Raw genomic sequence first — 49741 nt, 5'->3', positions numbered from 1 at the left:
TGTACCCGGCCCACGCCGCGTTCGGCGGCTACAAGAAGTCCGGCGTCGGTCGCGAGACGCACAAGATGATGCTCGACCACTACCAGCAGACCAAGAACCTGCTGGTGAGCTACGACATCGACCCGCTGGGCTTCTTCTGAGCGGTCCTCAGCCGCCGCGGATCGCTCCGACCCGCGGCCTTTCCGCCAAGGCACCTGCGGGTGCGCTCGTCGCGCGTCCCGACGCGGCTTTCCCCATGGCGGGTTCTGGCGCGACGCGGCCCTGGCCGCGTCTTTTTTTTCGCCTCGCCGCCGCCCCGGCATGGACTAGGCTTCTGCCCTGCACCAGGGCGAACCAGGGGGGCGCAACGGCGATCTCCCGGCGAACCTTGGGCGGAACAGGCAGTCCCTACCAAATCAGGGGGAAAACTCCTTCGAAAGTCTCATTCGGAGCGAGCCCCGCTGATGTTTAACTCGACCTGCCGGAATCGCCCGGCCCCACCAGAGAGGATCGACCCCATGTGGACCAAGCCCAGCTTCACCGACCTGCGTCTCGGTTTCGAAGTGACCCTCTACTTCGCCAACCGCTGATCCGTTCGGCCCCGGTCTTCCGGGGCCTCCCTCCAGCCCGCGGGGCAGACCCATGCACATCCGTATTCTCGGTTCGGCCGCCGGCGGCGGCTTCCCCCAGTGGAACTGCAACTGCCGCAACTGTCGCGGGGTCCGCGACGGCAGCGTAGCGGCCCAGCCACGCACGCAATCCTCCATCGCCCTGTCCGACGACGGCGAGCGCTGGATCCTCTGCAACGCCTCGCCCGACATCCGTGCCCAGATCGCCGCCTTCCCGGCCTTGCAGCCGGCGCGTCGGCCGCGCGATACGGCGATCGGCGCGATCGTCCTGCTCGACAGCCAGATCGACCACACCACCGGCCTGCTCAGCCTGCGCGAAGGCTGCCCGCACGAAGTCTGGTGCACGCAGATGGTCCACCAGGACCTCAGCGAAGGCTTCCCGCTGTTCCCCATGCTTTCCCACTGGAACGGCGGCCTGCGCCACCGGCCGATCGCCCTCGATGGCGAGCCTTTCGCCATCCCGGCCTGTCCGCGCCTGCGCTTCACCGCGATCCCCCTGCGCAGTAGCGCGCCGCCGTATTCCCCGCATCGCGGCGATCCGCATCCGGGCGACAACATCGGCCTGTTCGTCGAGGACCTCGATAGCGCCGGTGCGCTGTTCTATGCACCGGGCCTCGGCGAGGTGGACGAGGCGCTGCTCGAATGGATGCGCCGCGCCGACTGCCTGCTGGTGGACGGTACGCTCTGGCGCGACGACGAGATGCTGGTCTGCGAGGTCGGCGACAAGCTCGGCCGGCAGATGGGGCACCTGGCGCAGAGCGGGCCGGGCGGCATGCTCGAGGTGCTGGCGAAGGTGCCGGCCGCGCGCAAGGTACTCATCCACATCAACAACACCAATCCCATCCTCGACACCGCTTCGGCCGAACGCGCCGAGCTGGATGCCAGTGGCATCGAAGTGGCCTGGGATGGCATGCACATCCAGCTGTAGGGGGCCAACATGAGCCGTGCCGCCATGGATCGCGCCGAATTCGAACGGGCGCTGCGCGACAAGGGACGCTACTACCATATCCACCATCCGTTCCATGTCGCGATGTACGAGGGCCGTGCCAGTCGCGAACAGATCCAGGGCTGGGTGGCGAACCGTTTCTACTACCAGGTCAACATCCCGCTGAAGGACGCGGCGATCCTGGCCAACTGTCCCGACCGCGAGGTCCGCCGCGAGTGGATCCAGCGTATCCTCGACCACGACGGCGCCCCCGGCGAGGCGGGCGGCATCGAGGCCTGGCTGCGTCTGGCGGAAGCGGTGGGCCTGGAGCGCGAGCAGGTGCTGTCCGAGGAGCGGGTGCTGCCCGGCGTGCGCTTCGCCGTCGACGCCTACGTCAACTTCGCCCGTCGCGCCAGTTGGCAGGAGGCGGCGAGCAGTTCGCTGACCGAACTCTTCGCCCCGCAGATCCACCAGTCGCGGCTGGACAGCTGGCCGCGCCACTATCCGTGGATCGAGGCGGCCGGCTACGAGTATTTCCGCAGTCGCCTGGCCCAGGCCCGGCGCGACGTCGAGCACGGCCTGCGGATCACCCTGGAGCACTATCGGACCCGCGAGGCACAGGAACGCATGCTGGATATCCTGCAATTCAAGCTGGACGTGTTGTGGAGCATGCTCGACGCGATGAGCATGGCCTACGAACTCGAACGCCCGCCGTACCACACGGTGACCCGCGAGCGGGTCTGGCATCGGGGGCTGGCATCATGAGCCTGCCGTCGCTCGACAGCGTGCCGATGCTGCGCCGGGGCTTCCGCTTCCAGTTCGAACCGGCCCAGGACTGCCATGTGCTGCTCTACCCCGAAGGCATGGTCAAGCTCAACGACAGCGCCGGGGAAATCCTCAAGCTGGTCGATGGCCGCCGCGACGTGGCGGCCATCGTCGCGGCGCTGCGCGAGCGTTTCCCCGAAGTCCCCGGCATAGACGAAGACATCCTGGCGTTCCTCGAGGTGGCCCATGCGCAATTCTGGATCGAGCTGCAGTGAAAGCGTGGGGCCGCCGCTCTGGCTGCTGGCCGAGCTGACCTATCGCTGTCCGTTGCAGTGCCCGTACTGCTCGAACCCGCTGGAATTCGCCCGCGAGGGCGCCGAGCTGAGTACCGCGGAATGGATCGAGGTGTTCCGCCAGGCTCGCGAGCTGGGCGCCGCACAGCTCGGTTTCTCCGGCGGCGAGCCGCTGCTGCGCCAGGACCTCGCCGAACTGATCGAGGCAGGGCGCGGCCTGGGCTTCTACACCAACCTGATCACCTCCGGCATCGGCCTCGACGAGGCACGCCTGGCGCGCTTCGCCGAGGCCGGGCTGGACCACGTGCAGATCAGCTTCCAGGCCGCTGACGAAGAAGTGAACAACCTGCTCGCCGGCTCACGCAAGGCCTTCGCCCAGAAACTGGCGATGGCCCGCGCGGTGAAGGCGCACGGCTATCCGATGGTGCTCAACTTCGTCACCCACCGGCACAACATCGACAACATCGAGCGGATCATCCAGCTGTGCATCGAGCTGGAAGCCGATTACGTCGAACTCGCCACTTGCCAGTTCTACGGCTGGGCCGCGCTGAACCGTGCCGGGCTGCTGCCGACCCGCGCCCAACTGGAGCGCGCCGAGCGGATCACCGCCGAATACCGCCAGCGGCTGGCCGCCGAAGGCAACCCGTGCAAGCTGATCTTCGTCACCCCCGACTACTACGAGGAACGGCCGAAGGCCTGCATGGGCGGCTGGGCCAGCGTATTCCTCGACATCACCCCCGACGGCACCGCGCTGCCGTGTCACAGCGCGCGGCAATTGCCGGTGCAGTTTCCCAACGTGCGCGAGCACAGCCTGCGCCACATCTGGTACGAATCGTTCGGCTTCAACCGTTACCGCGGCGACGCCTGGATGCCCGAACCCTGCCGTTCCTGCGAGGAGAAGGAGAGGGACCACGGCGGCTGCCGCTGCCAGGCGTTCCTCCTCACCGGCGATGCCGACGCCACCGACCCGGTCTGCGCCAAGTCGGCACGGCACGACCTGATCCTCGCGGCCCGTCGCCAGGCCGAGGAGGCGCCGCTTGGCCTGGACGCGCTGACCTGGCGCAACCAGCGCGCGTCACGCCTGATCTGCAAGGCCTGAGGCAATGGTCGACTACGGCGACTGGCCGAGCGACTGGAGCGCCGAGCGCGCGGTAGCCGCCGGGCGCGATTTCAGCGAGCTGAAGGCGGCCCATGGCGGGCTGGCCTGGGTGGAATTCGATCCGGCCAGCGCGCGCTCGCGCCTGTACCTGTGGCGCGACGGCGTGCTGGAGGAGCCCACCGCGCCGGACGGCTCGGTGCGCAGCCGGGTCTACGAGTACGGCGGCGGCGCCTGCTGCGTGACGCTCGACGGGCTGGCCTGGGTCGACGAAACCGACCAGCAGGTACGCCGCTGGCGAGCGGGCCGCGCAGCCCAAGTGCTGGGCGGCGGGGCGCAGTGTCGCTACGGCGACCTGGCCTACGTCGATGCCTGGGATGCCCTGCTGGCGGTGGAAGAGAGCCATGGGCCGACCGGGGTCGTGCATCGCATCGTGCGCCTGGACGCCGATGGCGCGCGCCGGGTGCTGGTCGAGGGCGCCGATTTCTACGCCGCGCCGCGTGCCGCCGGCCAGGGGCGGCGGCTGGCCTGGATCGAATGGGACCGTCCGCACCAGCCCTGGACCGAGACCCGCCTGGGCCTGGCGGAGAATGGGCGTACGCGCTGCCTGGCCGGAGCCGGAGGCGGCGAGTCGATCCAGCAACCACGCTTCGATCCCGCCGGCCGCCTTCACTGGCTGAGCGACCGTGACGGCTGGTGGCGTCCCTGCGCCGAGGTCGCGTTGGCCGGTCGCTTCGCCGATGCCGACCACGCTGGCGCGCCCTGGCAACTGGGCGCTTGCAGCTACCTGCCGCTGGGAGAGGGAAGGCTGCTGCTCAGTCGCGTCGAGGCCGGCGGCGGGCAACTGTTCCTGCGCGAAGCGGACGGCAGCGAGCGGCGCCTGGCCGCGGACTGGAACCGGTTCGCCGGACTGGCCGCGGACGCCCGGGCGTTCTACTGCATCGCGGCGGCGGCCGGATGCCTGCCGGCGCTTCTGGCGATCCACCGCGACGACCTGCGCGTCGAGGTGCTGCGTGGCGGCGAGCGACCGCTGGCGGAGGATGACCTGTCGCATCCGCAGGCCTTCGTCTATGGGCTGGGCAACGGCGAAAACGGCCACGGTTTCTTCTATCCGCCGCGCAATGCCCGCCGCCGCGTCGATCCCCGACGACCAGCGCCGCTGCTGGTGTGGCTGCATGGCGGACCGACCTCGATGCATTCGCCGGCGTTCGATGCCGGCCTGCAATTCTGGACCCAGCGCGGTTTCGCCGTGGCGGCGCTGAACTACCGGGGCAGCAGCGGCTACGGCCGCGCCTATCGGCAGCGCTTGCGCGGCCAGTGGGGGCGCCTGGAGTTGCGCGATATCGAGGCCGCGCTGGCGCAGTTGGACGCGGAGGGATGGATCGACCGCGCCCGGGTCTTCGTCCGTGGCGCCAGCGCCGGAGGCTACAGCGCGCTGCGCGCCCTGGCTTGCCTCGATGGCCTGCGCGGCGGCGCCAGTCTCTATGGGGTCAGCGATCCGTTGGCACTGGCGCGTTGCACCCACAAGTTCGAGGGCGACTACCTCGACTGGCTGATCGGCGACCCGCTGCGCCAGCGCCGTCGCTACCTGGCGCGCAGTCCGGTGCTGCAGGCCGGGCGCATCCGCGCGCCGGTGGTGTTCTTCCAGGGCGGGCTCGACGCGGTGGTGGTGCCGGAGCAGACCGAGACGATGGTCGCCGGCCTGCGGCGCAGCGGCGTGCGCGTGGAGTGCCACCGCTATCCGCAGGAACGCCACGGTTTCCGCCAGCCGGCCAATCGCGCCCATGCGCTGCTGGCGGAATGGCGCTTCTACCTGGGCCTGCTGGAGGATTGAAAGGGCCGCCAAGGTCGCATTGCAATAACCGACGAATGCAGTAGGCTGCCGGCAATGTCCGATAACAATAAGAATGGTCTGTCAGATGAGCCACGACCTCAGCCAACTGCGTAAATTCGTCTCGCCCGAGATCATCTTCGGCGCCGGCTGCCGGCACAGCGTTGCCAACTACGTGAAGACCTTCGGTGCGCGCAAGGTCCTGCTGGTCTCCGACCCCGGCGTGCTCGCCGCCGGCTGGGTCGCCGATATCCAGGCGAGCCTGGCGGGGCAGGGCATCGACTACTGCCTGTATACCGACGTTTCGCCCAACCCCCGGGTCGACGAGGTGATGCTCGGCGCCGAGTTCTATCGCAGCGAGGGCTGCAACGTGATCGTCGCGGTGGGCGGCGGCAGCCCGATGGATTGCGCCAAGGGCATCGGCATCGTCGCCGCCCATGGCCGTAGCATCCTCGAGTTCGAAGGCGTCGACCGGCTGCGGATGCCGAGTCCGCCGCTGATCCTGATCCCGACCACCGCCGGGACTTCGGCGGACGTCTCGCAGTTCGTGATCATTTCCAACCAGGACGAGCGCATGAAGTTCTCCGTGGTGAGCAAGGCGGTGGTGCCCGACGTCTCGCTGATCGACCCGGAAACCACGCTGACCATGGATCCCTTCCTTTCCGCCTGTACCGGCATCGATGCGCTGGTACACGCCATCGAGGCGTTCGTCTCCACCGGCCACGGGCCGCTGACCGATCCCCACGCGCTGGAAGCGATGCGCCTGATCAATGGCAACCTGGTGCAGATGATCGCCAATCCCGGCGACATCGCCCTGCGCGAGAAGATCATGCTCGGGAGCATGCAGGCCGGGCTGGCCTTCTCCAACGCCATCCTCGGCGCGGTGCATGCCATGTCGCACAGCCTCGGCGGTTATCTCGACCTGCCCCACGGCCTGTGCAACGCGGCGCTGGTCGAACACGTGGTGGCGTTCAACTACAGCGCCGCGCCGGAGCGCTTCAAGGTGATCGCCGAGACCTTCGGCATCGATTGCCGCGGCCTGACCCAGGGGCAGGTCCGCCAGCGCCTGGTGGACCACCTGATCGCCTTCAAGCACGCCGTGGGTTTCCACGAGAGCCTCGCCCTGCACGGGGTCGGCAGCTCCGACATTCCCTTCCTCTCGCGCCACGCGATGCAGGACCCGTGCATCCTCACCAACCCGCGCGAGTCGAGCCAGCGCGATGTCGAGGTGGTCTATGGCGAGGCCCTCTGAGCAGCAGGAGGCCCTGGCCGGGTTGCTCGGCCTGGGCAGCCACTCCGCGCGCAAGAGCCACTACCCGGAGCTGCTGGCGCGCCTGGAGGAGCTGGAGGCCGAGCGCAATCGCTACAAGTGGCTGTTCGAGCACGCGGTGCACGGCATCTTCCAGGCCAGCCTCGGCCAGGGGCTGCGCGCTGCCAATCCGGCGCTGGCGCAGATGCTCGGCTACGACGATCCGCAACAGGTGCTCTGGTCGCTGGAGGACATGGCCGGGCAACTGTTCGTCGGCGGCGAGGCCGAGATGCGGCGGATCCGCGCGCTGCTGCGCGAGCGCGGCGGCCTGTTCGGCTACGAGACGCGCCTCTGGCGCAGGGACGGCAGTCACATCGAGGTATTGATGAACCTGCTGCTCAGGCACGACGAGGAAGAGTTGGTCGAAGGTTTCGTCGCCGACATCACCGAAAGGGTCCAGGCCCAGCAGCGCCTGCAGACCATGAACGAGGAACTGGAGCGGCGGGTAGCCGAGCGCACCCACGAGCTGGAAGAACTCAACCGCCAGTTGCGCCAGGCGCGCGACGCCGCCGAAGCCGCCAACCACAGCAAGGACAAGTACCTCGCCGCCGCCAGCCACGACCTGCTGCAACCGCTCAACGCGGCGCGGCTGCTGGTCGATACCCTGCGTGAGCGGGGCCTGCCGGCCGCCGAACTGCAACTGGTGGAGCGCACCCACCTGGCCCTGGAAGGGGCCGAGACCTTGCTCACCGACCTGCTGGAAATCGCCCGGCTCGACCAGAGCGCGATCCGTCCGGACCTGGACGACTATTCCCTCGACGAACTGCTCGCTCCGCTGGCCTCGGAGTTCGAGGAAGTCGCGCGTGCCGCCGGCCTGGCCCTGCGTGCGCGGATCCCACGGCTGGCGGTACGCACCGACGCGCGCCTGCTGTCGCGGATCCTGCGCAACTTGCTCAGCAACGCCTGCCGCTACACCGAGCGCGGCAGCGTGCTGCTGGGCGCGCGCCGGCGTGGCGGCAAGGTACGCCTGGAGGTATGGGACACTGGCCGGGGCATCCCCGCCGACCAGTTGCAGGCGATCTTCCTCGAGTTCAACCAACTGGACGCCGGGCGCGCTTCCGAGCGCCGTGGCGTCGGGCTCGGGTTGGCCATCGTCGACCGTATCGCCGGCATCCTCGGCTACCGCATCGAGGTGCATTCGACTCCCGGCCGAGGCTCGCTGTTCGCCATCGAGGTGCCGCTGGTCCGCAAGCCGGCGCGGCCAGCACCCGGCGAGGCGATTGCGCGGGTTTCGGCCGGCGATCCGCTGCCGGGACGGCGGCTGCTGGTAGTGGACAACGAGACCGAGATTCTCTTCAGCATGTCCGCGCTGCTCGGCCAGTGGGGCTGCGAGGTGCTTACCGCCACCGACCTGGAAGGCGCGCGCAAGGCGCTCGATGGCCGCGCGCCGGATGCGATCCTGGTCGACTACCACCTGGACCACGGCGCTACCGGTTGCCAGTTGCTGGGCGCCTTGCGCGAGGACTACGGCGCGGAGATCGCCGCGGTGATGATCACCGCCGACCGCAGCGACGATTGCCGCCGCGCGCTGGCCCGCCTGGGCGTGCCGCTGCTCAACAAGCCGCTGAAGCCCGGCAAGTTGCGCGCGGCCCTGAGCGCCTTGCTCGGCGAGCTCTAGAACGCGTACCGCCGCCTGGGACGGTGCACGCCCTAGACGGGCCGGCGGCTGCGCCGGTGCAGTGCGACGGCCAGGGCCAGCCCGCCGAGCGAGGCCAGGCAGGCGAAGAGGAACATCGAGCGGAAGCCGAACAGGTTGGCGACGAAGCCCACCAGCGGCCCGGTGATGCCCAGCGACAGGTCGACGAACAGCGAGTAGGCGCCCAGCGCCGCGCCACGGTTGGAAGCCGGCACCAGGTTCACCGCTTCCACGCCGAACGCCGGGAACACCAGGGAGAAGCCGAAGCCGGTGAGCGCCGCGCCGGCCAGGCCGACCCAGGGATTCGGCGCGCTCCACAGCAACAGCAGGCCGAGGCTTTCGACGCCGAGGCAGATGATCGCCACGCGGAAGCCGCCGAGCCGGTTGATGCTATTGGCGAACAACAGCCGGGCGCCGATGAAGCAACCGCCGAAGGCGCTCAGGCAGAGCACTGCGTTGGCCCAGCCACGGCTGGCGTAGTAGAGGGTGATGAAGGTGGCGATGGTACCGAAGCCGATCGCCCCCAGCGCCAGGCCCATGCCGTGCGGGGTGACCCGGCCGAGCACATGGTGGAACGGCAGTCGCTCGCCGTGCACCAGCGGCGCCGGCAACTTCGGCCAGGCCAGGGCGAAGCCGAGCGCCCCGAGCAGGACGATGGACGCGCCCATGCTCCACAGCCCCAGCCACTGCACCAGCAGCACCCCTAGCGGCGCCCCGAGGGCGATGGCGCCGTAGCTGGCGATGCCGTTCCAGGAAATCACCTTGGCGGTGTGCGGCGCGCCGACCCGGCCGATGCCCCAGCCGATCGCCGCCGAGCCGACCAGGCTTTCCGCCGCGCCGAGTACCAGGCGGCCGACCAGCAGGCTGGCCAGGCTCAGCGCCGGCCAGCCCTGGATCGCCACCGAGAGCAGCATGAACAGCCCGCTCGCGGCGCTGCCGGCCATGCCGTAGAGCACCGCGCGCTTCGGCCCGAGGCCGTCGATGACGCGCCCGGCGTAGGGCCGGGCGAGCAGGGTGGCGAGGTACTGCACGCTGATCACCAGCCCGGCCAGCACCGAGCCGTAGCCGAGGTCGTCGTGCACGTAGCCGGGCAGCACCGCCAGCGGGATGCCGATGGTCAGGTAGCCGATGAAGGTGAACATCACCACCGAGACGATCTGCAGGGTGACGTTTTGCCGGGCGCGGTCCTGCGCCGGCGGGGTGGGGCGGATATCGACGGACATGTGGGAAACGCGGTCGCAGTGGGTTGTCGCGGTCCGCCATGATGACCGTTGCGGATGACGAATGAAAGCAGGCTAACGGATTCGCCGGGCTATCGGCGACGCGCGGTGCCCGGCGGTGGCGCGTTCAGAGACGCTGGAAGAGACCCGGGTAGTCGATCACCAGGCCCTGTTCGTCCACCAGCAGTACCGCCTTGAACGCGCTGCCTTCGAGGTTCTCGTAGAGGTAGTGGCTGGCGTCCAGGCGGGTGTAGGCCTGGCGCATGCTACGCGGCTCCAGGGCCGGGGCCTCGATGTAGAGCGCGCGGATTTCCGCGCGCTCTACATCGGCCAGGCCCAGGCGGCGGATCGGGAAGGTGTTGGTGAAGGGGCTTGGCCAGAGATCGATGTCCAGGCAACCGTCGAACGCCGGTAGCGCTTCGCCGTCGCCGTCCTGCCAGTGGCCGCGGCCATCGGCGAGCAGGTGCAGCTTGCGCACCCCGGTTTCGCTTTCGACGTGGAACACCGCCTCACGCAGATGCCAGTCGGCGTCCCAGCGCAACCGGTAGTCCAATTGGTAGGGCAGGCCGCTGCGTTCGTCCGGCGCGCGCAACTGGCTTTCCGCCTGGTCGTCCTCCAGGCGCAGGGCCTCCCAGCTGGCCGACGGCGAGCGCCACAGGCCGGCCCAGGTGTACAGACGGTCGCGACTCATGCGTCGAGTACCAGGCCGAGGCGCTGGCGCTTGGGCAGGCGCGCCACCACCAGTTGATGGGAACGGACCAGGGCCTCGCGCAACTCCGCCGCCTTCATCGGGTAGGGGCGGGCCATGACGATCCAGTGCGCGCGCGCCAGGTAGGGCGCCGGACGGATGCCGGGGCGGTCGACATAGCCGAGGAACAGCTCGCTGCCGACCTTGAAGGCCAGGCCGCCGTCCTTGTCGACGAAGTCGAGGATGGCGAACATCTTGTTGCCGGCCACCGAGAACACCCGGTTCGAACCCCACTTGAGGTCTTCCCGGGCGCCGGGCAGTTGCAGGCAGAAGGCGGCGATCTGGTCGGCGGTCATGGACGCTCCGGTGGCGGTTCAGTCGCGGAAATACACTTCCAGGAGATGGTAGCCGAACTGGCTCTTCAGCGGACCCTGGAGCACGCCCACGGGTTTCCTGAAGATGGCATTGTCGATGGACCTGACCATCTGCCCCGGGCGCACCTCGCCGAGGTCGCCGCCGCGCTTGCCGGACGGGCAGGTCGAATGCTTCTTCGCCAGCGTGGCGAAGTCCTCGCCCTTGGCCAGGCGCTGCTTCAGTTGGGCGGCCTCGGCTTCGGTCTTGACCAGGATATGGCGGGCCATGGCGATGGGCATGGGATTACCTTTTGCGGTAGCACGGAACGCGCATTCTAGCCCAGGCTCGCCGCGGCTTCAGTCGCGCAGTTCGGCGAGGTCGCGATAAAGCTCCAGCGCCTGCGGGTTGGCCAGGGCGTCGGTGTTCTTCACCGGGCGGCCGTGGATCACGTTGCGCACCGCAAGCTCGACGATCTTGCCGCTCAGGGTGCGCGGGATATCGGCGACCTGGATGATCTTCGCCGGTACGTGGCGCGGCGTGGCGTTGGCGCGGATGGTCTGGCGGATGCGTTCGCGCAGCGGCTCGTCGAGTCGCATGCCGTCGCGCAGGCGGACGAACAGCAGCACACGCACGTCGCCCTGCCAGTCCTGGCCGATGGCGATGGACTCGAGTACTTCCTCGACCTTTTCCACCTGGCGGTAGATCTCCGCGGTGCCGATGCGCACACCGCCGGGATTGAGCACCGCGTCGGAGCGGCCGTGGATGACCAGCCCGCCGCGGGCGGTTTCCTCGGCATAGTCGCCATGGGCCCAGACGCCGGGGAAGCTGGCGAAGTAGGCGTCGTGGAACCTGGCGCCATCCGGGTCGTTCCAGAAGCCCAGCGGGATCGACGGGAAATGCCGGGTGCAGACCAGCTCGCCCTTGCCGCTGGCGAGGCGGCGGCCGTCGTCGTCCCAGATTTCCACGGCCATGCCCAGCGCCTTGCATTGCAGTTCGCCGCGCCACACCGGCAGCACGGGGTTACCGATGGCGAAGCAGGAAACGATGTCGGTGCCGCCGGAGATCGACGACAGGCAGAGGTCGCTCTTCAGCTCGCGGTAGACGTAGTCGAAGCTTTCGTGGGCCAGCGGCGAACCGGTGGAGAGCAGTGTCCTCAGGCTGTCCAGGCGGTGGCTGTGGCGCGGGCGCACGCCGGCCTTCTCGAGCGCCGCCAGGTACTTGGCGCTGGCGCCGAACACGGCGATGTCCTCGGCGTCGACGAGGTCCAGCAGGCGCTCGGGGCCGGGGTGGAACGGCGATCCGTCGTAGAGCACCAGGCTGGCGCCCACCGCCAGGCCGGAGGCCAGCCAGTTCCACATCATCCAGCCGCAGGTGGTGTAGTAGAACAGCCGGTCGCCGTCGCCCAGGTCGGTGTGCAGGCCGTGCTCCTTGAGATGTTGCAGGAGCACGCCGCCGGTGGCATGGACGATGCACTTGGGGACCCCGGTGGTGCCCGACGAATAGAGGATGTACAGCGGCTGCTCGAAGGGCACCGGGGTGAAGACCGGCTCGCCCTCGGCCTGGTAGAACCCGTCCCACAGCGCGACCCGCGCCTGGCAGCGGTAGTCCTGCGGCTGCGCCTGCGGACGGTCGTAGGGCACCACCAGCAGTTGCTCCAGGCCGGGCAGGCCGGCGAGCACCTCGTTGAGCTTGGCGGTCAGGTCCAGCGACTTGCCGGCGTAGCGGTAGCCGGCGCAGGCGATCAGCACCCGCGGTTCGATCTGGCCGAAGCGGTCGATCACGCCCTGGGTGCCGAAGTCCGGCGAGCAGCTCGACCAGGTGGCGCCGAGGCTGGCGGTGGCGAGCATGCCGACCACGGTCTGCCAGGTGTTCGGCATCAGCGCGGCGACCCGGTCGCCGGGGCCTATGCCCAGGGCGGCGAGGCGCTTCTGCAGGCCCGCCACGTGACGGGCCAGTTCGGCGTGGCTGAGCACCTCGCGGCGACCGTCTTCGCTCACCGCGATCAGCGCCGGGGCATCATCGCGGCGGCGCAGCAGGTGTTCGGCGAAATTCAGCGTGGCGCCGGGGAACCAGCGCGCCGAGGGCATCTGCGCGCCTTCCTCGAGGACCGCGCGCGGCGGTTGCTGGAAGCGCACCTCGAAGAAGTCGACGATGGCCTGCCAGAACGCCTCGCGCCGCTGCACGCTCCAAGCATGCAGCGCCGGGTAGTCGGCCAGGCAGAGGGCATGGCGCTGGTTGACGAAGCGCCGGAAGGCCTCCATGCGACTGGCGGCGATGCGTTCGGCGGAAGGGCTCCAGAGCGGTGCGGGCATGGCGTGTCCGTCCTTGTTGTTGTTCCGGGACATGCAGGAAGCATAACCGGACCCGCCGCTGCCTGCCTCACTCCGTGGACTGGTCCTGCGGCAGCGCCAGCGAGCGCCAGTCGGTGCCATGCAGCAGCACGTCGCTGAGGGCCTGGGCGGCGGTGGACAGCTTGTGCTCGCTCAGCCGCAGCAGGCCGACCCGTCGTTGCACCTGCGGCGCGTAGAGCGGCAGGCAGCGCGCGCCGAGTTCCTGCATCTGCTGGATGCACAGGGTCGGCACGGCGCTGACACCGAGTCCCTGGGCGACCATCCGCCCGACCGTGACCAGTTGGTGGCTCTCGAACGCCACCGGCAAGCGGCCGTGCTCGGCGGCCACGCTTTCTTCCAGGAGCAGGCGCACCGCCGAGGGACGTTGCAGGGTGATGAAGGGTTCGCCGAGCAGGTCGCGCCAACTGACCCGCTCCTGCCCGGACAGCGGCGAGCCGGCCGGCACCACGGCGACGAAGCGGTCGCTGTAGAACGGGGTGAACTCGAGGTTTTCCAGGGACTCCGGCTCGAAGGCGATGCCCAGCTCGACGCGTCGGTTGCGGACCATCTCCAGCACCTGCTCGTTGATCACGTCGTGCACCGCCACGTTGACCCGCGGGTGGCGTTCGCGAAAGGTCTTCAAGACCAGCGGCAGCAGGTTGCCGGCGAAGGAGGGCATGGCGGCGATGGAGACCTTGCCCAGTTGCAGGGTGAAGTGCTGGCGCAGCAATTCCTCGGTATTGTCCCAGTCGGCCAGCAGGCGCAGCGCCAGCGGCAGCAGGGTCTCGCCCTCGGGGGTGAGGCTGACGCTGCGGGTGGTACGTTCCAGCAGCGGACCGCCGAGGCTTTCCTCCAGGCTCTTGATCGCCAGGCTCAGGGCCGGCTGGGAGAGGTGCAGGCGTTCGCCGGCCTGGGCGAAGCTGAGGCTCTGCGCCACGGCGAGGAAGGCGCGCAACTGCTTGGCGGTCATTTATTTGTTTTTCTCATCAATGGATTGGAAAAACAAACTTAACAAATCAGTCCGCAGCGGAGAAGCTCTGTGCGACCCGGCAGTCAGACTGCCGCACGCACAATCACAAGAGCCGGAAGAGGCACAGCAGCATGAGCGGACTCGACAAGCGAGTAGGCAGTTACGAAGAGGCCCTCGAAGGCCTGACCGACGGCATGACCGTCCTCGCCGGGGGCTTCGGCCTCTGCGGGATTCCCGAGAACCTGATCGCGGAAATCCGCCGGCGCGGGGTCAGGGACCTCACGGTGGTCTCGAACAACTGCGGCGTCGACGGTTTCGGCCTCGGCGTGCTGCTGGAAGACCGGCAGATCCGCAAGATGATCGCCTCCTACGTCGGCGAGAACGCCCTGTTCGAGCAACAACTGCTCAGTGGCGAGCTGGAAGTCGAACTGACCCCGCAAGGCTCGCTGGCCGAGAAGATCCGCGCCGGCGGCGCCGGCATCCCGGCCTTCTTCACCGCCACCGGCTACGGCACCCCGGTCGCCGAGGGCAAGGAGGCGCGCGAGTTCAATGGCCGCCACTACATCCTCGAACCGGCCATCACCGGCGACTTCGCCATCGTCAAGGGCTGGAAGGCCGACCATTTCGGCAACGTCGTCTATCGCCACACCGCGCAGAACTTCAACCCGCTGGTCGCCACCGCCGGGCGCATCACGGTGGTCGAGGTGGAGGAGATCGTCGAGCCCGGCGAACTGGACCCGACGCAGATCCACACCCCCGGCATCTACGTCGACCGGATCATCCAGGGTCGCTTCGAGAAACGCATCGAGAAACGCACGCTGCGCGCCTGACGGCGGCCGCTACAACGACAAGAGGTTTCCCCAGATGGCACTTACCCGCGAACAGATGGCGCAGCGCGTGGCGCGCGAATTGAAGGACGGCTACTACGTCAACCTCGGCATCGGCATCCCGACCCTGGTGGCCAACTACGTGCCGGAGGGCATCGACGTCATGCTCCAGTCGGAGAACGGCCTGCTCGGCATGGGCGCGTTTCCCAGCGAGGCGGAAGTCGACGCCGACATGATCAACGCCGGCAAGCAGACCGTGACCGCCCGCGTCGGCGCGTCGATCTTCGACTCGGCGCAGTCCTTCGCCATGATCCGTGGCGGCCACGTCGACCTCACCGTGCTCGGTGCCTTCGAGGTGGACGTGCGCGGCAACATCGCCTCCTGGATGATCCCCGGCAAGCTGGTCAAGGGCATGGGCGGCGCCATGGACCTGGTGGCCGGCGCCGAGAACATCATCGTCACCATGACCCACGCCTCCAAGGACGGCGAGTCCAAGCTGCTGCCGTACTGCACCCTGCCGCTGACCGGTTGCGGTTGCATTCGCAAGGTGCTCACCGACCTGGCCTACCTGGAGATCGAGGACGGCGCCTTCATCCTCCGCGAGCGCGCCCCCGGGGTCAGCGTCGAGGAGATCGTGGCGAAGACCGCCGGCAAGCTGATCGTCCCCGAGCACGTGCCGGAAATGAGTTTCTGAATCGCGGCCCGCGCGGCCGGCGCCTCCACGCAAGGCGCCGGCCGCGCGGACCGTCCTTTCCAGAGGGCGTAGGATAGGAGCCTGTCGCACCGCCTACGTCCACCCGCAGCGATTCGGCCCGGCCACGGGCGAATCCAGGAGAACCATCCATGCAAGACGTCGTCATCGTCGCCGCTACCCGTACCGCCGTCGGCAGCTTCCAGGGCTCGCTGGCCGGCATTCCCGCCCCCGAGCTGGGCGCCGCGGTGATCCGCCGCCTGCTCGAACAGACCGGTCTCGATGCCGGCCAGGTCGACGAAGTGATCCTCGGCCAGGTGCTCACCGCCGGTTCCGGGCAGAATCCGGCGCGCCAGGCGGCGATCAAGGCCGGCCTGCCGGTCGGCGTGCCGGCCATGACCCTGAACAAGGTCTGCGGCTCCGGCCTCAAGGCCCTGCACCTGGGCGCCCAGGCGATTCGCTGCGGCGACGCCGAGGTGATCGTCGCCGGCGGCCAGGAGAACATGAGCCTGGCGCCCTACGTCATGCCCGGCGCCCGCACCGGCCTGCGCATGGGCCATGCGAAGCTGGTCGACAGCATGATCGAGGACGGCCTGTGGGACGCCTTCAACGACTACCACATGGGCATCACCGCCGAGAACCTGGCGGAGAAGTACGGCCTGACCCGCGAGGAGCAGGACGCCTTCGCCGCCGCTTCGCAGCAGAAGGCCATCGCCGCCATCGAGGGCGGGCGCTTCCGCGACGAGATCACGCCGATCCAGGTCCCGCAGCGCAAGGGCGAGCCGCTGAGCTTCGATACCGACGAGCAGCCGCGCGCCGGCACCACCGTCGAGGCCCTGGCCAAGCTCAAGCCGGCCTTCAGGAAGGACGGCAGCGTCACCGCCGGCAACGCCTCCAGCCTCAACGACGGCGCCGCCGCGGTATTGCTGATGAGCGCGGCCAAGGCCAAGGCCCTGGGCCTGCCGGTGCTGGCGCGGATCGCCAGCTACGCCAGCGCCGGGGTCGACCCGGCGATCATGGGCATCGGCCCGGTCTCCGCCACCCGTCGCGCGCTCGACAAGGCCGGCTGGAGCCTGGAGCAACTGGACCTGATCGAGGCCAACGAGGCCTTCGCCGCGCAGTCCCTGGCGGTGGGCCGGGAACTGGGCTGGGATGCCGCCAGGGTCAACGTCAACGGCGGCGCCATCGCCCTTGGCCACCCGATCGGCGCGTCCGGCTGCCGGGTGCTGGTGACCCTGCTGTACGAGATGATCCGTCGCGACGCGAAGAAGGGCCTCGCCACCCTGTGCATCGGCGGCGGGCAGGGCGTCGCCCTGACCCTGGCCCGCGACTGATCCATCGACCTGCCGCTCGCGGCGTGATCGCGCCATGTCCTTTCGCGGGGGCATGGCGCGCTCGTGTCCAGGGAACGAGCGGCGGACGGCCTTGACCGTCCGACCGGCCCCGTACCGTTCCGCCCCTCGGGACGGCCGGGTGCCCAGGGAGCCGTAGCACACACAGGCGGCCCCGTAGTCGCCGAATAACAATAAAACCGAGAGAATCCGCGATGACCGCTATCCTTCCCATCCAAGAAAGCCGCTCCGCGCGCTTCGCCATGCGTTGCTCGAACTGGGCCGAGCGCTGGTTTCCCGACTCCTGGGTGTTCGCCGCCCTGGCCATCCTCATCGTCAGCCTGGCCGCGCTGGCCATGGGCGCCGGACCGACCGCCACGGCGAAAGCCTTCGGCGACGGTTTCTGGAGCCTGATCCCGTTCACCATGCAGATGGCCTTCGTGGTCATCGGCGGCTATGTGGTGGCCAGTTCAGGCCCCGCCTCGCGTCTCATCGACCTGCTCGCGCGGGTGCCGAAGAATGGCCGCTCGGCGGTCTGCTGGGTGGCGCTGGTGTCGATGCTCGCCTCGCTGCTCAACTGGGGCCTCAGCCTGGTCTTCGGCGGCCTGCTGGTACGCGCCCTGGCGCGCCGCAGCGACCTGCGCATGGACTACCGCGCCGCCGGCGCCGCGGCCTACCTCGGGCTGGGCGCGGTGTGGGCGCTGGGCCTGTCGTCGTCGGCCGCGCAGTTGCAGGCCAACCCGGCCAGCCTGCCACCGTCGATCCTGGCGATCACCGGGGTGATCCCGTTCACCGAGACCATCTTCCTCTGGCAGTCCGGGGTCATGCTGCTGGCGCTGATCCTGGTCTCGCTGGTGATCGCCTACATGACCGCGCCGAGCGCCGCCAGCGCCCGCGACGCCAAGGATTGCGGGGTCGACGTGAGCTTCACGGCTCCGGCCAGGCTGGCGCCGACCCGGCCCGGCGAGTGGCTGGAGCACAGCCCGTTGCTGATCATCCTGCTGGTAGTGCTGGCCGGCGGCTGGCTAGTCCACGAGTTCTCGACCAAGCCGGCGATCCTGGCGATCTCCGGGTTGAACACCTATAACCTGCTGTTCCTGATGCTCGGCGCGTTGCTGCACTGGCGCCCGCGCAGCTTCCTCGACGCGGTGGCGCGCGCGGTGCCGACCACCACCGGGGTGCTGATCCAGTTCCCGCTGTACGGCTCGATCGCGGCGATCATGACCACGGTCAACGGCAGCGACGGCGAGACCCTGGCCCACCATATCTCGACCTTCTTCGTACAGATCGCCTCCCACGACACCTACGCGCTGCTGATGGGCGTGTACTCGGCGGTGCTGGGCTTCTTCATTCCCTCCGGCGGCGGCAAGTGGATCATCGAGGCGCCGTACGTGATGCAGGTAGCCAACGAGCTGCAATACCACCTCGGCTGGGCGGTGCAGATCTACAACGCCGCCGAAGCGCTGCCGAACCTGATCAACCCGTTCTACATGCTGCCGTTGCTCGGCGTGCTGGGGCTGAAGGCGCGCGACCTGATCGGCTTCTCGTTCGTCCAGTTGCTGGTGCATATCCCGCTGGTGCTGGTGCTGCTTTGGGCCCTGGGCAGCACCCTGGCGTACATCCCGCCGGTGATGCCGTAGCGCATCGCCACCCCCGATAACTTCCTCTCCCTTCAGGGAGAAGGTTGGGGAGAGGACAGCCGCGCCGGGAAACGAGGTATCGGCGGATAACGCCTGTGGCGTTATCCGCCCTACGCAATGGGGCGGGCGAACTCCGGATGGTTCCCTCTCCCTTCAGGGAGAGGGTCTGGGGAGAGGCTGGCCGCCCCGGCTACTGCGCCACCCAGCCGCCATCCATGTTCCAGGCCGCGCCGCGCACCTGGTCGGCGGCTTCGCTGCAAAGGAACAGCGTCAGTCCGCCGAGTTGCTCGGGGGTGACGAAGGCCAGCGAGGGTTGCTTTTCCGCCAGCAGGTCGTGTTCCGCCTGTTCGGGCGAGACGCCCTCGGCGATGCGCGCGTCGATCTGCTTCTGCACCAGCGGGGTCAGCACCCAGCCGGGGCAGATGGCGTTGCAGGTCACCGGCGTGCGCGCCGTTTCCAGCGCCACACTCTTGGTCAGGCCGAGCACGCCATGCTTGGCGGCGACGTAGGCGCTCTTCCCGGCTGAGGCGACCAGGCCGTGGGTCGAGGCGATGTTGACGATCCGCCCCCAGCCGCGCGCGAGCATGCCCGGCAGGGCCAGGCGGGTGGTATGGAACACCGAGGACAGGTTGATCGCGATGATCGCGTCCCAGCGTTCCGTGGGGAATTCCTGCACCGGCGCCACGTACTGGATGCCGGCGTTGTTGACGAGGATGTCGACGCCGCCGAAGGTCCGCTCGGCGAAGGCCATCAGTTCGCCGATCTGCTCCGGGCTGGAGAGGTCGGCCGGGTGGTGCTCTGCGCGCACGCCGCGGGCGCGGACCTGCGCCAGCGCCGCGTCGACCTCGCCGAAGCCGTTGAGGAGCAGGTCGGCGCCGGCCTCGGCCAGGCTCAGGGCGATGCCCAGGCCGATGCCGCTGGTGGAACCGGTGACCAGGGCGGTCTTGCCTTTCAGGGTCATGCTGTTTCTCCCGCTGGATGAAAAAAGGGCGGATCAGACCAGGCCGGTGGCGTAGAACAGCCCGATGACGAAGAACACCGCCAGGGTCTTGATCAGGGTAATACCGAAAATGTCCTTGTACGCCTCCCGATGGGTCAGGCCGGTGACCGCCAGGAGGGTGATCACCGCGCCGTTGTGCGGCAGGGTATCCATCCCGCCGCTGGCCATGGCGGCGACCCGGTGGAGGACTTCCAGGGGGATCTGCGCGGCGTTGGCGGCGGCGATGAAGGTATCGGACATCGCCGCCAGGGCGATGCTCATGCCGCCCGACGCGGAACCGGTGATGCCGGCCAGCAGGGTGACGGTGATCGCTTCGTTGACCAGCGGATTGGGAATGCTCTTGAGCGCGTCGGCCAGTACCAGGAAACCCGGCAGCGAGGCGATCACCGCGCCGAAGCCGTATTCCGAGGCGGTGTTCATCGCCGCCAACAGCGAGCCGGCCACCGCGCTGCGGGTGCCTTCGGCGAGGCGGCTGCGGATCGCCGCGAAGCCGCTCGCCAGCACCAGCAGGATGCCCAGCAGCAGGGCCGCCTGCACTGCCCAGATCGCGGTGAGCTTGCCGACCTCGGTCTGCAACGGCGCGGCCATGCCGGGCAGTTGCAGGGTATGGACCTGGCCGTACCATTGCGGGATCCAGTGGGTGAACAGCAGGTTGGCGACCCCGACCAGCACCAGCGGCGAGAGTGCCAGCCAGGGATTCGGCAGGCGCAGGTCATCGGCGGTCTCCGGCTCGTTGCGCAGGTCGCTGCCGTAGCCTTCGCCGTTGCGCCGCGCCTTGTTCGCCTGGCGTCGCAGGTAAAGCATGCCCACGGCGAAGACGAACAGCGCGCCGAGGGTGCCGAGCCAGGGCGCGGCCCAGGCGTGGGTGCCGAAGAAGGTCGAGGGGATGATGTTCTGGATCTGCGGGGTGCCGGGCAGCGCGTCCATGGTGAAGGAAAACGCGCCGAGGGCGATGGTCGCCGGAATCAACCGCTTGGGGATGTCGCTCTGGCGGAACATCTCCGCGGCGAACGGGTAGACCGCGAACACCACCACGAACAGCGAGACGCCGCCGTAGGTGAGCAGCGCGCAGACCAGTACGATCACCAGCATCGCCTGGCGTGTGCCGAGCAGGCGGATCGCCGCCGCGACGATGGAGCGGGAGAAGCCGGCCAGCTCGATCAGCTTGCCGAACACCGCGCCAAGCAGGAAAACCGGGAAGTAGAGCTTGATGAAACCGACCATCTTCTCCATGAACACCCCGGTGAAGGTCGGCGCGACCGCGCTGGGATCGGTGAGCAGGACGGCGCCGAGGGCGGCGAGGGGGGCGAACAGGATGACGCTGTAGCCGCGGTAGGCGGCCAGCATCAGCAGGCCCAGGGCGGCAAGGGCGATGATCACGCTCATCGGGCATATCTCCACGGCGCTGCGGGGCGCGCTCCGCATGGGGAAGGGCGCTCCGGGCCTGTTTCTTGTTGTCGAACGGTGCGGGCACCGGCGTGACGGCCTGGAACGGGGCAGGGCCGTCGGAAAGGCGCGTTGCGATAACCGTGCCAGGCCCCAGAATCGCGGTTTTCGCGGGCTGCGGCGAGACGAAGGGGAGCGTGGGGAATAGCGTTGTCTCAAAATGGAGACGCAGTCGAGCGAAAGTACCGTGGCTATGCAGGTCTCAGTTCGTCTCTATTTCGAGATGGGTCCCGTTATCGAGACGCATGCCCAGCGCCACGATCTTCTTGTACAGGGTCGAGCGACCCAGGCCCAGGCGTTTCGCCGCTTCCACCACATTGCCGGCACTCTGCGCCAGGGCCCGTCCGATCAGGTCGCGCTCGAAGGCTTCGCGGGCCTGTTGGAAATCCCCGACCGGCCTGTCGTCCGCCGCTCGAGGCAGCTCCGGCAGTGGTTGCAGGGGGCCCAGCGCCGCGCCGAGGGCGGCGGCGTCCAGCAACGGTTGGTCGGCCAGCAGCAGCGCGCGTTCCAGCACGTTGCGCAGTTCGCGGACGTTGCCCGGCCAGGCATGCCGGGCGAGCAGCGCCAGGGCGTCGTCGCCGAGTTCGTGGAGACGGCCGTGGTCGAGGCTGTCGAGGATCGACTCGCAGAGCGCCGGGAGGTCGTCCAGGCGCTGGCGCAACGGTGGGATCTCGATCGGCAGGACGTTCAGCCGGTAGTAGAGGTCAGCGCGGAAACGGCCTTCGCGCATCGCCTGCTGCAGGTCGATGGAAGTGGCGGCGACCAGGCGGATGTCGCTGCGGATCACTTCGTTGGAACCCACCGCTTCGAACTCTTTCTCCTGTAGCACGCGCAACAGCTTGCCTTGCAAGGCCAGCGGCATGTCGCCGATCTCGTCGAGGAACAACGTGCCGCCCTGGGCCACCTGCAACTTGCCTGGCCGGCCCTTGCGCTCGGCACCGGTGAAGGCCCCCGGGGCGGTACCGAAGAATTCGGCCTCCAGCAGGCTTTCCGGGATCGCCGCGGCGTTCACGCTGACGAAGGCCTTGTGCGCCCGCGGCGAAGCGCTGTGGATGGCGTGGGCGAGCAGTTCCTTGCCGGTGCCGGTCTCGCCGAGCAACAGCACCGGCGCTTCGCTGGCCGCGCCACGACGGGCGCGGCGCTTGACTTCCAGGCTGGCCGGACTGGTACCGACGAAGTGGCTGAAGCTGTACTTGGCCTGGCGCGCCTGCAATTGCGAGCGGGTCGAGGCCAGTTCGCGCTGCATGCTCAGGTAGCGGGTCACCAGCGGCGACAGCGAACGCAGTTCGTCGAGCAGGGCGAAGCCGATGGCGCCGATCACTTCGCCGGCGTCGTCGTGGATCGGCAGGCGCATCACCACCAGCGGGTCCTTCGCGCTATCCATCATGTCCAGCAGGATCGGCTTGCCGCTGCCTACCACCTCGCGCAGCAGGCTACCGGGGATCACGCTTTCGCAGGGCCGGCCGATGGCCTGCGCCGGGTCGGCGAGGCCGAAACGCTGGGCGTAGCGCTGGTTGATCCAGACGATGCGGGCCTCGCGGTCGACGATCACCGTGCCTTCGCTGGAGCCTTCGACGATCTCGAACAGCGAACGGATCGCCTGCTGGCGTACGCGTTGGTAATCCTGGAGGCTGTCGGCGTCGTTCATCGGCGGCTCCTGCGGCGGACGGCGAAACGGCCCGCCACTGTAGCCGGGAAGCCGCTCGCGGTGAAGGCTCAGGATTCCTCGACGGCCAGCGCGGCGGCGCTTTCCCGCTGCGCCTGGGCGGCGGGCGAGCGGACCTGGAGGATCAGTAGCGCGGCGAGCCCGGCGGGAATCGCCGCAAGCATGAAGATGTTCTCCACGGATATGTGCATGCCCAGCAGCAGGCTGCCGAACAGTGGGCCGAGGATCGAACCGAAGCGGCCCACGCCCAGCGCCCAGCCGGTGCCGGTGGCGCGTACCTGGGCCGGGTAGAAGTTGCTGGCGAAGGCGTTCAGGGTCAACTGCCCGCCGATGATGCAGAAGCCGGCGGCGAAGACGAACGCCAGCAGCCAGCGCGGCTGGTCGTGGTTGAGGCCGAGGAGCAGGGTGAACAGCGCGGCGCCGGCGAGAATCGCCGCCAGCAGGCGGACCTTGCTGCGCAGGCGGTCGGCGAGCCAGGCCAGGAGCATCGCGCCGAGGGTGCCGGCGAAGAGGAACATCGAGGTCGCCAGGTTCGCCGCATTGCGTGTCAGGCCGCTTTCCTGGAGCAGCGAGGGCAGCCAGCTGACCATGAAGTAGAGCAGGATCAGGCTGACGAAGAAGGTCGCCCAGAGCAGCAGGGTCGGCCGCGCGTAACCGTGGCGGAACAGCTCCAGCACGGTCAGGCTCGCCGCCGGCTCGGCGTCGGCCTGTGCCGGCGGCGGCTGCCAGCCCGGCGCCATACGCTCGCTGAGCTGGCGCAGGCGGGCATAGGGTGGTGCGTCGCGGAGCAGGCGCGGCAGCGACTCCGGGAGGAACAGGAGGAGGAAGGGGAACAGCAGCAACGGGGTGACGCCGCCGGCGAGGAACACCGCCTGCCAGCCGAAGCCGTCCATGAAGGCGGCGGCGACGAAACCGCCGGCGGCGCCGCCGAAGGAGAAACCGCAGGCCGCCAGGGTGACCATCAGGGTACGCAGGCGCGGTGGCGAATACTCGGCCATCAGCGCCATGGCGCTGGGCATCGCCCCGCCCATTCCGATGCCGCAGACGAAGCGCGCCAGCATCAGGCTTTCCAGGGAACCGGCGAAGACCATCAGGACGGTCAGGCTGGCGTAGATCAGCACGCAGCAGAGCAGCACCCGGCGGATGCCGAAGCGGTCCGCCAGCGGCGTCACCAGCAGCGAACCGACGGTCAGGCCGAACAGGTTGGCGCTGAACACCGGGCCGAACGCGGCCTTGTCCAGGCCCCATTCCTGGGCCAGGGTCGGCACCACGTAGCCGAGCACCTGGGCATCGTAGCCATCGGTGACCAGCAACAGGGCGAGGAGCAGCAGCAACAGCCACTGGTAGCGGGACACGGGGCGCGCGTCGAGCGCCGCGCGAAAGCTGGCGATCTGGTTGTGCATCGCAAGGTACCTGAGGTTCTTATTGGTGATGGGGCGTCCGGCGGACGCCCCCCTTTATCTTCAGGAGCGGGACTCTGCGGTTCCTCAGGCGGCCGGGGTGTCCGGCTGGTTGGCCGGATGGGCCTGGCGGAACGCCGGATGGGCGGCGGCCAGGTCGGCGACCCGGCGGATCCGTGGCCAGGCGTCCAGCGCCACGCCGAAGCGCTCGGCGGCGTAGAGCTGCGGGACCAGGTAGACGTCGGCCAGGCCTGGCCGGTCGCCGAAGCACCAACCCTGGTCGCCGATCAGTTGCTCGACGGCGGCGAGACCCTGGCCGACCCAGTGGCCGATCCACTGCCGGACCTGCTCTTCGTCGTGTCCCCACTGGCGCAGCAGGTTGAGCACGCTGGCGTTGTGCAACGGGTGGATGTCGCAGCCGACCAGCGCCGCGACTCCGCGCTCGTGGGCGCGGCGCAGCGGATCGCTGGAGAGCAGGGCGGGGTGCGGGTAGCGCTCCTCGAGGTACTCGATGATCGCCGGCGACTGGATCAGCAGCTCGCCCTCGTCGACCTGCAGGGCCGGTACGCGGCCCTGCGGGTTGAGCGCCAGGTAGGCGGGTTGGCGGTGTTCGCCGCCGTCGCGGACCAGGTTGACCGGCAGCGACTGGTAGTCCAGCCCCTTCAGCGCCAGGGCGATGCGCACCCGGTAGGAGGAGGTGGAACGGTAGTAGGTATAGAGCTTCATCCGCGCGCCCCCGGATGGGCCGCGAGCACTTTGCCGCGACATTCGCCGAAACCGATCGAGACGTGTCCCTCGCGCTTGCAGCGGGCGCGGAGGATGACCTCGTCGCCGTCCTCGAGGAAGCGCCGGGTCTCGCCGGAGGCCAGTTGCACCGGCTGCTTGCCGCCAGCGGTGATCTCCAGCAGCGAGCCGAACTGGCCGGGCTCGGCGCCGGACAGGGTGCCGGAGCCGAACAGGTCGCCGGGCTGCAACTGGCAGCCATTGACGCTGTGGTGGGCGACCATCTGCGCCACCGTCCAGTACATGCTCAGGCTGTTGCTCAGGGTCAGGCGCTGCGGCGGCAGGCCTTTCTCGCGCAGGCCCTCGGTGAGCAGCAGGACCTCCAGCTCGATGTCGAAGGCGCCGTGGGCCTGGTCGTTGTCGTCGTAAAGATACGGCAGCGGCCGCGGGTCGCCTTCGGGGCGCGCTGGCTGGGCGCGGCGGAACGGCTCCAGGGCTTCGGCGGTGACCACCCAGGGCGAAACGCTGGTGATGAAGCTCTTCGACAGGAACGGGCCGAGCGGCTGGTATTCCCAGGCCTGGATGTCGCGCGCCGACCAGTCGTTGAGCAGACAGAAGCCGGCGATGTGCTCGGCGGCGCGGGAAACCGGGATGGCTTCGCCGAGGGCGTTGCCCTGGCCGATCCAGATGCCTAGCTCCAGTTCGTAGTCCAGACGCGCACAGGGACCGAACACCGGCTCGCTGGCGCCGGCCGGCAGGGTCTGGCCGTTGGGCCGGCGCACTTCGGTGCCGGAGACGCGCACGGTCGAGGCGCGGCCGTGGTAGCCGATGGGCACGTGCTTGTAGTTGGGCAGCAGCGGGTTGTCCGGGCGGAACAGCTTGCCGACGTTCTCGGCATGGCGGATGCCGACGTAGAAGTCGGTGTAGTCGCCGATCCTGGCCGGTAGGTGCATTTGGCACTCGGCGGCCGCATGGAGCAGCTCCGGGCGCTCCGCTGCGCCTTCGCCGAGCAGCTCCAGCAGGCGCTGGCGCAGCGCCACGCGGGCCGGTTTGCCGAGGGCGAAGAAGGCGTTCAGCGCGCCGCCGCGGGTGGCTTCGGCGGCTTCGCCGGCGGCCCCCTCGAACAGGCCGGCGGCCAGCGCCGCGTCCAGGTCGAGGATCGAGTCGCCGATGGCCACGCCGCAACGCGGGCTCAGGCCGGCACGGCTGAAGATGCCCAGCGGCAGGTTTTGCAGGGGAAAGTCGGCATGCCCATTGGCGGAGGCGACCCAGCTACGAGTGGGGGTTGGCTGGTTCATGGGGTTATCTCCGTTGCGGGTTGAAGGTGGATACGAGCGACGCCCAGCAGGCATCGTAGTCATTCTGCAGGGCCGGCGTCTCGAGGGCGGCACGGCTCGGCCGGAGGACCTGGCTGGTCTCGAACATGAAGGCCATGGTCTGGTCGATCCTGTGCGGCTTGAGGTCGGCGGCGATGGCCTTGTCGCAGCTTTCCGCGTCCGGGCCGTGGGCGCTCATGCAACTGTGCAGCGAGGCGCCGCCGGGCACGAAGCCGCCGGCCTTGGCGTCATAGGCGCCCTGGATCAGGCCCATGAACTCGTTCATCAGGTTGCGGTGGAACCATGGCGGACGGAAGGTGTTCTCGGCCACCATCCAGCGCGGCGGGAAGATCACGAAGTCGATGTTGGCCAGGCCATGGACGCTGGTGGGGGAGGTCAGCACGGTGAAGATCGACGGGTCCGGGTGGTCGAAGCTGACCGTGCCGATGGTGTTGAAGCGGCGCAGGTCGTACTTGTAGGGCACGTTGTTGCCGTGCCAGGCGACCACGTCCAGCGGCGAGTGGTCAAGCTCGCAGGCCCACAGCTCGCCGAGGTATTTCTGCACCAGTTGCAGCGGCTGGCGGCTGTCTTCGTAGCGCGCCACCGGGGCCAGGAAGTCGCGCGGATTGGCCAGGCCATTGCTGCCGATCGGGCCGAGGTCGGGCAGGCGCAACGGCGCGCCGTGGTTCTCGGCGATATAGCCGCGTGCCTCGCCGTCGAGCAGCTCGACGCGGAACTTCATCCCGCGCGGGATCACCGCGATCTCCAGCGGTTCGACCTGCAGCGCGCCGAGTTCGGTGCACAGGCGCAGACGGCCCAATTGCGGGACCAGCAGCAGTTCGCCGTCGGCGTCGTAGAAGCAACGCTCCATCGAGCGGTTGGCCAGGTACTGGTAGATGCTCACGCCGGTGGGCTTGTCGCCGGGCGCGTTGGCGGCCATGCGCAGCAGGCCGTCGAGGAAGTCGGTGGGCTGCTCGGGCAGTGCCAGCGGGTCCCAGCGCAGGCGGTTGGGAGTCGGCGCATCCAGTTCGGCACCGGCGATCTGTCGTTCCAGGCGGCGGAACGGCGGATGCTTGGCCGACGGCGTGATGCGGTACAGCCAGGTGCGCCGGGCCTCGCTGCGAGCCATGGTGAAGGCGGTGCCGGAGAGCAGTTCGGCGTACAGGCCGTAGGGCGCTTTCTGCGGGGAGTTCTGGCCGACCGGCAGGGCGCCGGGGAGCGCTTCGCTGCTGAATTCGTTGCCGAAGCCCGATTGATAGGCGAGGGCAGTGGAGTCGAGGTTCATCTGAGGCCTCCGGGGAGTGGGGGCAGCTTGCCGCCGATCCGCCGGGGACCTGGCACGCTGGCTGCGTTATTTTTATCGTAATTCAATTACGCATAACGTAATTTGAGTGGATGGCAGCGTCAAGCTATAACGTCGACCCCGCCCGCAGGAACCCGCGTCCATGGAAAAGAACAGCAGTCCCGCCGAAACCTCCGGCAAGCAGAAGGTCCGCTCCGCCGAAGTCGGTACCGATATCCTCAAGGCCCTCGCCGAACTCTCCCCGGCGACCTCGCTGTCGCGCCTGGCGGAGCATGTGGGGATGCCGGCGAGCAAGGTCCATCGCTACCTGCAGGCATTGATCGCCAGCGGCTTCGCGGTCCAGGACGCCTCCACCAACCATTACTCGCTGGGGCGCGAGGCGCTGCGCGTCGGCCTGGCGGCGCTGGACAGCATGGACGTGCTGAAGAGCGCCGCCGCGCCGCTGGCCGAGCTGCGCGACGTGCTCAACGAGACCTGCTTCCTCGCCGTCTGGGGCAACCGTGGCGCCACCGTGGTACAGGTGGAACAGGCGGTGCGCGCGGTGACGGTGGTCACCCAGGTCGGCTCGGTGCTGCCGCTGCTCGGTTCGTCCACCGGCCTGGTGTTCGCCGCGTTCCTGCCGGAACGCGAGGTGGCCGAGCTGCGCGAGGAAGAGTTGGCCGGGCGCGCCGACCATCCGCTGGCCGACCCGGCGGCCTATGCGGTGCTCCTGGAGGGCATCCGCGCGCGCGGCCTGCATGCGATCCATGGGCTGCTGATGCCTGGGGTGGAAGCGCTCTCGGCGCCGGTGTTCGATGCCCGCGGGCGGGTGGCGGCGGTGCTCACGGTGGTCGGCCCGGCGAGCATCTTCCAGGCCGAGGAGCAGGGGCCGGCGGCGGAACGGCTGCTTGCGACGACTCGGGCTATCAGTTGGCGGATGGGGTATGACGGCACCCAGGGTAGATGACGCAGTGTTCGAGCCTGGGGGTGATGTCGGGTAGGGCGGATAACCGCTCGCGGTTATCCGCCGCTTCTCAGGCCTTGGCCAGCAACGCCTTCGCCGCTCGCGACCCGTTGCTCTTGCCGAGCACCGCGCAGATGCGCTGGCCGGCGTCGACCAGGGCGTGCATGTCGACCCCGGTATGGATCTCCAGGCCGTTCAGCAGGTAGAGCACGTCTTCGCTGGCGACGTTGCCGGTGGCGCCCTTGGCGTAGGGACAACCGCCGAGGCCGGCCACCGAGCTGTCGAATACCGCGATGCCTTCCAGCAGGCTGGCGTAGATGTTCGCCAGGGCCTGCCCGTAGGTGTCGTGGAAGTGCCCGGCGAGGCGTTCGCGGGGAACCTCGCTGGCCACCGCCTCGATCAGCCGGCGGGTGGCGCCGGCGGTGCCGACGCCGATGGTGTCGCCCAGGGACACCTCGTAGCAGCCCATCTGCTGCAGTTCGCGGGCGACCCAGGCGACCTGGCGCGGATCGACATCGCCGTCGTAGGGACAGCCGAGCACGCAGGAAATGTAGCCGCGCACCCGCACCTGGTGCTGGCGCGCCGCCTCCAGCACCGGCACGAAGCGCTCCAGGCTGTCCTTGATCGAGCAGTTGATGTTGCGCTGGGAGAAGGCTTCCGACGCGGCGGCGAACACCGCCACTTCCTTCACCCCCGACTCCAGCGCCGCCTCGAAGCCTTTCAGGTTCGGCGCCAGCGCCGCGTAGGTCACGCCGGGACGCTGGCGGATGCCGGCGAACACCTCGGCCGAGCCGGCCATCTGCGGCACCCACTTGGGCGAGACGAAGCTGCCCACTTCGATGTAGTCCAGGCCGGCGGCGCTCAGGTCATCGACCAGGCGGATCTTGTCGGCCACCTCGATCGGCTGTTTCTCGTTCTGCAGTCCGTCGCGCGGACCGACCTCCACCAGGCGGACCTTCTTCGGCAGGTTCATGCTGTTCCTCGTCTTGGCTGTCAGGCCTGGTTCTCGTCCAGCTCCACCAGCGGCGTGCCTTCCTCGACCAGTTCGCCCTCGCTGCAATACAGCGCCTTCACTACCCCGGCGTGGGGCGCGCGGATGCTGTGTTCCATCTTCATCGCCTCCAGCACCACCAGGGTGGCGCCGGCTTCGACCGTCTGGCCGGGCTCGACCAGGACCCGCACGATACTGCCGTTCATCGGCGCGCTCAAACCGCCCTGGTGGGCATGGGCGGCCTCGGCCTCGGCGATCGGGTCGACGGCTTCGACGGCCAGCAGTTCGCCCTCCCATTCGAGGAACAACTGGCGTCCGCGGCGCAACGCCGCCGAGCGACGGGTGACACCGTCCACCCGACTGACCAGGTCGTCGCCGTCGAGGCGATACTGGCTGGGGCTGGCGTGGCGCAGGCGGACGCAGCGGCGTTCGTCGCGGCAGCGCAGCATCAGGTCGGACTCCCGCGCCAGGGCGCTGCGCCAGCCGTCGTTGCGACTCCACGGCGAATACGGGTCGTCGTCGCGACGGTAGCCCGCTTCGCTCTGCAGCCAGGCATCGGCGGCGGCCTGCCAGAAATGCTCCGGCAGCGCTTGCGGCGCCGGCAGCAGGTCGTCTTGGTGGCGCGCGATGAAACCGGTGTCCAGTTCGGCGGCGGCGAACGCCGGATGGCCGAGGATGCGGCGGAGGAATGCCAGGTTGGTGCGCAGGCCGCCGACCGAGGTTTCCGCCAGCATCGCCAGCAGGCGCTGGCGGGCTTCCTCGCGGGTTTCGCCCCAGGCGATCAGCTTGGCCAGCATCGGGTCGTAGAACGGCGAGACCTCGTCGCCTTCGCGTACCCCGCTGTCGACCCGCCGGCCGGGGCCGGCGGCCGCTTCGCGGTACAGCGCCAGGCGGCCGCTGGCGGGGAGGAAACCGCCCTCGGGGTCTTCCGCGTAGAGCCGCACTTCGATGGCGTGGCCGTTCAGCGGCACCTGTTCCTGTGTCAGCGGCAGCGCCTCGCCGCGAGCGACGCGGATCTGCCAGGCGACCAGGTCGAGGCCGGTGATGGCCTCGGTGACCGGGTGTTCCACCTGCAGGCGGGTGTTCATTTCCATGAAGAAGAACTGGCCGCGTTCGTCGAGGAGGAATTCGACGGTACCGGCGCCGACGTAGCCGATCGCCTGCGCCGCACGTACCGCGGCCTCGCCCATGGCCCGGCGCAGTTCCGCGCCGAGACCGGGGGCGGGGGCTTCCTCGACGACCTTCTGGTGGCGGCGCTGGATCGAACAGTCGCGTTCGTTGAGGTACAGGCAGTGGCCATGGCGATCGGCGAATACCTGGATCTCCACGTGGCGCGGCTTCAGCAGGTATTTCTCCACCAGCATCCGCGCGTCGCCGAAGGCGGCCTTGGCCTCGCGCTGGGCGGAGGAAAGGGCCTCGGCCAGCTCGGCCTCGTGCTCCACCACCTTCATGCCCTTGCCGCCGCCGCCAGCGGCGGCCTTGAGCAGCACCGGGTAGCCGATCCTTCCAGCTTCCCGGCGGAAGGTCTCGGCGTCCTGGGCTTCGCCGTGGTAGCCGGGCACCAGCGGCACGCCGGCTTCTTCCATCAGCGCCTTGGCCGCCGACTTGCTGCCCATGGCGTCGATGGCCGCCGCCGGCGGTCCGAGGAAGAGCAGGCCGGCTTCCTCGCAGGCGCGGGCGAAGTCGGCGTTCTCCGAGAGGAAGCCGTAGCCGGGATGGATCGCCTGGGCGCCGCTGGCGAGGGCGGCGGCGATGATCCTGTCGCCGCGCAGGTAGCTGTCGGCGGGCTTGGCGCCGCCCAGGTCGACGGCGATGTCGGCTTCGGCGACGTGGCGGGCGTGGCGGTCGATGTCGCTGTGCACGGCGACGCTGCCGATGCCGAGGGCGCGCGCGCTGCGCATCACCCGGCAGGCGATCTCGCCGCGGTTGGCGACCAGGATGCGCTGGATGCTGCGGTAGTCCGGGTTCATGCGTCGTTTCTCCAGGCGGGCGTGCGTTTCTCCAGGAAGGCGCGCAGGCCTTCCTGGCCTTCCGGGCTGATGCGGATGCGGGCGATGGCCGCCTCGGTGTAGCGGCGCAGCGCCGGGCTCAGCTCGGCGGCCTCGACCTCATGGTAGAGCGCCTTGCAGGCGACCAGGGCGCGCGGGCTGTTTTGCAGCAGGTTGGCGATCCAGGCCTCGGCCTGGCTTTCCAGTTCGGCGGCGGGACAGCTTTCGCTGAGCAGGCCCAGTTCGCTGGCGCGGCGTCCGTCGAAGCGCTCGGCGGTCAGCGAATAGCGTCGCGCGGCGCGCTGGCCGATGGCCTTGACCACGAACGGGGCGATGGTCGCCGGGATCAGGCCGATGCGCACCTCGGACAGGCAGAAGGTCGCCTCGTCGCTGCCGATGGCCATGTCGCAGCAACTGACCAGGCCGACCCCGCCGCCGAACACCGCGCCCTGGACCACCGCCAGGGTCGGCTTGGGCAGGTTGTAGAGATGGGTCATGAGTTCGGCGATGCGCTGGGCGTCGGCCAGGTTGCCCTGGTAGTCGAGGTCCACCGACTGCTGCATCCAGGCCAGGTCGGCACCGCCGCAGAAGTGCCGGCCACGGCCGCGCAGCACCAGCAGGCGGACCTGCGGGTCGCTGCCGACGCGGTCGATGGCCTGCAGCAGTTCATCGATCACGACGGCATTGAAGGCGTTGTTCTTTTCCGCCCGGTCCAGCCACAGGGTGGCTACGCCGCGCGGGTCGATCTCAAGCTGGATGGTCTGGAATTCGCTCATGCTGGTCTGCTCGTCACATGCGGAACACGCCGAAGGCGGTCGGCTCGATGGGGGCGTTGAGGGCGGCGGAAAGCGCCAGCGCGAGCACCTCGCGGGTCTGCGCCGGATCGATCACGCCGTCGTCCCACAGTCGCGCGCTGGAGTAGTAGGGATGGCCCTGGTGCTCGTACTGCTCGAGGATCGGCGCCTTGATCTTCGCCTCCTCTTCGACGCCGAGCTGCTGGCCGGCGCGCTCGGCCTGCTCGCGCTTGACCTGGGCGAGCACCCCGGCGGCCTGTTCGCCGCCCATCACGCCGATCCTCGCGTTCGGCCACATCCACAGGAAGCGCGGGTCGTAGGCGCGTCCGCACATGCCGTAGTTGCCGGCGCCGAAGCTGCCGCCGATCAGCACGGTGAACTTCGGCACCCGCGCGCAGGCCACCGCGGTCACCAGCTTGGCGCCGTGCTTGGCGATGCCGCCAGCCTCGTACTTCTGGCCGACCATGAAACCGGTGATGTTCTGCAGGAACAGCAGCGGGATGCCGCGCTGGCAGGCCAGTTCGATGAAGTGCGCGCCTTTCTGCGCGGCCTCGGCGAAGAGGATCCCGTTGTTGGCCAGGATGGCGATCGGATAGCCGTGCAGGTGGGCGAAGCCGCAGACCAGGGTGGTGCCGAACAGCGCCTTGAACTCGTCGAACTCGGAGCCGTCCACCAGCCGTGCGATCACTTCGCGCACGTCGTAGGGCTGCTTGCTATCGGCGGGAATCACCCCGTACAGCTCCTCGGCGGGGTACAGCGGTGCGCGCGGCGCACGGCATTGCAGCTGGCCCTGCTTGCGCCAGTTGAGGTTGGCGACGCAGCGGCGGGCGATGGCCAGGGCGTGGTCGTCGTCCTCGGCATAGTGGTCGGCGACCCCGGAGACCTTGCAGTGCACGTCGGCGCCGCCAAGCTCCTCGGCGCTGACCACCTCGCCGGTGGCGGCCTTCACCAGCGGCGGCCCGGCGAGGAAGATGGTGGCCTGTTCGCGCACCATCACGGTTTCGTCGGACATCGCCGGCACGTAGGCCCCGCCGGCGGTGCAGGAGCCCATGACCACGGCGATCTGCGGGATGCCGCGGGCACTCATGTTGGCCTGGTTGAAGAAGATCCGGCCGAAGTGCTCGCGGTCGGGGAACACCTCGTCCTGGCGCGGCAGGTTGGCGCCGCCGGAGTCCACCAGGTAGATGCATGGCAGGCGGTTCTCCAGGGCGATGGCCTGGGCCCGCAGGTGCTTCTTCACGGTCAGCGGATAGTAGGTGCCGCCCTTCACCGTGGCATCGTTGCCGACGATCATGCATTCCACCCCTTCGACCCGGCCGATCCCGGCGACGATGCCGGCGGCGGCGACCTCTTCGCCGTAGACTTCGTGGGCGGCGAGGGCGGAAAGCTCGAGGAACGGCGAGCCGGGGTCGAGCAGGCGGTTGATGCGTTCGCGCACCAGCAGCTTGCCGCGCGCGCTGTGCCGGGCCTGGGCGGCGCTACCGCCGCCTTCGTGGATGCGGCCGAGGAGGGTGCGCAGGGCATTGACCTGTTCCAGCATGGTCGCGGCGTTGGCCGCGAACTCGGCGGAGCGTGGATTGATCTGGGTGTGCAGGATGGCCATGGCGGTGGCTCCGTGTCGAGGCGGGCGGAAGCGGTTGGCGCCCGCTCCCGACCTGGCGATGCGCCTGTCGATGCAATGGAATGCCCTCTCCCTGGCGGAAAAGGGCCGGAAAGAGCGAGGCTTCAGCGGGTTTCGTTGAACAGCTCGCGGCCGATCAGCATGCGGCGGATCTCGCTGGTGCCGGCGCCGATCTCGTAGAGCTTGGCGTCGCGCAACAGGCGGCCGGTGGGAAACTCGTTGATGTAGCCGTTGCCGCCGAGGATCTGGATCGCGTCCAGGGCCATCTGGGTGGCGCGCTCGGCGCTGTAGAGGATCACCCCGGCGGCGTCCTTGCGGGTCGTCTCGCCGCGGTCGCAGGCGGCGGCCACGGCGTACAGGTAGGCGCGGCTGGCGTTGAGGGCGGTGTACATGTCGGCCACCTTGCCCTGGACCAGCTGGAATTCGCCGATGCTCTGGCCGAACTGGCGGCGGTCATGGATGTACGGCACCACCACGTCCATGCACGCCTGCATGATTCCCACCGGGCCGCCGGAAAGCACCACGCGCTCGTAGTCGAGGCCGCTCATCAGTACCTTGACCCCACCGTTGACCGCGCCGAGGACGTTCTCCTCGGGCACCTCGACGTCCTGGAAGATCAGTTCGCATGTGTTCGAGCCGCGCATGCCCAGCTTGTCCAGCTTCGGCCCGCGGCTGAAGCCTTTCCAGTCGCGCTCGACGATGAACGCGGTGATCCCGTGCGCGCCCTTGTCCGCGTCGGTCTTGGCGTAGATCACATAGGTATGGGCATCGGGACCGTTGGTGATCCACATCTTGCTGCCGTTGAGAACGAAGCGGTCGCCGACCCGGTCCGCGCGCAGCTTCATCGAGACCACGTCGGAGCCGGCGTTGGGTTCGCTCATCGCCAGCGCACCGATGTGTTCGCCGGACACCAGGGCCGGCAGGTAGCGGGCCTTCTGTTCGGCGTTGCCGTTGCGCTTGATCTGGTTGACGCAGAGGTTGGAATGCGCGCCATAGGAGAGCGCCACCGAGGCCGAGGCCCGGCTGATCTCTTCCATGACCACGGCGTGTGCCAGGTAGCCCAGCGCCGAACCGCCGTACTCCTCGTCGACGGTGATGCCGAGCAGGCCCATCTCGCCGAACTTGCGCCACATGTCCATGGGGAACTGGTTGTCCTGGTCGATCTGCGCGGCGCGCGGCTGCAGTTCGGCGGCGACGAAGCCGCGGACCTGGTCGCGGAGCATGTCGATGGTTTCGCCGAGGGCGAAGTTGAGGCTGGGATAGGTCATGCTTTCACCTGTAATTGTGCTTGTCCGGTTTAAAGCTTCGAATGAGGTTTATGTTGCAACTGGTTGTTTGTTATAGCTTTTAATCAGCGCAGTTCGACAGCGCTCCTCGGCAGTATCCAGTTCCAGCTGCATCTGTTCGATGTCCAGCAACTGTTGTTCCAGCTGGGCGCGGCGCTCGGCGATCTTCTCCAGCATGGTGTTCAACTGCTTCTGGTTGCCGCTGCTCGGGTCCGGGTCGTAGAGCTCGATCAGTTCGCGGCATTCGGCGAGGGAAAAACCGATGCGCTTGCCGCGCAGGATCAGCTTCAGGCTGACCTTGTCGCGCGGCGAATAGATGCGTTCCTGGCCGCGTCGCTCGGGGGAGAGCATGCCTTGCTCCTCGTAGAAGCGGATGGCGCGGGTGGTGATGTCCAGTTCGCGGGCGAGATCGGAGATGGTGTAGGTGGTGGACATGCGCAGGCACCTGCTTGTTTACCTTTACGTTAACGTAAAGCTGCACCGAAATCCTGTCAACGCCTGGAACGGGGGAAAAATGACAGCCGTGAAAGATACTTGTCAGAAATATTTAATCGGCGCCTCATGAAAGGGCACGGATGGCTCTGTTCTGCTTCGCCGAACACTGTGTTTCTCGGAGGAGTCGTAACGATGAGTCGGCTGATGACCTACAGGACGCTGCTGGCTTGCCTGCTCGCCGCGTTGCTTGCGCTGCTGGTGGCGGGTCAGCAGCAGCGCGCGTTCGAGCGCATCTGGTTCAAGCTGGAGCAGCGCTACGGCGGCGATGTTGCGCGCGAGAACGCCCTGCGCCTGGCCGACTATCGGGTCGATATCGAAGCCCGCGTGCTGGGTGCGGAGTCCAACGTCTCGGCGCTGTCCTTCGACCCCAGCCGGCGCAGCCTGGTCAGCGTGACCAACCAGGACCCGCATTTCCTCGAGCTGTCGCTGGACGGCGAATTGCTGCGACGCATCCCCCTGCGCGGTTTCCAGGATCCGGAGGCTATCGAGTACATCCGGCCCGGCGTCTACGTGGTCGCCGAGGAGCGTCGCCAACGCCTGGTGGAGATCCATGTCGACGCCGACACCCGGGTGATCGACATCGACGATCCGCGCAACGCCCGGAAGTTCTCCCTGGGCAGTGCAAACAAACGCAACAAGGGCTTCGAGGGGTTGGCCTACGACCCGCTGCGCGAGCGCCTGTTCGTGGCCCGGGAAAAGGCGCCGGTGGGCATCATCGAGGTAAACGGCTTCTTCAACGACCGCGGCGAGGCGCTCGACCTGAGCGTCGGCGGCGACCCGCAGCGCGATCGCGGGTTGTTCCTCACCGATCTGTCGAGCCTCTACTACGACAAGGCCAGCGATCACCTGCTGGTGCTTTCCGACGAGTCGCGGGTGGTCATCGAACTGGATCGCGCCGGGGATCCGCTCGGCAGCCTGACCCTGCGTGGCGGCAACCATGGCCTGACGGACGACGTGCCGCAGGCCGAAGGGTTGGCGATGGACGACCGGGGCAGCCTGTACGTGGTCAGCGAGCCGAACCTGTTCTACCGCTTCAGCCGAGCGCTGCCGGCGGCCGACTAGGGCGGGAAAAGGACGGCGGAATTCAGGCTTGCGCGCCGGATAGCGCCGGCGCGTAGCCGATCATCTGTCGCAGCAGCGGGTCGGTGAACTGCTGTTGCCAGTCGTCCAGCTTGCCCCGAAGGTCGGGGCCGTTGGCCGGAACGATCGGGGCCGCGCGCGGCTGCCGAGGCGTCGGCGGGCAGGCGCCGAGCAGCCCGACGCACAGTGCCAGGGTGGGGAGCGAGAGTTTCGCTAGGGGCATCAGGCTTGCTCCGTCGGGATCCGGGGCGAGGTGCCGGTGCGCGGCGCCTTGCGCAACCGGAACAGGCGCCCGACCACCAGGAAGAACAGCGGTACCAGGAACACCGCGAGTACCGTGGCGGTGACGATCCCGCCGAGCACCCCGGTGCCGATGGCGACCTGGGCGCCGGAACCGGCGCCGCTGGAGAGCGCCAGCGGGACCACGCCGAAACCGAACGCCAGCGAGGTCATGACGATCGGTCGCAGGCGCAGGCGCGCGGCCTCCAGGGTCGCCTGCAGCAGGCTCATGCCTTCCTGGTAATGGTCCTTGGCTACCTCGATGATGAGGATGGCGTTCTTCGCCGAGAGGCCGATGATGGTGATCAGGCCGACCTTGAAGTAGATGTCGTTGGGCAGGCCGCGCAGGCTCACCCCGAGCAGTGCGCCGAGCACGCCCAGCGGCACCACCAGGATCACCGCCAGCGGGATCGACCAGCTTTCGTAGAGGGCGGCCAGGGCGAGGAACACGATCAGCACCGAGAGGGCGAACAGCGCCGGCGCCTGGGCGCCGGACAGGCGTTCTTCGAAGGACTGGCCGGACCACTCGTGGGCGATGCCCTCGGGCAGGCCCTGCATCAATTCCTCCATCGCCTGCATGGCTTCGCCGCTGCTGTAGCCCGGCGCGGCCTGGCCCTCGAGGTTGAACGAGGGATAGCCGTTGTAGCGGGTCAGTTGCGGCGGGCCGAGGGTCCAGGCGGCCTTGGCGAACGTCGCCAGCGGGACCATCTCGCCCTGCTCGTTGCGCACGTGAAGCCGGCCGATGTCGTCGATGCCCAGGCGCTTGGCGCCGTCGGCCTGGACCACCACCTTGCGCACCTGGCTGCCGTGCATGAAGTCGCCGATGTAGTCCGAGCCGAACATCACCGCCAGGGTGGTGTTGATCTCGTCCATGCTCACGCCGAGGGTCTCCGCCTTGCGCCGGTCGATGTCCAGGCGGATCTGCGGCGCCTCGCCCTGGCCGGCGAACATGACGTTGGCCAGGCGCGGGTCCTCGGCGGCGCGCGCCAGCAACTGGTCGCGGGCCTTGACCAGGGCCTCGTAGCCGACCCCGCCGCGGTCCTGCAGGCGGAAGTCGAAGCCGCTGGTGGAGCCCAGGTCCGGCAGCGGCGGTGAGTTCATCGCATACACTGTACGGTTGGGCAGGCCGGCGAAGCGCTGGTTGATGCGCTCGACGATGGCGCCGACGTGCTGGCTGGCCTCCCGGCGTTCCGACCAGTCCTTCAGGGTGGCGAAGATCATCGCTGAGCTGGTGCCGTCGCCGTACAGGCTGAAGCCGCCGACCGCATAGGCGTAGGCCACCGGTTCGTGCTCCGCCAGGTAGCGCTCGACATCGCCGACGTTGGCCATGGTCTCCGCCATCGGCGTGCCTTCGGGCTGCATCACCATGATCATGAAGTCGCCCTGGTCCTCTTCCGGCAGGAACGCCTGCGGCAGGCGCACGAAGAGCAGGGCGACCACGCCGATGACCAGGGCGTAGACCAGCATCCAGCGGACCGGCCGGGCGAGGATGCCGGCCACCGCGTTGCGGTAGCGTCCGGTCAGGCGCAGGAAGGCGCGGTTGAACCAGCCGAAGAAGCCGCGCTTCTCATGGTGGTCGGCGTCGATCGGGCGCAGCAGGGTGGCGCACAGGGCCGGGGTCAGCGACAGCGCGAGGAACGCCGAGAAGCCGATGGAGACCGCCAGGGTCACCGCGAACTGGCGGTAGATGTTGCCCACCGCGCCGCTGAAGAACGCCATCGGCACGAACACCGAGACCAGCACCACGGTGATGCCGACGATGGCACCGCTGATCTGGCGCATCGCCTTGACCGTGGCGTCGTGCGGCGACAGGCCTTCCTCGGCCATCAGCCGCTCGACGTTCTCCACCACGATGATCGCGTCGTCCACCAGGATGCCGATCGCCAGGACCATGCCGAACATGGTCAGCACGTTGATCGAGAAGCCCAGGCCGAGCATCACCGTGAAGGTGCCGAGCAGGGCCACCGGCACCACCAGCGTCGGGATCAGGGTGGCGCGGAAGTTCTGCATGAACAGGTACATCACGGCGAACACCAGCAGCATCGCCTCGAGCAGGGTGCTGACCACCTTCCTGATCGAGATCTCGACGAACGCCGAGGTGTCGTAGGGGATGTTGTAGCTCACGCCCTCCGGGAAGTAGCGCGACAGTTCGTCGAGGGTGGCGCGGATGCGCTTGGCGGTGGCCACTGCGTTGGAGCCGGGCGCCATCTTCACCGCCAGGCCGGTGGCGGTCATCTGGTTGACCCGCGAGACGAAGCCGTACTCGCTCTGGCCGAACTCGACGCGGGCCACGTCGCGCAGGCGGATCGCGCCGCCATCGGCGCGGATGCGCAGCGGAATCTCGCCGAACTGCTCGGGCGTCACCAGGGTGTCGTCGACCTTCACCGTGGCGCTGATCGGCGCCGAGTCGGGGACCCCGAGGTTGCCGATGTCGCCCACGGTGAGGCGGGCGTTGTGCCGGCGCACGGCGTTGACCAGGTCGCTGGCGCTGAGGTTCATCGAGGTCAGCTTGGCCGGGTCGGGCCAGATGCGCATGGCGTACTCGGCGCCCCAGGTCTCGACCTTGCCCACGCCCTCCACCCGGCGCAGCGCCTGCAACACGTTGGACGAGGCGATCTCGCCCAGCTCCATGGCGTCGTAGCGGCCGCTGGAGGAGGTGAGGGTGACGATCAGCTGGATGCTGTCCGCCGCCTTCTCCACGTAGATGCCGTCGCGCCGCACCGACTCGGGCAGGCGCGACTCGACGATCTTCAGGCGGTTCTGCACTTCCACCGCGGCGAGGTCGGCGTTCACGCCCTGGCGGAAGGTCAGGGTCAGCGAAGCCTGGCCGGTGCTGCTGGTGGCCTTGGTGTAGAGCAGGCCGGGCGCGCCGTTCATCTCGCGCTCGATGATCGCGGTCACCGCTTCCTCGACCACCTTGGCCGAGGCGCCGGGATAGCTGGCGCTGACGTTGACCACCGGCGGCGCGATGTCCGGGTACTGGGCGACCGGCAGGAAGCGGATCGCCAGGACCCCGGCGAGCACGATCAGCAGGGAGATCACCCAGGCGAAGACCGGCCGGTCAATGAAGAAACGAGCCATTCGTAGCGTTCTCCGTCACTGGCCCGCCGGCGAGGCGGCCAGCGGTGAGGGGGCGTCGGCGCTGGCCGGCTGGCGGACCATCGCCTGGACGCTGGAGCCGGCGGCATGCTGGGCGGCGTTCTCGACGATCACCCGCTCGCCGCCCTTGAGCCCGCGGCTGATGATCCAGTCGCGGCCCTGCAGGGTGTCGGCGCGGACCTCCACGTCTTCCACCACGCCCTGTGGGTTGACCACCTTGACCACGGCGGACTGGGCGGTACGGATCAGCGCGTCGCGCGGGACGGTGATCGCCTGCGGGTTCACCGCGCGCTGCAGGCGCACCTGCACGTAGCCGCCGGGCAGCAATTCGCGATGCGGATTACGGAACAGGGCACGCATGGCGATGGTGTCGGTGCCGGGGTCGACCGCCAGGTCGGAGAACAGCAGCTCGCCGGCCAGCGGGTACTCGCTGCCGTCGGCCAGGACCAGGCGCACGGCGATGTCCTTGTCGGCGACGCCCTTCACCTGGCCTTCGCGGATCGCCCGCTGCATGGCGGCGACTTCGCCGGCCGGCTGGGAGAAGTTCACGTAGATCGGATCGATCTGCTCGACGCGGGTCAGCGGTGTCGGCGAGTCCTCGCCGACCAGCGCGCCTTCGGTGACCAGCGCGCGCCGCGCGCGGCCGTCGATCGGCGCGGTGACCGTGGCGTAGCCCAGGCGCAGGCGGGCCTGCTCCAGTTCGGCCTTGGCCGAGGCGATCTGCGCCAGGGCCTGGCGCGCGTCGGTCTGCGCTTCGGTGTACTCGCGTTCGCTGATGGCGCGGTCCTTGATCAGGTCGGCGTAGCGCTTGAGCTTGTCGGCCGCCGCCGCGTGGCTGGCCTCGGCCCGGGCCAGGGCGCCGCGGCTGATGTCCAGGGCCGCCTTCAAGGGCGCCGGGTCGATCTGGAACAGCACGGTGCCGGCGCGGACGTCCTGGCCTTCCTCGTACAGGCGACGGGTGACGATGCCGGCGACGCGCGCCCGCACCTCGGCCTGGCGGTACGCTTCCAGGCGTCCGGGCAGCTCGCTGGTGATGCCGATGGGCGCCGGCCTGGCGACGATCACGCCGACCTCGGCGGGGGCCTCCGCAGTCTTCCCGGTGTCCGCTGCTTCTTCGCAGCCCAGCAGGAATAGGGCGACCAGGGCCGCCAGCAGCCCGCGCAGCGAGCCGGTCCATTGGATGTGCATGGATGTCCCTCGATTCGTGAACTCGCGAGCTTGCCCGGGAAGGGGCACCGCAACTCACGAGCGGCGCGACAGTAGCATATAATCAATCATGAGTGATTAATTAATTGGCGTTTCTGTAACATATCCTTATGATCTGCGGCGCCTTTCCCTTGTGAGGACGTTCAGTGGCCAGGAAAACCAAAGAGGAATCCCAGAAAACCCGCGATGGCATACTCGATGCCGCCGAGCGGGTTTTCCTGGAAAAGGGCGTGGGCACCACTGCCATGGCCGACCTGGCGGACGCCGCCGGGGTTTCTCGCGGTGCGGTCTACGGCCACTACAAGAACAAGATCGAGGTCTGCCTGGCGATGTGCGACCGCGCCTTCGGCCAGATCGAGGTACCCGACGAAAACGCCAGGGTGCCGGCGCTGGACATCCTCCTGCGCGCCGGCATGGGCTTTCTCCGCCAGTGCTGCGAACCCGGTTCGGTGCAGCGGGTGCTGGAGATCCTCTACCTCAAGTGCGAACGCAGCGACGAGAACGAGCCGCTGCTGCGCCGCCGCGAGCTGCTCGAGAAGCAGGGGCAACGCTTCGGCCGACGGCAGATCCGCCGGGCGGTGGAGCGCGGCGAACTGCCGGCGCGGCTGGACGTCGAGCTGGCCAGCATCTATCTGCAATCGCTCTGGGACGGCATCTGCGGCACCCTGGCCTGGACCGAGCGCCTGCGCGACGATCCCTGGAACCGCGCCGAACGCATGTTCCGCGCCGGCCTCGACAGCCTGCGCAGTTCTCCCTACCTGTTGCTGGCGGACGCCTGAGGGCGTCAATCGTCCGCCATCAGGTGCCTGCGCTGGTCCTCGGCGCCGGCGACCACCAGCCGCTGGGCGTCTTCCTCGCTGATGTGCAGGCGCTTGCCGTCGATGTAGAGCACTGACAGGCGCGCCTCGGCGTCGGTACCGATGCGCAGGCTGTCGACCGGCGCGCGATGCCGGCTGCCTTCGATCTCCACGCTGCAGATGCCTTGTTCCGAATCGATTTCGATGGACATGGGAGCCTCCTGTTTTTTCCGCCTACCTTGGGTGGACCCCGGGCATCCGCGCGGGTTCTGTCACGGTAGCTTCACGCCAGCGTCACGCGCCTGCCACCGCGCTTGGCTGCAATCGTCCGCAGAGAGAGGGCGAGGCCAGCGGAGGACGACGCCATGCGGCTATGCGTGATTGGTGCGGGCTATGTGGGACTGGTGACGGCGGCCTGTTTCGCCGAGATGGGCAACCAGGTGCGCTGCGTGGAGCGCGACCGCGAGCGGGTCGCGCGGCTGAGACGCGGCGAGATGCCGATCTACGAACCGGGCCTGGAAAGCATCCTGCGCGATCAGCTGGACGCCGCCCGCCTGACCTTCACCGCCAGCCTGGCGGAAGGCCTGGCCGACGCCGAGGTGGTGTTCATCGCCGTCGGCACGCCGTGCGGCGAGGACGGCTCGGCTGACCTCAGCCACGTGATGGCGGTCGCCGAGCAACTTGGCGCGCAACTGCGCCAGGCCTGCATCGTGGTCAACAAGTCGACCGTGCCGGTGGGCACCGCCGAACGGGTCGAAGAGATCATCCGCCTGGGCCTGGCGCGCCGGCGCAAGCGCTTCCGGGTGGCGGTGGCGAGCAATCCGGAGTTCCTCAAGGAAGGCTCGGCGGTGGACGACTTCAGGCGCCCGGACCGGGTCATCATCGGCAGCGCCGAGGCGCAGGCCGGGGAAACCCTGCGCCAGCTCTACGCGCCGTTCCTGCGCAATCACGAACGGGTCCTGCTGATGGGGCGCCGCGAGGCCGAGTTCAGCAAGTACGCGGCCAATGCCTTCCTCGCCACCAAGATTTCCTTCATGAACGAGATGGCCGGGCTGTGCGCCCTCACCGGCGTCGACATCGAGGACGTGCGCCGCGGCATGGGCAGCGACAAGCGCATCGGCACCCATTTCATCTACGCCGGCTGCGGCTACGGCGGCTCGTGCTTTCCCAAGGACGTCCGCGCGCTGATCCGCAGCGCCGAGCAACAGGGCTTCGACAGCCAGATACTGCGTGCGGTGGAAGCGCGCAACGCGCGGCAGAAGGAACTGCTCTTCGAGACCCTCGGCGAACTGTTCCAGGGACGCTGGCAAGGGCGCACGGTGGCGCTCTGGGGGCTGGCCTTCAAGCCGGGTACCGACGACCTGCGCGAGGCGCCGAGCCTGGTCCTGCTGGAGGCACTGCTGCGCCACGGGGTGCGGGTCAGGGCCCATGACCCGGTGGCCAACGCCGGGGTCGCGGCACGCTATCCGGACGCGCTGGCGTGCGCCCAGTTGACGCTCCACGACTCGCCCTACGCGGCCGTCGAGGGCGCCGATGCCCTGGTGCTGGTGACCGAGTGGAAACAGTTCCGCCAGCCGGACTTCCAGAAAATCCGTGGATCCATGCGAACTCCCCTGTTGGTCGACGGTCGGAATCTCTACGCACCGGCGCGGATGGCGGAACTGGGCTTCATCTACCAGGGCATAGGACGTCCAAGGGCCGGGCATTGTAAGGCGAGCGCAGCCTGATTAGACTGCGCGCCATCCGCATACTTCGTCCATGTCGAAGGATTCTCATGATCAAGAAATGTCTTTTCCCGGCCGCCGGTTACGGCACTCGTTTCCTCCCGGCCACCAAGGCCATGCCCAAGGAAATGCTGCCGGTGGTGAACAAGCCGCTGATCCAGTACGCGGTGGAGGAGGCGCTGGAAGCCGGCCTTTCCGAGATCGGCATCGTCACCGGCCGCGGCAAGCGTTCGCTGGAAGACCACTTCGACATCAGCTACGAGCTGGAACACCAGATCCGCAACACCGACAAGGAAAAGTACCTGGTCGGCATCCGTCGGCTGATCGACGAGTGCACCTTCGCCTACACCCGCCAGGTGGAGATGAAGGGCCTCGGCCACGCCATCCTCACCGGTCGTCCGCTGATCGGCGACGAGCCGTTCGCCGTGGTCCTGGCCGACGACCTGTGCCTGAACCTCGAAGGCGACAGCGTGCTGAAGCAGATGGTCAAGCTGTACAACCAGTTCCGCTGCTCCATCGTGGCGATCCAGGAAGTGCCGCCGGAAGAGACCAACAAGTACGGCGTGATCGCCGGCGAGATGATCCGCGACGATATCTTCCGGGTGAACACCATGGTCGAGAAGCCGAAGCCGGAAGAGGCGCCGTCGAACCTGGCGATCATCGGCCGCTACATCCTGACCCCGGACATCTTCGACCTGATCGAGCAGACCGAACCGGGCAAGGGCGGCGAGATCCAGATCACCGATGCCCTGATGAAGCAGGCCCAGGACGGCTGCGTGCTGGCCTACAAGTTCAAGGGCAAGCGTTTCGACTGCGGCAGCGCCGAGGGTTACATCGAGGCGACCAACTTCTGCTACGAAAACCTCTACAAGACCGGCAAGGCTCACTGAGCCTCGCCGTTCCCGATGAAGAACGCCGCGCCCCCGATGGGGGCGCGGCGTTTTTCGTATGGGGCGAACGGCCATGGGGTATCCGCCCTACCTGAGCTGTCGGCGGGCGTGGCGTTGTTGGCGTCGGGCGAATAACCCCGCCAGCCTGGCCTGGGCCACGCGGCGCCTCCGCGCCCGGTCAGGGAATCGGCAGCGCCTCGGAACCCGGGCCCAGCGGCTGGCCGTAGCTGAACTCCACGTAGTTGCCCGCGGGATCGCGCAGGCCGCAGTAGTAGCCGACCGGATAGGGCTCGTCGCGCGGCGCCCAGACCAGGCAGCCGGCGGCCTCGGCGCGGCGCGCCAGATCGTCTACCGCAGCGCGGCTGGAGAGGGCGAAGCCGAAGTGGCTGTAGTCGTCGCTGGCCAGGTTGCGCGGCTGGCCGCCGGGCATGATGACGAAGATGAAGCGCTGTTCCTGGCCGGGTTCGGCCATCCAGACGATCTGTGAGCCTTTGCCGGGGCGCCGGTGGATCACCCGCATGCCGCAGAAGGTTTCGTAGAAGGCGATGCAGGCGTCGAGGTCGGGGACGTGCAGCGCGAGGTGGGTGAGGGTGGCGGACATCGTGAAGATCTCCTCGCGGGATGGCGTCGGGATGTCGTTCAGGCGTTGGGGCGCTGTTCCAGCAGGCGAGCGAAGAAGTCTTGCCGCGACGCCACGCCGAGCTTGCCGAAGGCCCGGTTGCGATAGGTGACCACCGAAGTGGGGGCGATGCCGAGTGCCTTTGCGCTGGCTTCCTGGGTCATGCCGCGCAGCAGGCAGTCGAGGATCTCGTTTTCCCGCCGGCTGAGGCGCACCCCGGCCTCGTCCTGAAGGCGGCGAAGCGCGCCTGCGGCGTTGCTCAGGGCGGTCGGCCGCGCCCGGCAGTGCTGGACCCCGGCCTCGATCAGGACCTCCGCCAGCGCGCCGAGGTAGCGCACTTCGGCAGCGCCGAGCGGGGCGCTGCGTGCGGAGCGGTAGAAACTCAGCATCAGGTGCGCTTGGCCGTCGAGCGGGCGGATCACGGAAAACCGTTGGGCCGTGTTCACTTCTTCGTAGCAGGCGCTGCGATAGGCGCGGTCGGGAATGTCGTCTACCCCCTGGAGCAGCAGCAGGTTGCCTCGAGCGCGCCGCCTCAGGGCACTCTGCAGGGCCAGGTCGCGTCGATAGAAACCGTCCGTGTAGGCCTGGCCGGCGCCCTGCACCGTACTCGGCTCGACCACCTGCGCGTGACTCAGGAACTGCGGCCTGCCGTGGGCGTCGGGGAGGAGGAACAGGGCGCAATTGATCACGTCGACCTCATGCCGGGCGAGGTCGAGCATCGCCTGCGGCAGGCGCGGTCGCTCGTCGTCCGTCACCGCGCCGAGCAGGGCGGTCAGCAGGCGCGGGGGAAGGCTCAGCGGGTCGCCGTTCGAACGGGATTCCCAGATGCGCATGGGCGGCGGTCTCCGAGGGAAGATGTCCTCAAAACCGAGGACAGATTTCCAGTGGGCTTGTTCCTATGATCGTTTCCGACGTTAGCACCCGCCCACTCTGGACGCCACCGAGGTAGAACAATATGGCCCAGCCCGACCTGACGCTCTTCTACAGTCCGAAAGCCTGCTCCCTGGCTTCCCATATCCTCCTGGAGGAGAGCGGACTGGCCTTTGCGCCGGTAGCGGTGAACATCCGCGCCGGCGACAACCGCAGCCCCGAATACCTGCGCCTGAACCCCAAGGGTACCGTACCGGCCCTGCGGGTAGGCCAGACGATCGTCACCGAGTCGCCGGCGATCCTCGCCTACATCGCCGACCTGGTTCCGCAACGGGGGCTGTTGCCGCCGGTCGGCACCTTGCAGCGAGCCGTCGCCCAGGAATGGCTGAACGCTGCCTCCGGCTCCCTGCATGGCGCCTACCGCGCGATCTTCCGCCCGCAGCACTACGCCGGGGACCAGGAGGACGCGGCTCGGGCAGTGCGCGCCAGGGGGCAGGCGCTGTTGCACGAAGCGCTGCTGAGGGTAGAGCGGAGCCTCGAAGGAAAGCCCTATGCGCTCGGCGAAGCGTTCAGCGCGGTGGATCCGTATCTCCTGGTGTTCTACCTGTGGAGCCAGGATGAGCGGGTGGACTCCGCGCTGCTCCCGAGCCTGCCTCGCTATCGGGCGCTGGCCGAGCGCCTGTGGCAGCGGCCCAGCGTGCATGCCGCGATTCGCCGGGAACGGGAGGTACGCCGTTACGACCTACCGGACTTCCTGGAGGTCGACGCATGAGCCTCTACTACCTGCAGAAAGCCATCTATCACGCCAATCGCGATCCCCAGGCGCTGCTCGACTACCAGCAGCGGCGGGATGACTTCATCGCCCGCTTCGACCTTTCGGACGAGGAGCGGCTCGCCCTGGCCGCTCCGGACGTGGGGCTGTTGTACGTGCTCGGTGTGAATGGCCAGTTGTTGATGCACTTCGCCGCCAGCAACGGCTACGACTGGCCGGCCTACATTCGTGCCATGGACCAGGGACTCGCGCGCTATGGCGCGGTTCGCGCAGGACTCTACGCCTGTCGGGGAGGTGCGTCATGAGTCTGGTTTTCGCCGCCTCCTGCGGACACGGGCCCGGCATCACCGCACGCCGGGAAATGGCCGACCCCGGGCATCGCGAACAGATGGAGGCCGCCTACGAGCGCCTGCGCCTGGCATTGGAGGCCGCCCGCCCGGACGTGCTGGTGATCGTCGCCGCCGAGCACTTCGCCAATTTCTTCATGGACAACATGCCGTCCTTCGCGCTCGGCATGGCCGATTACTACGAGGGCCCCATCGAGGACTCGGAGTGGCTGCGGATTCCCCGGCGCCGAGTGCCGGGACACAAGGACCTGTCGCGGCGCCTGATCGACGGCCTGATGCAGCACGTCGACATCAGCTACTGCGAGGAGTGGAAGTTCGACCACGGAATCATGGTGCCCCTGCACCTGCTGTGTCCGCACAATCGCCTGCCGGTGATCCCGGTCAACATCAATTGCCAGTGCCAGCCGATGGCGCCGTTGCACCGCGTCTACGCCTTCGGCCAGGCCTTGCGCCAGGTCTGCGAGTGGATGCCGGAGCGGGTGGCGGTGCTCTCCACCGGCGGCCTGTCGCACTGGCCCTGCACGCCCGACTCGGGCGCCATCAACGAAGCCTGGGACCGCGAGTTCCTCCGGCACTGGATGCGTAACGACCGTGAGCGCCTGCTGGCGTACACCGACGAGGAGATCTACCGCGACGCCGGACAGGGCGGCTACGAAATCCGTACCTATATCGCCATGGCCGGGTTGGCCGGCGGCGCCGGGGCGGAACTCTGGTGCTACCAGCCGATTCCCCAGTACGCCCATGCCGCGGTGGTGGGCCGGATCCGCCTGGAGGATGCGCGCCGCAAAGGCGACCCACGCTGAGCCGTTGCAGTCGGTTTCTGCGTCGATCCGGCGGGAGCCGTCGCTGGCGAATGGGTTATGCTGGAGCGCATCTGATCCAGGAGTAGGAACATGTCTTTCGATTTCGATCTGTTCGTCATCGGCGCCGGCTCCGGGGGCGTACGCGCCGCCCGCTTCGCCGCCGGCTTCGGTGCCCGTGTCGCGGTGGCGGAGAGTCGCTACCTGGGTGGCACCTGCGTCAACGTCGGCTGCGTGCCGAAGAAGCTGCTGGTCTATGGCGCGCATTTCAGCGAGGACTTCGAGCAGGCCCGGGCCTATGGCTGGAGCGCCGGCGAGGCGCAGTTCGACTGGGCGACCCTGATCGGCAACAAGAACCGCGAGATCCAGCGGCTCAACGGCATCTACCGCAACCTGCTGGTGAACAGCGGGGTGACTTTGCTCGAAGGTCACGCCCGTCTGCTCGATGCGCACAACGTCGAGGTGGACGGCCAGCGTTTCAGCGCCAAGCACATTCTCATCGCCACCGGTGGCTGGCCGCAGGTGCCGGACATTCCCGGCAAGGAACACGCGATCACCTCCAACGAAGCGTTCTTCCTCGAGCGCCTGCCGCGCCGCGTGCTGGTGGTCGGCGGCGGCTACATCGCCGTCGAGTTCGCCTCGATCTTCAACGGGCTCGGCGCCGAGACCACCTTGCTCTACCGTCGCGACCTGTTCCTGCGCGGCTTCGACCGCAGCGTCCGCGAACACCTGCGCGACGAATTGGGCAAGAAGGGCCTGGACCTGCAGTTCAACAGCGACATCGCCCGCATCGACAAACAGGCCGATGGCAGCCTGGCCGCGACCCTCAAGGACGGCCGGGTGCTGGAGGCGGACTGCGTGTTCTATGCCACCGGGCGGCGGCCGATGCTGGATGACCTTGGCCTGGAAAACACCGGAGTGAAGCTGACCGACAAGGGCTTCATCGCGGTCGACGAGCATTACCAGACCAGCGAGCCGTCGATCCTCGCCCTGGGCGACGTGATCGGTCGCGTCCAGTTGACCCCCGTGGCGCTGGCCGAGGGCATGGCGGTGGCGCGGCGGCTGTTCAAGCCGGAGGAGTACCGTCCGGTGGACTACAAGTTGATTCCCACCGCGGTGTTCAGCCTGCCCAACATCGGCACCGTCGGCCTGACCGAGGAGGAGGCGCTGAGCGCCGGGCACAAGGTGAAGATCTTCGAGAGCCGCTTCCGGCCGATGAAGCTGACCCTTACCGACGACCAGGAAAAGACCCTGATGAAGCTGGTCGTGGATGCCCACGACGACAGGGTGCTGGGCTGCCACATGGTCGGCGCCGAGGCCGGCGAGATCCTCCAGGGTATCGCGGTGGCGATGAAGGCCGGGGCGACCAAGCAGGCGTTCGACGAAACCATCGGCATCCACCCGACCGCGGCGGAAGAGTTCGTCACCCTGCGCACGCCGACGCGCTGAGCCGCGTCTGAACGAAGAAGCCGGCCCCTGGGCCGGCTTCTTTCATTTTCGTGCTCAGCGCGAGGGGGCCTCGGCCAGCGCCGCCGCTGCGTCATCGCGGCGCCTGGCGTAGCGTTGCGCGAGCACCGCGCAGACCATCAGCTGGATCTGGTGGAACAGCATCAGCGGCAACACCATCGGTCCCACCGCACTGGTGGCGAACAGCACCTTGGCCATGGGCACGCCGGTGGCCAGGCTCTTCTTCGAACCGCAGAAGACGATGGTGATCTCGTCTTCCTTGCTGAAGCCCAGGCGTCGCGCCAGCACCGTGGTCAGCACCAGGG

At 68.4% G+C, this 49741-nt stretch carries 48 protein-coding genes (1 of these 48 cut by a window edge); 22 read left to right on the top strand and 26 right to left on the bottom strand.

Features of this window, described 5'->3' with window-relative positions; all coding sequences use genetic code 11:
* The 9 genes from AC4OR5_RS11050 to AC4OR5_RS11010 form a co-directional block, all read left to right on the top strand.
* Positions 1-140, top strand: a 140-nt coding sequence (locus AC4OR5_RS11050) for an aldehyde dehydrogenase family protein (protein WP_153019658.1), incomplete at its 5' end; no start/stop codon positions are given.
* A 357-nt stretch (positions 141-497) separates the two neighbouring features.
* Positions 498-569 (top strand): pyrroloquinoline quinone precursor peptide PqqA, encoded by a 72-nt coding sequence (pqqA, locus tag AC4OR5_RS11045; RefSeq protein ID WP_003106462.1) that lies wholly within the window; start codon positions 498-500, stop codon positions 567-569.
* Between the two features lie 52 nt (positions 570-621).
* Entirely contained in the window at positions 622-1536 is a 915-nt protein-coding gene (pqqB, locus tag AC4OR5_RS11040) for a pyrroloquinoline quinone biosynthesis protein PqqB (protein WP_003113495.1), read from the top strand.
* 9 nt (positions 1537-1545) lie between these two features.
* Complete coding sequence (gene pqqC / locus AC4OR5_RS11035) at positions 1546-2298, top strand: pyrroloquinoline-quinone synthase PqqC (RefSeq protein ID WP_003111679.1); 753 nt, start codon at positions 1546-1548, stop codon at positions 2296-2298.
* A complete protein-coding gene (gene pqqD, locus AC4OR5_RS11030) occupies positions 2295-2573 on the top strand; it encodes a pyrroloquinoline quinone biosynthesis peptide chaperone PqqD (protein WP_003088542.1) in 279 nt (92 codons plus the stop codon). Before pqqC ends, pqqD begins: the two co-directional genes overlap by 4 nt.
* Positions 2545-3690, top strand: a complete 1146-nt coding sequence (gene pqqE, locus AC4OR5_RS11025) for a pyrroloquinoline quinone biosynthesis protein PqqE (RefSeq protein ID WP_003119136.1) — start codon at positions 2545-2547, stop codon at positions 3688-3690. The genes pqqD and pqqE overlap by 29 nt, the downstream gene beginning before the upstream one ends.
* Positions 3691-3694: 4 nt before the next feature.
* Positions 3695-5521 carry an alpha/beta hydrolase family protein gene (locus tag AC4OR5_RS11020; RefSeq protein WP_058160377.1) on the top strand — a complete coding sequence of 609 codons (1827 nt, stop codon included), beginning with the start codon at positions 3695-3697 and terminating at the stop codon, positions 5519-5521.
* 85 nt (positions 5522-5606) lie between these two features.
* Positions 5607-6770, top strand: coding sequence for an alcohol dehydrogenase-like regulatory protein ErcA (ercA, locus tag AC4OR5_RS11015; protein ID WP_058160378.1), 1164 nt, complete (start codon positions 5607-5609; stop codon positions 6768-6770).
* Positions 6754-8445 carry a hybrid sensor histidine kinase/response regulator gene (locus tag AC4OR5_RS11010; protein ID WP_003144366.1) on the top strand — a complete coding sequence of 564 codons (1692 nt, stop codon included), beginning with the start codon at positions 6754-6756 and terminating at the stop codon, positions 8443-8445. Before ercA ends, AC4OR5_RS11010 begins: the two co-directional genes overlap by 17 nt.
* A gap of 32 nt (positions 8446-8477) precedes the next feature.
* On the opposite strand, the gene AC4OR5_RS11005 is transcribed toward AC4OR5_RS11010, so the two are convergent.
* The 6 genes from AC4OR5_RS11005 to AC4OR5_RS10980 form a co-directional block, all read right to left on the bottom strand.
* On the bottom strand, positions 8478-9686 hold the full coding sequence (locus AC4OR5_RS11005; protein ID WP_058160379.1) for an MFS transporter: 1209 nt from the start codon (positions 9684-9686) through the stop codon (positions 8478-8480).
* A gap of 124 nt (positions 9687-9810) precedes the next feature.
* Complete coding sequence (locus tag AC4OR5_RS11000) at positions 9811-10374, bottom strand: putative glycolipid-binding domain-containing protein (RefSeq protein WP_058160380.1); 564 nt, start codon at positions 10372-10374, stop codon at positions 9811-9813.
* A complete protein-coding gene (locus AC4OR5_RS10995) occupies positions 10371-10727 on the bottom strand; it encodes an MmcQ/YjbR family DNA-binding protein (RefSeq protein WP_003111913.1) in 357 nt (118 codons plus the stop codon). The genes AC4OR5_RS11000 and AC4OR5_RS10995 overlap by 4 nt, the downstream gene beginning before the upstream one ends.
* An 18-nt stretch (positions 10728-10745) precedes the next feature.
* Complete coding sequence (locus AC4OR5_RS10990; RefSeq protein WP_023119210.1) at positions 10746-11024, bottom strand: peptidylprolyl isomerase; 279 nt, start codon at positions 11022-11024, stop codon at positions 10746-10748.
* Between the two features lie 57 nt (positions 11025-11081).
* Positions 11082-13037, bottom strand: coding sequence for an acetoacetate--CoA ligase (locus tag AC4OR5_RS10985; RefSeq protein WP_058160381.1), 1956 nt, complete (start codon positions 13035-13037; stop codon positions 11082-11084).
* A gap of 67 nt (positions 13038-13104) precedes the next feature.
* Positions 13105-14025: a LysR family transcriptional regulator gene (locus tag AC4OR5_RS10980; protein ID WP_058160382.1), complete on the bottom strand. Its 921-nt coding sequence runs from the start codon at positions 14023-14025 to the stop codon at positions 13105-13107.
* A gap of 131 nt (positions 14026-14156) precedes the next feature.
* Between AC4OR5_RS10980 and AC4OR5_RS10975 the strand changes: the two genes are divergently transcribed.
* The 4 genes from AC4OR5_RS10975 (at position 14157) to AC4OR5_RS10960 (ending at position 18514) form a co-directional block, all read left to right on the top strand.
* On the top strand, positions 14157-14855 hold the full coding sequence (locus tag AC4OR5_RS10975; RefSeq protein WP_003088566.1) for a CoA transferase subunit A: 699 nt from the start codon (positions 14157-14159) through the stop codon (positions 14853-14855).
* A 34-nt stretch (positions 14856-14889) separates the two neighbouring features.
* Positions 14890-15546 (top strand): CoA transferase subunit B, encoded by a 657-nt coding sequence (locus AC4OR5_RS10970; RefSeq protein ID WP_003088567.1) that lies wholly within the window; start codon positions 14890-14892, stop codon positions 15544-15546.
* A gap of 149 nt (positions 15547-15695) precedes the next feature.
* A complete protein-coding gene (locus AC4OR5_RS10965; protein WP_009315619.1) occupies positions 15696-16877 on the top strand; it encodes an acetyl-CoA C-acetyltransferase in 1182 nt (393 codons plus the stop codon).
* A 212-nt stretch (positions 16878-17089) separates the two neighbouring features.
* Positions 17090-18514: a short-chain fatty acid transporter gene (locus AC4OR5_RS10960; protein ID WP_031694029.1), complete on the top strand. Its 1425-nt coding sequence runs from the start codon at positions 17090-17092 to the stop codon at positions 18512-18514.
* 190 nt (positions 18515-18704) lie between these two features.
* On the opposite strand, the gene bdhA is transcribed toward AC4OR5_RS10960, so the two are convergent.
* From bdhA to hmgA, 7 genes are all read right to left on the bottom strand, one after another.
* Positions 18705-19475: a 3-hydroxybutyrate dehydrogenase gene (bdhA, locus tag AC4OR5_RS10955; RefSeq protein WP_003100413.1), complete on the bottom strand. Its 771-nt coding sequence runs from the start codon at positions 19473-19475 to the stop codon at positions 18705-18707.
* 33 nt (positions 19476-19508) lie between these two features.
* Positions 19509-20900: a GntP family permease gene (locus tag AC4OR5_RS10950; protein ID WP_023108062.1), complete on the bottom strand. Its 1392-nt coding sequence runs from the start codon at positions 20898-20900 to the stop codon at positions 19509-19511.
* A 262-nt stretch (positions 20901-21162) separates the two neighbouring features.
* Positions 21163-22608, bottom strand: coding sequence for a sigma-54-dependent transcriptional regulator HbcR (gene hbcR / locus AC4OR5_RS10945; RefSeq protein WP_058160383.1), 1446 nt, complete (start codon positions 22606-22608; stop codon positions 21163-21165).
* 68 nt (positions 22609-22676) lie between these two features.
* Positions 22677-24029, bottom strand: coding sequence for an MFS transporter (locus AC4OR5_RS10940; protein WP_003088580.1), 1353 nt, complete (start codon positions 24027-24029; stop codon positions 22677-22679).
* Between the two features lie 84 nt (positions 24030-24113).
* Positions 24114-24752, bottom strand: a complete 639-nt coding sequence (gene maiA, locus AC4OR5_RS10935; RefSeq protein ID WP_003128823.1) for a maleylacetoacetate isomerase — start codon at positions 24750-24752, stop codon at positions 24114-24116.
* Positions 24749-26047, bottom strand: a complete 1299-nt coding sequence (gene fahA, locus AC4OR5_RS10930) for a fumarylacetoacetase (protein ID WP_031636217.1) — start codon at positions 26045-26047, stop codon at positions 24749-24751. Before fahA ends, maiA begins: the two co-directional genes overlap by 4 nt.
* Positions 26048-26051: 4 nt before the next feature.
* The gene (gene hmgA, locus AC4OR5_RS10925) at positions 26052-27350 is read right to left on the bottom strand and encodes a homogentisate 1,2-dioxygenase (RefSeq protein WP_034029203.1); all 1299 of its coding nucleotides are present in this window, start codon (positions 27348-27350) and stop codon (positions 26052-26054) included.
* A gap of 160 nt (positions 27351-27510) precedes the next feature.
* Between hmgA and AC4OR5_RS10920 the strand changes: the two genes are divergently transcribed.
* On the top strand, positions 27511-28314 hold the full coding sequence (locus AC4OR5_RS10920; RefSeq protein ID WP_023112464.1) for an IclR family transcriptional regulator: 804 nt from the start codon (positions 27511-27513) through the stop codon (positions 28312-28314).
* Positions 28315-28381: 67 nt separating this feature from the next.
* On the opposite strand, the gene liuE is transcribed toward AC4OR5_RS10920, so the two are convergent.
* The 6 genes from liuE to liuR all read right to left on the bottom strand — a co-directional run bounded on the left by liuE (position 28382) and on the right by liuR (position 35426).
* On the bottom strand, positions 28382-29284 hold the full coding sequence (gene liuE / locus AC4OR5_RS10915; RefSeq protein ID WP_003088593.1) for a bifunctional 3-hydroxy-3-isohexenylglutaryl-CoA lyase/hydroxymethylglutaryl-CoA lyase: 903 nt from the start codon (positions 29282-29284) through the stop codon (positions 28382-28384).
* A gap of 20 nt (positions 29285-29304) precedes the next feature.
* Positions 29305-31272, bottom strand: coding sequence for a methylcrotonyl-CoA carboxylase subunit alpha (gene liuD / locus AC4OR5_RS10910; protein ID WP_058160384.1), 1968 nt, complete (start codon positions 31270-31272; stop codon positions 29305-29307).
* The gene (locus tag AC4OR5_RS10905) at positions 31269-32066 is read right to left on the bottom strand and encodes a gamma-carboxygeranoyl-CoA hydratase (protein ID WP_003110689.1); all 798 of its coding nucleotides are present in this window, start codon (positions 32064-32066) and stop codon (positions 31269-31271) included. Before AC4OR5_RS10905 ends, liuD begins: the two co-directional genes overlap by 4 nt.
* A gap of 13 nt (positions 32067-32079) precedes the next feature.
* A complete protein-coding gene (liuB, locus tag AC4OR5_RS10900; RefSeq protein ID WP_003100387.1) occupies positions 32080-33687 on the bottom strand; it encodes a methylcrotonyl-CoA carboxylase subunit beta in 1608 nt (535 codons plus the stop codon).
* 122 nt (positions 33688-33809) lie between these two features.
* On the bottom strand, positions 33810-34973 hold the full coding sequence (liuA, locus tag AC4OR5_RS10895; RefSeq protein ID WP_003100385.1) for an isovaleryl-CoA dehydrogenase: 1164 nt from the start codon (positions 34971-34973) through the stop codon (positions 33810-33812).
* Positions 34974-35021: 48 nt separating this feature from the next.
* Positions 35022-35426, bottom strand: a complete 405-nt coding sequence (gene liuR / locus AC4OR5_RS10890; protein WP_058160385.1) for a liu genes transcriptional regulator LiuR — start codon at positions 35424-35426, stop codon at positions 35022-35024.
* A gap of 192 nt (positions 35427-35618) precedes the next feature.
* On the opposite strand from liuR, the gene AC4OR5_RS10885 reads away from it, so the two are divergent.
* On the top strand, positions 35619-36548 hold the full coding sequence (locus AC4OR5_RS10885) for an SdiA-regulated domain-containing protein (RefSeq protein WP_003088602.1): 930 nt from the start codon (positions 35619-35621) through the stop codon (positions 36546-36548).
* 22 nt (positions 36549-36570) lie between these two features.
* On the opposite strand, the gene AC4OR5_RS10880 is transcribed toward AC4OR5_RS10885, so the two are convergent.
* The 3 genes from AC4OR5_RS10880 to mexX are packed head-to-tail and all read right to left on the bottom strand — an operon-like array spanning position 36571 to position 41132.
* Complete coding sequence (locus tag AC4OR5_RS10880) at positions 36571-36789, bottom strand: hypothetical protein (RefSeq protein ID WP_003110687.1); 219 nt, start codon at positions 36787-36789, stop codon at positions 36571-36573.
* On the bottom strand, positions 36789-39926 hold the full coding sequence (gene mexY / locus AC4OR5_RS10875; protein WP_058160386.1) for a multidrug efflux RND transporter permease subunit MexY: 3138 nt from the start codon (positions 39924-39926) through the stop codon (positions 36789-36791). The genes AC4OR5_RS10880 and mexY overlap by 1 nt, the downstream gene beginning before the upstream one ends.
* Before the next feature lie 15 nt (positions 39927-39941).
* Positions 39942-41132: a multidrug efflux RND transporter periplasmic adaptor subunit MexX gene (mexX, locus tag AC4OR5_RS10870; protein WP_058160387.1), complete on the bottom strand. Its 1191-nt coding sequence runs from the start codon at positions 41130-41132 to the stop codon at positions 39942-39944.
* A 164-nt stretch (positions 41133-41296) separates the two neighbouring features.
* On the opposite strand from mexX, the gene mexZ reads away from it, so the two are divergent.
* Positions 41297-41929, top strand: coding sequence for an efflux pump transcriptional repressor MexZ (mexZ, locus tag AC4OR5_RS10865; protein ID WP_003121711.1), 633 nt, complete (start codon positions 41297-41299; stop codon positions 41927-41929).
* Positions 41930-41934: 5 nt separating this feature from the next.
* Here the strand turns inward: mexZ and AC4OR5_RS10860 are convergent, their stop codons facing one another.
* A complete protein-coding gene (locus AC4OR5_RS10860) occupies positions 41935-42159 on the bottom strand; it encodes a DUF3203 family protein (protein ID WP_003088627.1) in 225 nt (74 codons plus the stop codon).
* Positions 42160-42312: 153 nt separating this feature from the next.
* On the opposite strand from AC4OR5_RS10860, the gene AC4OR5_RS10855 reads away from it, so the two are divergent.
* Both AC4OR5_RS10855 and galU read left to right on the top strand, forming a co-directional pair.
* A complete protein-coding gene (locus AC4OR5_RS10855; protein ID WP_003088636.1) occupies positions 42313-43674 on the top strand; it encodes a UDP-glucose 6-dehydrogenase in 1362 nt (453 codons plus the stop codon).
* Positions 43675-43721: 47 nt separating this feature from the next.
* A complete protein-coding gene (gene galU, locus AC4OR5_RS10850; protein ID WP_003088639.1) occupies positions 43722-44561 on the top strand; it encodes a UTP--glucose-1-phosphate uridylyltransferase GalU in 840 nt (279 codons plus the stop codon).
* 178 nt (positions 44562-44739) lie between these two features.
* Here galU and AC4OR5_RS10845 read toward each other — a convergent pair whose 3' ends face one another.
* Both AC4OR5_RS10845 and AC4OR5_RS10840 read right to left on the bottom strand, forming a co-directional pair.
* Complete coding sequence (locus AC4OR5_RS10845) at positions 44740-45162, bottom strand: VOC family protein (protein WP_023126090.1); 423 nt, start codon at positions 45160-45162, stop codon at positions 44740-44742.
* Positions 45163-45200: 38 nt separating this feature from the next.
* A complete protein-coding gene (locus AC4OR5_RS10840; protein ID WP_023108057.1) occupies positions 45201-46013 on the bottom strand; it encodes a helix-turn-helix transcriptional regulator in 813 nt (270 codons plus the stop codon).
* Positions 46014-46135: 122 nt separating this feature from the next.
* On the opposite strand from AC4OR5_RS10840, the gene AC4OR5_RS10835 reads away from it, so the two are divergent.
* From AC4OR5_RS10835 to gorA, 4 genes are all read left to right on the top strand, one after another.
* On the top strand, positions 46136-46822 hold the full coding sequence (locus AC4OR5_RS10835; protein WP_023126089.1) for a glutathione S-transferase family protein: 687 nt from the start codon (positions 46136-46138) through the stop codon (positions 46820-46822).
* A complete protein-coding gene (locus AC4OR5_RS10830) occupies positions 46819-47127 on the top strand; it encodes a hypothetical protein (protein ID WP_023108055.1) in 309 nt (102 codons plus the stop codon). The genes AC4OR5_RS10835 and AC4OR5_RS10830 overlap by 4 nt, the downstream gene beginning before the upstream one ends.
* A complete protein-coding gene (locus tag AC4OR5_RS10825) occupies positions 47124-47972 on the top strand; it encodes a DODA-type extradiol aromatic ring-opening family dioxygenase (RefSeq protein ID WP_058160388.1) in 849 nt (282 codons plus the stop codon). The genes AC4OR5_RS10830 and AC4OR5_RS10825 overlap by 4 nt, the downstream gene beginning before the upstream one ends.
* A gap of 90 nt (positions 47973-48062) precedes the next feature.
* The gene (gene gorA, locus AC4OR5_RS10820) at positions 48063-49418 is read left to right on the top strand and encodes a glutathione-disulfide reductase (RefSeq protein ID WP_023126088.1); all 1356 of its coding nucleotides are present in this window, start codon (positions 48063-48065) and stop codon (positions 49416-49418) included.
* A 54-nt stretch (positions 49419-49472) separates the two neighbouring features.
* Here the strand turns inward: gorA and AC4OR5_RS10815 are convergent, their stop codons facing one another.
* On the bottom strand, positions 49473-49741 hold the end of the coding sequence (locus AC4OR5_RS10815; RefSeq protein ID WP_003128792.1) for a bile acid:sodium symporter family protein. 733 nt of this gene lie beyond the right edge of the window; the window shows 269 of its 1002 coding nt (coding positions 734-1002); its start codon lies off the right edge, out of view — the gene reads right to left on this strand; its stop codon occupies positions 49473-49475.

This window comes from Pseudomonas sp. YA1, assembly GCF_058680555.1.
The sequence above is the reverse complement of the archived record's forward strand: the minus strand, read 5'-3'. Positions and strand labels throughout refer to the sequence as shown.

Coding starts and splice junctions, on each gene's coding strand:
- pqqB (WP_003113495.1), top strand. CDS start 622: ATGCACATCCGTATTCTCGGTTCGGCCGCCGGCGGCGGCTTCCCCCAG.
- pqqC (WP_003111679.1), top strand. CDS start 1,546: ATGAGCCGTGCCGCCATGGATCGCGCCGAATTCGAACGGGCGCTGCGC.
- pqqD (WP_003088542.1), top strand. CDS start 2,295: ATGAGCCTGCCGTCGCTCGACAGCGTGCCGATGCTGCGCCGGGGCTTC.
- pqqE (WP_003119136.1), top strand. CDS start 2,545: ATGCGCAATTCTGGATCGAGCTGCAGTGAAAGCGTGGGGCCGCCGCTC.
- AC4OR5_RS11020 (WP_058160377.1), top strand. CDS start 3,695: ATGGTCGACTACGGCGACTGGCCGAGCGACTGGAGCGCCGAGCGCGCG.
- ercA (WP_058160378.1), top strand. CDS start 5,607: ATGAGCCACGACCTCAGCCAACTGCGTAAATTCGTCTCGCCCGAGATC.
- AC4OR5_RS11010 (WP_003144366.1), top strand. CDS start 6,754: ATGGCGAGGCCCTCTGAGCAGCAGGAGGCCCTGGCCGGGTTGCTCGGC.
- AC4OR5_RS11005 (WP_058160379.1), bottom strand. CDS start 9,686: ATGTCCGTCGATATCCGCCCCACCCCGCCGGCGCAGGACCGCGCCCGG.
- AC4OR5_RS11000 (WP_058160380.1), bottom strand. CDS start 10,374: ATGAGTCGCGACCGTCTGTACACCTGGGCCGGCCTGTGGCGCTCGCCG.
- AC4OR5_RS10995 (WP_003111913.1), bottom strand. CDS start 10,727: ATGACCGCCGACCAGATCGCCGCCTTCTGCCTGCAACTGCCCGGCGCC.
- AC4OR5_RS10990 (WP_023119210.1), bottom strand. CDS start 11,024: ATGCCCATCGCCATGGCCCGCCATATCCTGGTCAAGACCGAAGCCGAG.
- AC4OR5_RS10985 (WP_058160381.1), bottom strand. CDS start 13,037: ATGCCCGCACCGCTCTGGAGCCCTTCCGCCGAACGCATCGCCGCCAGT.
- AC4OR5_RS10980 (WP_058160382.1), bottom strand. CDS start 14,025: ATGACCGCCAAGCAGTTGCGCGCCTTCCTCGCCGTGGCGCAGAGCCTC.
- AC4OR5_RS10975 (WP_003088566.1), top strand. CDS start 14,157: ATGAGCGGACTCGACAAGCGAGTAGGCAGTTACGAAGAGGCCCTCGAA.
- AC4OR5_RS10970 (WP_003088567.1), top strand. CDS start 14,890: ATGGCACTTACCCGCGAACAGATGGCGCAGCGCGTGGCGCGCGAATTG.
- AC4OR5_RS10965 (WP_009315619.1), top strand. CDS start 15,696: ATGCAAGACGTCGTCATCGTCGCCGCTACCCGTACCGCCGTCGGCAGC.
- AC4OR5_RS10960 (WP_031694029.1), top strand. CDS start 17,090: ATGACCGCTATCCTTCCCATCCAAGAAAGCCGCTCCGCGCGCTTCGCC.
- bdhA (WP_003100413.1), bottom strand. CDS start 19,475: ATGACCCTGAAAGGCAAGACCGCCCTGGTCACCGGTTCCACCAGCGGC.
- AC4OR5_RS10950 (WP_023108062.1), bottom strand. CDS start 20,900: ATGAGCGTGATCATCGCCCTTGCCGCCCTGGGCCTGCTGATGCTGGCC.
- hbcR (WP_058160383.1), bottom strand. CDS start 22,608: ATGAACGACGCCGACAGCCTCCAGGATTACCAACGCGTACGCCAGCAG.
- AC4OR5_RS10940 (WP_003088580.1), bottom strand. CDS start 24,029: ATGCACAACCAGATCGCCAGCTTTCGCGCGGCGCTCGACGCGCGCCCC.
- maiA (WP_003128823.1), bottom strand. CDS start 24,752: ATGAAGCTCTATACCTACTACCGTTCCACCTCCTCCTACCGGGTGCGC.
- fahA (WP_031636217.1), bottom strand. CDS start 26,047: ATGAACCAGCCAACCCCCACTCGTAGCTGGGTCGCCTCCGCCAATGGG.
- hmgA (WP_034029203.1), bottom strand. CDS start 27,350: ATGAACCTCGACTCCACTGCCCTCGCCTATCAATCGGGCTTCGGCAAC.
- AC4OR5_RS10920 (WP_023112464.1), top strand. CDS start 27,511: ATGGAAAAGAACAGCAGTCCCGCCGAAACCTCCGGCAAGCAGAAGGTC.
- liuE (WP_003088593.1), bottom strand. CDS start 29,284: ATGAACCTGCCGAAGAAGGTCCGCCTGGTGGAGGTCGGTCCGCGCGAC.
- liuD (WP_058160384.1), bottom strand. CDS start 31,272: ATGAACCCGGACTACCGCAGCATCCAGCGCATCCTGGTCGCCAACCGC.
- AC4OR5_RS10905 (WP_003110689.1), bottom strand. CDS start 32,066: ATGAGCGAATTCCAGACCATCCAGCTTGAGATCGACCCGCGCGGCGTA.
- liuB (WP_003100387.1), bottom strand. CDS start 33,687: ATGGCCATCCTGCACACCCAGATCAATCCACGCTCCGCCGAGTTCGCG.
- liuA (WP_003100385.1), bottom strand. CDS start 34,973: ATGACCTATCCCAGCCTCAACTTCGCCCTCGGCGAAACCATCGACATG.
- liuR (WP_058160385.1), bottom strand. CDS start 35,426: ATGTCCACCACCTACACCATCTCCGATCTCGCCCGCGAACTGGACATC.
- AC4OR5_RS10885 (WP_003088602.1), top strand. CDS start 35,619: ATGAGTCGGCTGATGACCTACAGGACGCTGCTGGCTTGCCTGCTCGCC.
- AC4OR5_RS10880 (WP_003110687.1), bottom strand. CDS start 36,789: ATGCCCCTAGCGAAACTCTCGCTCCCCACCCTGGCACTGTGCGTCGGG.
- mexY (WP_058160386.1), bottom strand. CDS start 39,926: ATGGCTCGTTTCTTCATTGACCGGCCGGTCTTCGCCTGGGTGATCTCC.
- mexX (WP_058160387.1), bottom strand. CDS start 41,132: ATGCACATCCAATGGACCGGCTCGCTGCGCGGGCTGCTGGCGGCCCTG.
- AC4OR5_RS10860 (WP_003088627.1), bottom strand. CDS start 42,159: ATGTCCATCGAAATCGATTCGGAACAAGGCATCTGCAGCGTGGAGATC.
- AC4OR5_RS10855 (WP_003088636.1), top strand. CDS start 42,313: ATGCGGCTATGCGTGATTGGTGCGGGCTATGTGGGACTGGTGACGGCG.
- galU (WP_003088639.1), top strand. CDS start 43,722: ATGATCAAGAAATGTCTTTTCCCGGCCGCCGGTTACGGCACTCGTTTC.
- AC4OR5_RS10845 (WP_023126090.1), bottom strand. CDS start 45,162: ATGTCCGCCACCCTCACCCACCTCGCGCTGCACGTCCCCGACCTCGAC.
- AC4OR5_RS10840 (WP_023108057.1), bottom strand. CDS start 46,013: ATGCGCATCTGGGAATCCCGTTCGAACGGCGACCCGCTGAGCCTTCCC.
- AC4OR5_RS10835 (WP_023126089.1), top strand. CDS start 46,136: ATGGCCCAGCCCGACCTGACGCTCTTCTACAGTCCGAAAGCCTGCTCC.
- AC4OR5_RS10830 (WP_023108055.1), top strand. CDS start 46,819: ATGAGCCTCTACTACCTGCAGAAAGCCATCTATCACGCCAATCGCGAT.
- AC4OR5_RS10825 (WP_058160388.1), top strand. CDS start 47,124: ATGAGTCTGGTTTTCGCCGCCTCCTGCGGACACGGGCCCGGCATCACC.
- gorA (WP_023126088.1), top strand. CDS start 48,063: ATGTCTTTCGATTTCGATCTGTTCGTCATCGGCGCCGGCTCCGGGGGC.